General features: G+C 39.4%; 34 protein-coding genes and 1 pseudogene. 20 read left to right on the top strand and 15 right to left on the bottom strand.

Translation table 11 applies throughout. The features are described from left to right. Nucleotides 1-309: 309 nt before the first annotated feature. Nucleotides 310-744 (bottom strand): hypothetical protein, encoded by a 435-nt coding sequence (locus BSAG_RS0222565; RefSeq protein WP_004316740.1) that lies wholly within the window; start codon nt 742-744, stop codon nt 310-312. A gap of 1,018 nt (nt 745-1,762) precedes the next feature. On the opposite strand from BSAG_RS0222565, the gene BSAG_RS19785 reads away from it, so the two are divergent. Beyond that, nucleotides 1,763-3,847 (top strand): BT4734/BF3469 family protein, encoded by a 2,085-nt coding sequence (locus BSAG_RS19785; protein ID WP_008016805.1) that lies wholly within the window; start codon nt 1,763-1,765, stop codon nt 3,845-3,847. Nucleotides 3,848-4,132: 285 nt separating this feature from the next. Here the strand turns inward: BSAG_RS19785 and BSAG_RS19790 are convergent, their stop codons facing one another. The 14 genes from BSAG_RS19790 to BSAG_RS19855 form a co-directional block, all read right to left on the bottom strand. Beyond that, nucleotides 4,133-6,484 (bottom strand): glycoside hydrolase family 3 N-terminal domain-containing protein, encoded by a 2,352-nt coding sequence (locus tag BSAG_RS19790; RefSeq protein ID WP_004316746.1) that lies wholly within the window; start codon nt 6,482-6,484, stop codon nt 4,133-4,135. 126 nt (nt 6,485-6,610) lie between these two features. Then, a complete protein-coding gene (locus tag BSAG_RS19795; RefSeq protein ID WP_004316748.1) occupies nt 6,611-7,825 on the bottom strand; it encodes a DUF1735 and LamG domain-containing protein in 1,215 nt (404 codons plus the stop codon). An 11-nt stretch (nt 7,826-7,836) separates the two neighbouring features. After that, complete coding sequence (locus BSAG_RS19800; protein WP_004310484.1) at nt 7,837-8,850, bottom strand: BT_3987 domain-containing protein; 1,014 nt, start codon at nt 8,848-8,850, stop codon at nt 7,837-7,839. A 24-nt stretch (nt 8,851-8,874) separates the two neighbouring features. Continuing rightward, nucleotides 8,875-9,888: a glycoside hydrolase family 18 gene (locus BSAG_RS19805; RefSeq protein ID WP_004310485.1), complete on the bottom strand. Its 1,014-nt coding sequence runs from the start codon at nt 9,886-9,888 to the stop codon at nt 8,875-8,877. Nucleotides 9,889-9,930: 42 nt separating this feature from the next. Beyond that, nucleotides 9,931-11,532, bottom strand: a complete 1,602-nt coding sequence (locus BSAG_RS19810) for a SusD/RagB family nutrient-binding outer membrane lipoprotein (RefSeq protein ID WP_004310486.1) — start codon at nt 11,530-11,532, stop codon at nt 9,931-9,933. A gap of 12 nt (nt 11,533-11,544) precedes the next feature. Beyond that, nucleotides 11,545-14,907 (bottom strand): SusC/RagA family TonB-linked outer membrane protein, encoded by a 3,363-nt coding sequence (locus BSAG_RS19815; RefSeq protein WP_008770349.1) that lies wholly within the window; start codon nt 14,905-14,907, stop codon nt 11,545-11,547. Nucleotides 14,908-15,087: 180 nt separating this feature from the next. Continuing rightward, the gene (locus BSAG_RS19820; protein ID WP_004310488.1) at nt 15,088-16,059 is read right to left on the bottom strand and encodes a FecR family protein; all 972 of its coding nucleotides are present in this window, start codon (nt 16,057-16,059) and stop codon (nt 15,088-15,090) included. A gap of 149 nt (nt 16,060-16,208) precedes the next feature. After that, nucleotides 16,209-16,751, bottom strand: a complete 543-nt coding sequence (locus BSAG_RS19825) for an RNA polymerase sigma-70 factor (protein ID WP_008770350.1) — start codon at nt 16,749-16,751, stop codon at nt 16,209-16,211. A gap of 346 nt (nt 16,752-17,097) precedes the next feature. Then, entirely contained in the window at nt 17,098-18,240 is a 1,143-nt protein-coding gene (locus BSAG_RS19830; RefSeq protein WP_004310490.1) for a DUF1735 and LamG domain-containing protein, read from the bottom strand. 32 nt (nt 18,241-18,272) lie between these two features. After that, entirely contained in the window at nt 18,273-19,394 is a 1,122-nt protein-coding gene (locus BSAG_RS19835; protein ID WP_004310491.1) for a glycoside hydrolase family 18, read from the bottom strand. Nucleotides 19,395-19,427: 33 nt separating this feature from the next. Next, a complete protein-coding gene (locus BSAG_RS19840) occupies nt 19,428-21,068 on the bottom strand; it encodes a SusD/RagB family nutrient-binding outer membrane lipoprotein (RefSeq protein ID WP_004314635.1) in 1,641 nt (546 codons plus the stop codon). 15 nt (nt 21,069-21,083) lie between these two features. After that, the gene (locus BSAG_RS19845; RefSeq protein ID WP_008016795.1) at nt 21,084-24,407 is read right to left on the bottom strand and encodes a TonB-dependent receptor; all 3,324 of its coding nucleotides are present in this window, start codon (nt 24,405-24,407) and stop codon (nt 21,084-21,086) included. Between the two features lie 161 nt (nt 24,408-24,568). Then, on the bottom strand, nt 24,569-25,555 hold the full coding sequence (locus tag BSAG_RS19850) for a FecR family protein (RefSeq protein WP_004314637.1): 987 nt from the start codon (nt 25,553-25,555) through the stop codon (nt 24,569-24,571). 70 nt (nt 25,556-25,625) lie between these two features. Beyond that, on the bottom strand, nt 25,626-26,168 hold the full coding sequence (locus tag BSAG_RS19855) for an RNA polymerase sigma-70 factor (RefSeq protein ID WP_004314638.1): 543 nt from the start codon (nt 26,166-26,168) through the stop codon (nt 25,626-25,628). Between the two features lie 457 nt (nt 26,169-26,625). Between BSAG_RS19855 and BSAG_RS0222560 the strand changes: the two genes are divergently transcribed. The 19 genes and pseudogenes from BSAG_RS0222560 to BSAG_RS25430 form a co-directional block, all read left to right on the top strand. Further along, nucleotides 26,626-27,660, top strand: a complete 1,035-nt coding sequence (locus BSAG_RS0222560; RefSeq protein ID WP_004314639.1) for a hypothetical protein — start codon at nt 26,626-26,628, stop codon at nt 27,658-27,660. 775 nt (nt 27,661-28,435) lie between these two features. Next, nucleotides 28,436-28,792: a helix-turn-helix domain-containing protein gene (locus BSAG_RS25440; RefSeq protein WP_008770352.1), complete on the top strand. Its 357-nt coding sequence runs from the start codon at nt 28,436-28,438 to the stop codon at nt 28,790-28,792. Continuing rightward, on the top strand, nt 28,785-30,170 hold the full coding sequence (locus tag BSAG_RS19860) for a DUF3987 domain-containing protein (protein ID WP_004314641.1): 1,386 nt from the start codon (nt 28,785-28,787) through the stop codon (nt 30,168-30,170). Before BSAG_RS25440 ends, BSAG_RS19860 begins: the two co-directional genes overlap by 8 nt. Nucleotides 30,171-30,229: 59 nt before the next feature. Further along, entirely contained in the window at nt 30,230-31,279 is a 1,050-nt protein-coding gene (locus tag BSAG_RS19865) for a DUF6371 domain-containing protein (protein ID WP_008016790.1), read from the top strand. A 153-nt stretch (nt 31,280-31,432) separates the two neighbouring features. After that, the gene (locus tag BSAG_RS19870; protein ID WP_004314643.1) at nt 31,433-31,780 is read left to right on the top strand and encodes a MobC family plasmid mobilization relaxosome protein; all 348 of its coding nucleotides are present in this window, start codon (nt 31,433-31,435) and stop codon (nt 31,778-31,780) included. Further along, nucleotides 31,777-32,784, top strand: a complete 1,008-nt coding sequence (locus tag BSAG_RS19875) for a relaxase/mobilization nuclease domain-containing protein (RefSeq protein ID WP_004314644.1) — start codon at nt 31,777-31,779, stop codon at nt 32,782-32,784. Before BSAG_RS19870 ends, BSAG_RS19875 begins: the two co-directional genes overlap by 4 nt. After that, a complete protein-coding gene (locus tag BSAG_RS19880; RefSeq protein WP_008770353.1) occupies nt 32,781-33,233 on the top strand; it encodes a hypothetical protein in 453 nt (150 codons plus the stop codon). The genes BSAG_RS19875 and BSAG_RS19880 overlap by 4 nt, the downstream gene beginning before the upstream one ends. Nucleotides 33,234-33,367: 134 nt before the next feature. Continuing rightward, the gene (locus BSAG_RS19885) at nt 33,368-33,616 is read left to right on the top strand and encodes a helix-turn-helix transcriptional regulator (protein ID WP_008016785.1); all 249 of its coding nucleotides are present in this window, start codon (nt 33,368-33,370) and stop codon (nt 33,614-33,616) included. Nucleotide 33,617: 1 nt separating this feature from the next. After that, on the top strand, nt 33,618-34,088 hold the full coding sequence (locus tag BSAG_RS19890) for a BrxE family protein (RefSeq protein WP_004314646.1): 471 nt from the start codon (nt 33,618-33,620) through the stop codon (nt 34,086-34,088). A 3-nt stretch (nt 34,089-34,091) separates the two neighbouring features. After that, nucleotides 34,092-34,856: a BrxA family protein gene (locus BSAG_RS19895; RefSeq protein ID WP_004314647.1), complete on the top strand. Its 765-nt coding sequence runs from the start codon at nt 34,092-34,094 to the stop codon at nt 34,854-34,856. Continuing rightward, nucleotides 34,843-35,400, top strand: coding sequence for a BREX protein BrxB domain-containing protein (locus BSAG_RS19900; RefSeq protein ID WP_004314648.1), 558 nt, complete (start codon nt 34,843-34,845; stop codon nt 35,398-35,400). Before BSAG_RS19895 ends, BSAG_RS19900 begins: the two co-directional genes overlap by 14 nt. A gap of 11 nt (nt 35,401-35,411) precedes the next feature. Next, entirely contained in the window at nt 35,412-39,071 is a 3,660-nt protein-coding gene (brxC, locus tag BSAG_RS19905) for a BREX system P-loop protein BrxC (protein WP_008770354.1), read from the top strand. A gap of 17 nt (nt 39,072-39,088) precedes the next feature. Then, nucleotides 39,089-42,979, top strand: a complete 3,891-nt coding sequence (gene pglX, locus BSAG_RS19910) for a BREX-1 system adenine-specific DNA-methyltransferase PglX (RefSeq protein ID WP_004314651.1) — start codon at nt 39,089-39,091, stop codon at nt 42,977-42,979. Nucleotides 42,980-42,990: 11 nt separating this feature from the next. After that, a complete protein-coding gene (locus tag BSAG_RS19915) occupies nt 42,991-44,340 on the top strand; it encodes an AAA family ATPase (protein ID WP_004314652.1) in 1,350 nt (449 codons plus the stop codon). Continuing rightward, nucleotides 44,337-45,086, top strand: a complete 750-nt coding sequence (locus tag BSAG_RS19920; protein WP_004314653.1) for a hypothetical protein — start codon at nt 44,337-44,339, stop codon at nt 45,084-45,086. The genes BSAG_RS19915 and BSAG_RS19920 overlap by 4 nt, the downstream gene beginning before the upstream one ends. Nucleotides 45,087-45,096: 10 nt before the next feature. Further along, a complete protein-coding gene (locus tag BSAG_RS19925; protein ID WP_008016775.1) occupies nt 45,097-47,553 on the top strand; it encodes a PglZ domain-containing protein in 2,457 nt (818 codons plus the stop codon). 3 nt (nt 47,554-47,556) lie between these two features. Then, the gene (brxL, locus tag BSAG_RS19930; RefSeq protein WP_004314655.1) at nt 47,557-49,695 is read left to right on the top strand and encodes a BREX system Lon protease-like protein BrxL; all 2,139 of its coding nucleotides are present in this window, start codon (nt 47,557-47,559) and stop codon (nt 49,693-49,695) included. A gap of 11 nt (nt 49,696-49,706) precedes the next feature. Next, entirely contained in the window at nt 49,707-50,819 is a 1,113-nt protein-coding gene (locus BSAG_RS25435) for a hypothetical protein (RefSeq protein ID WP_232287639.1), read from the top strand. Then, nucleotides 50,807-51,706: pseudogene (locus BSAG_RS25430) on the top strand (hypothetical protein); the annotation flags it as partial. The gene BSAG_RS25435 and the pseudogene BSAG_RS25430, both read left to right, overlap by 13 nt.

Below are 51,706 nucleotides of genomic sequence, written 5' to 3'. Positions count from 1 at the left end.
GGATGGGTTTGGCCGGACGACCGTTGACGGCACAGTATAGCGGGGAGAAAGCTTCTTCAAAACGGCGCCAGTCTATCTTATTGGCAAGCAGGTATAAGGGATGCCTGGGATTCAGCTGGTCTGTCAAAGAGCTGAACAAGGAGGGCTGAGGGGTGGTCTTGTTTATCATAATAATCTGCAAGTTTTCAACCATAAAGATACAAAAACTTGCAGATATATCAAAGCAATTTATATATTAATATGTTGATTATTAGGCGTAAAAGCACATTCTAAGGGGCGACTATTTAATAGATTAAATTCACGGCAGAATTATAGAATTCGTTTCAATCTCCTGCATATCTTTCTGATCCAGCAGTTGCTACAAATAGCGTTGTCCAGCATAGAATTCTTCTCGAAGGAGCGCAGTCTTTCGTATTGTTCCTCCACCATTTTCCATAAACCGTCCAGTCGCGAACTTTGTCCTCTAATTGCCATTAATTCCTGATCCCGCATATTCAAGAGTGAAGCATACAATCTGCTGGTTTTGTTTTTTTCCATGCAAAGTTGCTCTAACTCATCGATATATTCAGACGTAATTCCCAGCTTAGTCCGTTTTATGAATTGCTGAATACTATCATCATCTATGGAAACTGTATCGTTCTCATAAGACACTGTGATTTTTTTCATTTCCACCCAAAGCCAGATATACTCTTTTTCGAGTCGGTATTTCTCGGCTGCCGCTTCTATGCTAATCCATTGTGACATAGTGTTTGTTTTTAATTTGTTATACAACAAGGAATAAATAGTGCTCTGTTGATGTTGATTCAACAAACATTCGCGCTTTTTGTATTCCGGGCGGACAGGAGATTGGGGTTGGGGATTTATAAGGATCATGAAACCAACCGGGTACAATAAAAGCGTGAATGCTGTTGAATCATTATCCACCTCTGAGGCCTAGCAAAACCTTTCCAAAAGATAATGATAACAACAGACATCCACGCTAATCGTTTATATATAACACATCTTTCATCGATATGTTGACATACGACCATTCACGTGGAATATCTGTTGAATCACCCCTCTTTGGAAAAGAAACTTGCTAGATTTCAGAGGAGGGGGATAATGCAATAATATTCCTATTTCAAAATAAATAACGCTTCTTACCTGTTTCACCACACTGGTGAACAGAAAGCGTATGACAAAGATATGCTTTTTTTTCGAAACAAAGTGGAAATACGGAAATAAATACAGGAAGTTTTGTATTGAAAGAGAGGAAGTTCAATATTAGCAAAGAGCGTATAAAAAATATAAACTCGCTACGAAGCGAATGTCGCCCCCGTTAAATGAATGCTGCGCATCTGGTATCTTTCACTAAAGAAGCAGGTATTGTCCTGCTAAAGTAACAGTATTGTTCAGCTAAGGCAGCAGTATTGTTCAGCTAAAGTGCCGGTATCTTCACCTTCCCACGGCCGTGGTGACTTCTTTCCACAGCCGTGACGAATTCCTACCACGGCCGTGGGAAGATCTCGTCACGGCCGTGGCGAACTACCAATACCGGTAAGTTAACGTAAGAATAACGGTGTCTTTATGCAACAATACACAGTGGCGAGCATATCTTTACTTACTTGTTAATGTCTCAAGTCCGCCTTCTTGAATAGAGTATAACAAGAAAACACATTCTTTATCGCGATAAAGCGCAAATAGTTTGTTTTACAAGTACCTTATCCGTACCTTTGAAACCAATAACAAACACTTACTCTCATTAAATATCAAGAGAAGAAAAATGAAGATTACACAAATCAGGGAAAACGGAGATACGGAGGCACTAAGCGTGACAGACATCGACTTGCTGATAGAAAAAATGAAAAAAGAAACCAAGCTCCGCCCGGTAACCGGATTACGTCAGGCCCTGCATTTTGTTCTACCCGACGAGCCTTGTTCCCTCGCCAACAAACTACCACGAGTGATTCCCGCAGCAGCCTTCGGGCGAGTGAACGGAGTGAAACGAATGAAAACCTACAATGGCATTGTAGAACTGACCATCGGCCCGCTAGCCGGAAAGACAGAAGTGGAAATCGTGAAGCAAAAGGCAGCCGAACTTCCCCAAACAATGCTGGCTTTTATGGGTGCAAGTGGTAAAAGTGTCAAGATATGGACTTGCTTCACCCGTCCGGATGGTACTTTACCGCAAACAACGGAAGAAGCCGAAGTGTTTCAGGCACATGCTTACCGGCTTGCCATTAAATGTTATCAGCCTCAACTTCCCTTCAACATTCTATTAAAAGAGCCGAAACTGGAACAATTCTCACGTCTTAGTTATGATCCGGACTTGATTTACCGTCCGACCCCTGTCCCCTTCTATCTTTCACAACCCATCGGTATGCCCGGCGAGATGACTTATCATGAGAAATCGAGCACTGAAGCATCTCCACTGAATCGAGCACTGCCAGGGTATGACACGGAAGATACTGTAGCATTGCTTTATGAAGCAGCATTGCGGAAGACATTTGAAGAAATGGAAACAGACTGGCATCGGAACGATCATGATTTGCAAACGTTAGTAGTCCCGCTTGCCGAAAATTGTTACTACTCCGGCATCCCGGAAGAGGAGGTAACCCGACGGACCATCATGCGTTATTACAAAAGAAAAAATCCGATGCTGATACGCGAAATGATAAGAAACGTATATAAGGAATGTAAGGGAGTGCCCAAAGGCAGCTGCCTGACTAAAGAGCAACGCCTTAGCCTGCAGATGGACGAATTTATGAACCGTCGTTATGAGTTCCGTTATAATACGCAGATCGGGGAAGTGGAATACCGGGAGCGTTTCTCGTTTCAGTTTTATTTTCATCCTATTGACAAACGGGCACAAAACAGTATCATGCTTGATGCCCAATCCGAAGGTATTGGCGTATGGGACAGGGACATAGACCGATACTTACATTCCAACCGTGTGCCGATCTACAATCCGTTGGAAGAATTCCTGTTTCATCTGCCTCATTGGGACGGCAAAGACCGTATTCATGCTTTGGCAAATAGGGTTCCTTGCAAAAATCCGCATTGGGAATTGCTTTTCCACCGTTGGTTCCTGAATATGGTTTCACATTGGAGAGGAGTAGATAAAATGCACGCGAACAATACGTCGCCCATATTAGTGGGCCGACAGGGAACTCATAAATCAACTTTCTGTCGTGAAATGATTCCGCCTGCGCTTCGCGCTTACTATACAGACAGCATTGATTTCAGCCATAAACGGGATGCAGAACTGTATCTGAATCGGTTTGCGCTCATCAATATCGATGAGTTTGACCAGATAACTCTGCCACAACAGGGATTTCTGAAACATATTCTTCAAAAGCCTGTGGTCAATCTACGGAAACCGCACGGTCGCTCGGTACTTGAATTGCAACGGTATGCTTCATTTATCGGCACAAGCAATCAGAAGGATTTGTTGACTGATCCTTCGGGAAGCCGCCGTTTCATTTGTATTGAAGTGACGGGAAACATCGACACTACACAGCCGATAGATTATGAACAGCTTTATGCACAAGCCATGCACGAGATTCATCATGGCGAACGCTACTGGTTTGACAGTGAGGATGAGCAGATTATGACGGAAAACAACCGTGAGTTTGAGCAGACACCGGCTATGTTGCAATTGTTTTACCAGTATTTCAAGACTGCGCAAACGAAAGAGGAAGGGGAATTTCTTACTCCGGTCGAAATATTGAATTATCTGAAGAAGAAAAGCGGTATGTCATTGTCTGATAACAAAGTATACCACTTCGGGAGATTGCTGCAAAAATGCGGTATTCCTTCGAAGCATACTTATAAAGGTACTGTTTATCAGGTAATAAAGCTATCATAAGAGATAAAAGTAAGGCTGACAATAAAAGTCGGGATATTTTATTGTCAGCCTATTATCAATGGTTATTGTCAGGTGATAGAACGTTGATATTCATCTACTTGCACATAATCCTGACAGTATGACAATAAAACAGGTACCAATCATTATGAGATCTAAATTTGAGAGTTTTGTTTCATAGATGAATAGAGGTAATCTTATTTAATATCATCCGATTACCTTCTTTTTGAACTATCTGGTTTTTCCGGATAGTTGTATCCTTATCTACTCCTCCTTGCGAAGTATCTCCTATTTTATCTCCACTTTCGTCTGTAATCTTATGTCATTGGAAGCAGCACCAATCATTATCTGAAAAGTTCCCGGCTCCACAATCTTCTTTAAATTCCGATCGACAAGCGAGAAATCCTCTTCGGATAAAATAAACTTCACTTCCCGTTCTTCACCACGCTTCAAATAGAAACGTGCGAAATGTTTCAATTGCTTCAACGGTTGCACTACTGAAGCGTATTCATCTCTCAAATAAAGTTGAGCTACTTCTTCACCGTCGTACTTTCCTGTGTTCCGGACTTTGAATGAAATTTCGAAAGAACGTGGCATCAAGGCTGACAGGTGCAAATCCGAGTAATCAAAAGAGGTATAACTCAAACCATATCCGAAAGGATAAAGCGGAGAAGCAGACATTTCTACATAATCATGGCTTTGAGGAGCTTTCTTATTATAATAGAGTGGAATCTGTCCGACGGAACGGGGCACAGAAAATGGCAATCGTCCTGCCGGATTAAAATCACCAAATAAAACATCGGCAATAGCAATCCCTCCTTCTTGTCCCGGGTAGTAAGCGGTTAATACTGCATCTGCATTTTCTGATGCCCAGTTTTTATCCAAGGGACGGCCTTCAATATAAACGACTATCAATGGCTTTCCTGTAGCTTTCAAGGCTTTGAGCAGTTCCTGTTGCTTTCCTAATAAAGAGAGTGTTGCGCGGTCGAACCCTTCGCCACATTCCATATCGCTGATCGTCTTTTCGTCGGCAATGGCCGCACCCGTTTCTTTATAACTGGTCTTGAAATCACGGGCACTGGAACCTCCCACCACGGCAATAATGACTTCGGAACGCTGAGCGGCTGCAACGGCCTGTTCAATATCAGTTGTCACAGTATCACGAATGGAGCAGCCTTTCACGTATTCCACTTGCGACGAAGAAAGTTTGGCCCTGATTCCATCCAAGACAGTCTTTATATTTTCTTCTTCCTGCGGAGCGGTATAATCCCCCAACATATTATAGCGATTATCTGCATTAGGTCCGATTAATGCAACTTTCCTATTTTTGTTCAACGGAAGCAAAGAGTGCTCATTCTTCAACAACGTGATTGAAGCTTGTGCTACCCGGCGTGCCAAAGTTACAGATTCTTCACTGCGCACTTCTTTCTTTGCTTTTTCAGGATCTACATAAGGATTTTCAAACAGCCCCATCTCAAATTTTAATCGTAGAACACGGGCGACAGAAGCGTCAAGTGCTGTTTTACTGATACGACCTGTGTTTACAGCATTCATCAGATTCATATATGCATCGCCTCCCAAGTCTACATCTACTCCGGCTGACAATGCAAGAATAGCTGCTTCTTCCATAGTGGGCGCAACAAAATGGCTTTGATGAATACCTTCTATGCTGTATAAATCAGAAACGACGATTCCTCTGAATTTCCATTCATTCCGAAGAAGTTCGGTCAACAGAGAGTGATTGGCTGTGCAGGGAACACCGTCCATCGAATTATAAGAAGTCATTACTGATAATGCTCCGGCATCGATAGCTTGCCTAAACGGGGGCAGGAAGTTCTCGTGCAGCTCACGTATACCGGCAAAAGAGGGGTTTCCGTTCTGTCCGCTTTCCGAGATACCGTAAGCAAGAAAGTGTTTGAGAGTAGCTAATGTACTGTATGGATGTGACAAATCACCGCCTCCTAATCCTTCCACCATCGCTTTTCCTATTTCACCCGTCAATACCGGATCTTCACCAAAGGTTTCTTCTACACGAGACCAACGCGGGTCACGAGCCAAATCGAGCACAGGTCCATAGCTGATATGTCCACCCTGCAAACGTATCTCTTTGCCGATTGCTTTTCCTACTTCACGGATAAGTTGGGGCGACCAGGTAGCAGCCATTCCGATTCCGGTTGGAAAAACGGTTGCACCAATTGCCATGTGACCGTGCGGTGCTTCTTCGGCAAGGAATAAGGGAATTCCCAAACGGGTATTCTCTATTACATACCTTTGCAAGGCATTTCCGGCCTTTGTAGCCAAAGCGGGATTCAATCCGGTTGACAATGTTTTCTTTGTCCACGGGTCGGCACGATAGGTTGCCCAAAGCATACCGGCCTTTCTGTCTTTTATGAGTTGCTTGAATTTATCAGAAGGAAAAACATCGTTTCTTTTGATTTCATACATCTCCCACCCTAAAGGACAAAGGAGCTGGCCGACTTTTTCTTCTAACGTCATACGGGATAGTAAGTCGGCTACTCTTGTTTCTACCGGCAAAGTCGGATTTTTATAGGTTACTGCCGGAAGTTGCTGTGCAAAGGAATAAGCAACTCCTGTCATCATAGCCGTAAACAGTAGTGATTTACAGATTCTATTTAGCATAACTATTTTTTATAAACGAATAAGATATTAAAAAGAGAAGTCTGCCATCTCCCCGTAATGCTTTGCGCAAAACCGATTCGACAGCAGACCTCATCGTACTAAAGAACAACCTCTATTTTACCTCTTTTAGAACGGACATTTCTGATTGTCTACATAGGTAATGGTTCCACCGGGCACAGCATTGTGACCATGACCTGTCATATCAAGCACCGAACCATCATCCTGCGTTTCACCGTCGAAACGCCAGTAGGCTATGAGCCCTTCACTGGTTGGGTCTACATAACAAACACCATCTTCAATCTGTGCGGATGTACGCGCTACGTTCCACACACGACATTCGCTAATGTAACCATCAAAGAAACGAGCATTACCGGCTGAACGACCGATGGAGAAAGTGTCTTCCCATGTATGACCGTCATAAGCCATACTCAAGTTAATGGTTCCGCCATTCTTAGTTTCCACAAAGTGAATCTGCTCACCATCCAAATAAAGACGTAAATACTGACCGTCATATACGGCAGCAAAGTGCAACCAATGACCGGTAGGAAACTCTTTCTCTACCCACGATTCATAATGGTCTTTCTTATCGGGATGTGAAGCCGAACCGATAGAGCCTTTCACGAACTGCAATTTATTCACAGGATTACCGGCACCGTCACCAAAACGGAAGAGGAAGTTTTCTTCGCATCCGCACAATGAGCTGATACCATTAGCATTTCTTTCAGAACCGACAGGGAAGGATACTGGAAGTACCTTCATTTCTAATGTCATCTGTCCGAGTGCTTTCACCGGACTTTTTTCCTGATCACCGAACGAAGGAATATTAAAATATCCCCGACGTGCCAGATAAGCAGCCTTGATATTGATAACCTTAGTCAACATAACATAAGCGGTACGGGAAGTTTCCATCACTTTCAGATCGCTATTTGACACAGAGGTAATAGATACAGGAAGGCAGTAGGATACCCCCTCCTGTAATTTTTCGGAATCAGCAGTTACCTTGATTTGCGTAGACTGGTTCTGCCCTGCTGGAATCACCACTTCACCACCTTCAAAACTATAACTACCTTCGGGAGGCATTTGGCAGTTACGACCGGTAGAGGCATTAAAAGACTCAAGTAGCTGAGGAGCCACCTGCACACCAACTTTCACATCAGTGTCCGTCTTATCGGTTGAAGTCACGGTCAAACCTAATGTAGACTGCCCCTCAACGAGAAATTTCACATTTGAAGAAGTCAACGTGCCAGTCATATAGACAGCATCGCTGTAATCAGGTTCAGTCTTGCAACCTGACACACAAAGCAACAAAGCTAATAAAGATAAGAGCGTATATTTCTTCATAACTTCAATTATTATTTAGCATAAACATTAAATACACCACATTCCAAAGAAGCACCATACCAACCACCGGCATTCGGAACAGTTATCCGAATATATCGGGCAGTCAACGGAGCATAGAAAACACAATCTTCGGCATTACGTTCAATTTCTCCTTGTGTTTTCCAATCCGTACCATTATCACTTGTGCTGACAGTCATACCGGCACTGAACGCACCGACCTCTTTTTCAGTCCAAGTTTCATAATCATATCCGGAACTTGTCATTTTGATACTATCAAAAGAATATGCTTTCCCCATATCAATATCCAGCAAAAGCTCACCCGACCGATTAGAGATAGAACAATAAGTTTCATAATTTCCATCAAAAATGGCTTCAATCGGTTCATACCAAGACTGAACAGTTCCATTGGTGGTAGCGGTCCATCCTGTTTGGTCTGCCACTAATGTACCAGTACCTGTATATTGGGTAGCTTCATGATTCATATTATCCTCAGTCACAGTAATAGTCAAGAAAGAAGGCGCCAGCATATTAGTGCTCAACTGCGAATTACCACCTTCTGCCGAAACTAGACGCAAAGGAACAATATATCCTTTTTCACTCTTAAGAGTAGAGAGAACATTCACGTCATCAGTCAATTTTAGATGTACAGCATCTGCCACTACCATTTCTCCTGCAGGAATAGTCATTTCTTTATTCTCCAGTACAATAGCCTCAACAGGCAAGGCTTCAAACTCGGTGTCATGTTCTTCATTATAAGCATCAATCAAGGAGTTATCAACCGCTACCGTTACTCTAATGTCACCACTCGCTTTCTTTGAGCATTTTGCTTCCCATGTGAAATCTACATTACTGACTGTACTGATGGGAGTCTGTACTATCTTATACTCCTTGGAATTATCCAAAACGTACACTCTATTATACGGATCTCCATAAACATCGTAAGTCTCATCATCGCCACAGGCAGTAAAAACAAGCACACAGATGGCGAACATACTTATATAAAACAGATTCTTTCTATTTTTCATAGTCATCTTTCATTAAAAAGTTAATTAATGGACAGCCGGATTCTGTATTTGGATACATTGACGGAACCGATAGTAAGGCTCAGGATTGTATTCGTGTACATTATAGTCACGATGGATAAAGAATGCTCCAAAACCTCCTTTGCGTTTGCCATTCGCCGGTTTATAACGTGCCTGATTGTACATGGACTGCATATCACCCTGCCAGCCGTCACCCATATTACAGCAGTATACCACCTTTTCATCAGGCCATCCACCAGCGCCAGTTCCACCACTATACGCCTGAAGGAAACAATAATTACTATATGGAACAAGACTTGTCATACTAGTAGATGTCTGGTCAATATTCAACATTTTGTCACAAATGCCTTCTTGCGAAGCTATTTCTTTACCATAACGCTCTTCAATGAGTTGTAGACGCTCTTCTTTAGTGATATCCGGATTCGGTCCCATATATTTAGCCATATGCTTGTAGAAGTACTCAAAATTTGAACCACTCAAAAAGTCACCTTCCGGTTCATAGTCGGCATCGAAGCCGTCAAGATCATTCAGGAACACCTGGTCAAGGAAATATTCAGCATACATTTCAAAGGAACGATTAAGTGCAACGGTTCGTTCATCACCCTCCGGCATTGCCTTTGCTTCATTGTAAGCCTTCTTAAAATCGTGTTCGTCAGTTTCCGCATCAATACGTGTAATTGCCACACAGAGCATTTTGGTACCTTTCACTTTCTGCACAAAACGAATTTCGTCCCATATCTCAGTATTTTCCTTTGCAGGAATACCACCCCACATAGAACAAATATCGAGACTGTCGGGCAATCCCATAAATCGAACAGCCGCTGAGTTTTGAGCTCCATACTGCGCAAACCATCCAAAAGCAATTTCATGGTCGCTTGCTTTGTAATCGCGCAGGTTTTGGTAGTACTGGTCGTCGTAAGTCAACGGTCGCTGAATGGTCAACGATTCAATGTCCGTGTTACACGCAGCCATCAAGCTGCCTGTGGCTAGCGCGACCAATAAGTATTTCATTGTTTTCATATTCTAATTACTTAGTTAGATTGTTCTACATTATATATCTGATTACCTTTTTACATCCCACCAAAGACGTGTACCGGCAATGTCCGTACCCTTCAATAGGGAGACAGCAGCTTGCGTATTCTCGCCATTGTCTGAATACTCTGTTGTCGGAAACTTCAGACGACTAATAAGTTCTCCTTCAGGCACTTCACCACCGGAACGATTCGAACTGATAGTAACAATTCCCGGATAACCTGTACGACGCATCTCACTCCATGCCTCCTGCCCGTCAGGAAAAAGAGCAATCCATTTCTGAACCATAATACGCTCCAGTTTCTTGCTTTCAGTAGCATTATCGTTCCACTTCACAGTCAAGTTTGAAACCATACTACTTACATCAGTACTACGTTCGGTTGTCGGATCTACAAAAGACGTAGCCGGTACATTAGTATCATCCGCGAGGTAAGTATCTGCCCCCGTAGCACCTTTGGAAGAGAAAGAAATTCTCACACCTTCTTCATAATACTCCTGCACGGTCTTATCCCCCAAGTTCAAACGCAATTTAGCTTCTGCCAGTAAAAAATAAGTTTCAGCGGCGCCCATCCACTCTATATTATCGTTTTGTTCCACATTCATACTGGAAGCAGCCTCCGACAATGTTCCTTGATTACGGCTAGTTTGTCCATTCCGGACTCCATGATATGCTCCATCTTTCACCGCAGCCTTAAAGTAACATGCCAAACGCGGATCTTGCAAACCTTTCAAATAACAATCCATAGTAGCACTCATGCGAAAATCATTAAAACTTTCAAATGCTTCCCACCACTCATTGATGAAAGTGAACGATGCAGACTGTTTTAAAACCGCATTATCATCAACAGACGTCATCAGTCCTATACTGTGACCAATCGCAGCCTCTATTTCTGTCCGAGCTTTTGTCTCATCCACATAAGAAATACGCATTGCCAAACGGAGACGGAGTGTATTGGCAAACTTTATCCACTTCTCTACTCTACCATTATAAATATAGTCATAACGTTCCATATACGGTTCGGACGTTCGGCTGTTATAACCAGTAAGCACATCAATGGCATCTGCCAATTCTTCAAAGAAGCGATAATACACATCCTTCTGGCTGTCATAAGCCACATGAATACCTGTACCAAACTTAGAATAAGGAATGGGACCATACTTATCCGTAATACGACTCATACCAAACACCTTGACAATAGTAGCCAAAGCACGTGCAGGTGAAACCTCATCGGTATTCTCTACGATACTTTGCCACGGCTGCATCACTTCGGTATAAGCGTTATTGAACGGTGAATTATACCATTGGCGATAAAGTTTATAACAGTCGTTATCTTCTGTTCCGGCATAATCCCACGTCTTGACAGGAGCAAAGTAGCTGGCAAATATGTCACCGGTCAGCATCTGAGTTTCCTCAAACAAACCGCCTTTATCCTTACCTACCACAAAAATGCCCCTCTCCATCTGTGTAAAGTAAGCTCCCGTTTTAAGGTTATCGCGTTCCATCTGCTCCGGAGTTACCTCATTCGGATTAATATTCCAACTTTCAAAATGGCTGGTGCAGGCTGTAAGCAGCAAGCCTCCGGCAAGCAACGTACCATTAACAACTTTTATATATTTTGATATCTGTTTCATCTTGTCGATTCTTTAGAAGTTAAGTTTAACAGAGAAGCCTAAATTACGCAGGCTCGGCAACATAAAATAGTCCATACCGCTGAAGTGTGTACCTGTACTTGCCGTCAGTTCAGGATCATAAGGGGCCTTACAATAGAACATGAACAAGTTGCGTCCGGTGAAGGCGACGTTCATGCTCTGAATCCAAGGAATTATCTTTTGAACGGGAACATCATAACCGAGAGACAATTCTGCAAGACGGACATTTGTAGCACTGTAGACATACATCGAGCCTACACCACTTCCCACAGTACTGTAATATTTCTGCACGGCTGGCACTTCGTGACCGTCAATCAATACATATCCTAAATCGCGCGCTGTAGCCGTAGCTTTGGAAACACCGTAAGCATCCATCAATGCTTGGGTCTGCGAAACAACCACACCACCGATACGAGCATTAATCAAACAGCTCAATGTCAGCCCTTTCCAAGAGAAGGAGTTACGCCATCCCATCATGTATTTAGCTTGAGAATTACCAGCATAAATCCAACCATCCTTACGTTCACCGGCTTTGTCGTCGATAGCCACTGTATTATTGACATAATCCACGTCAATATACCCGTGATGGTCTGTGCGAAGAGCAGTCACATACAAGTCACCGATAGAACCACCCTCAAAAAGACGTGACTTCACGATTTCAAGCCCCCCAAGATCCATCATGTCCTGGCTAACAACTTCTCCGCCTGACAGAGTGGTGGGCTTCAACAACTTTTTAATTTTGTTGCGATTGAGAGTGTAAGTGAACGTAGAGTTCCATTTCACCGGTCCGAGAGGCTGATTCAATGTCAGACTGGCTTCAATACCTTTGTTATCCACTTGTCCACCATTGATATAAATGGAAGAATAACCGGAAGATGAAGGGAGTGAAGGATTGAACAATTGGTTGTAGGTGGATGTCTTATATAAAGATACGTTCAACTCTAATTTATCGTTCCAAAAATGAGACTGCAAACCGACCTCCCACGCCTTGGTACGTTCCGGCTTAATATCTGTGTTAGGATACGTAGTAGCTGTCGTGGGAGAAGCCGACTCATACGGATAGGTCTGATAAGCAATATAACGTGTAGGAGCATTTCCTACCTCACTATACGAGCCACGCACTTTCAAGAAAGTAAATACATCGTTCTTGATAGGCAACAGTTCAGTCAGAATTGCGGAAAGACCTACCGATGGATAAGCGACTGACTTCGCATCGGTCCATGCCAAAGCAGAAGACCAGTCGACACGCCCAGTTACATCCAAATAAAGTTTGCTTTTCCATCCTAACTGTGCGGTAGCAAAAATAGACTGCGTCTGGTCATGATAACCATCTTGCTGAAACTTCACGGTAGACTGCATCAAATTAAGCGTTGTAAAGCTATTGGCTACCGAGTTCAAACTACCACCGACATCGAAATACTGGTAGTTGACATCTTGAATGCTGGTTCCCAGCGTAGCTGTTAATGAGAAATCACCAAAATATTTATCTATATTCAACATCACATCACCATAAAGCTGACGGGTAGAGGCATCGCCTTTGTAATAACCACCAAAGTCCTGGCAAAAGATATTATCGGTAGATGCCGAATATTTCTTTTCAAACAGAGCCGAGGTATAATCCATTTTAGCACGTGCACCTAATGTTATACCTTTAGTGATTTCAAAGTTCAAGCCCCCGCTTATAAGAAAACGATTCTTATGATTGACAAAATTGTCGCGGTTGACAATCCAATAGGGATTCTGCAAAGCAATCCCTTGATTACCCCACGGCCAATATTGTGTCTTGAAGTTACGAGTCTCATTATACATTTCGAACTGTTGAAGCATATCCAGGCTGTAGCTCGGTGACATCAGATAGACCGGAACTATCGGATTAAAGTACTGACCCTGTGATACCATATTCTGTTCGCGTACGTTCATATAGCTAGCACTCAAGTCAAGGCGTAAACGATCATTGAGCATACTAGTTGTATTCCGGATCGTGAAATTGTAACGATCCAACGTGTTATTCGGAACAATGCCCGCTGCATTGGTAGCAGCCATAGAAAGGAATGTCTGGTTCTTCTCATTACCATTACTGATAGTCAACGAGTTAGTTTCATTCCATCCTGTCTGATAGAAATCTAACGGATCGTAATTACTGGGTTGTCCCATTTTCTGCCCCCAACTTTTCAGTTCACCTGTCGTTGCACCATAAGTATTTTGAAACTCCGGAGTTACAAACGGATTGAAGAACGAGGTGTTATTAGCATAACTGACACGGAGTTTATCTTTCGTACCTTTTTTCGTGGTAATCATAATAACCCCATTAGCTGCATCGCTTCCATAAAGTGCAGAAGCGGCAGCACCACTTAATACAGACATCGTTTCAATATCTTCGGGATTAATCATGGAAGCACCGTCACCGGACTGCCCCATACCAGTCATAAAGTCATCCGGCTGTGTCGTTTCCAATGAAGGCATCGGAATGCCGTCAATTACATATAATGCATTATTATTTCCGGAAAGAGATTTTGCACCACGCATCACCACCTTTGCTCCGCCACCTATACCAGATGAACTGGAATTGATAACCACACCGGCTATTTTACCGGACAAGCTGTTTACAAAGTTGGCATCTTTAACACCAACAATTTCACTGGCAGATACTTCCTGCACATTATAAGAAAGTGCTTTCGCTTCTTTTCTAATACCAAGGGCGGTGACCACTACTTCGTTCAACACTTGCGAATCATCTTCCAAAGTAACATTCAAGACCGAACCGACAACAGGCAGTTCTTTTTTCTGATAACCCACATATGAAAATAACAACACCGGATTGGCAGTCTGAACAGTCAACGTATAATTTCCATCAAGATCCGTCACTGTTCCGTTAGTAGTTCCTTTCTCCACAATGGAAACGCCAATTAGCGGTTCTCCATTTTTATCAACTACCGTACCTTTAACGTTTTGTACCTTTTGCTGGGCAACTTCCGTTTCCTTAGCTGTCAGTACAATTTGATTATCCAGTATTTTATATTCAATATTGGTACCTTCAAAGACTTGCTTCAGTACTTGAAAAATATTTTTATCCGATACGGAAACCGTTATCCGGCGATTGAGATTCAGATTCTTGCTGTTAATAAAAAAGCCGAATCCGGATTCACGTTCAATCGTGTGCAGCACTTCTTCGATAGTACTGTTCTTCACGTTCAACGAAATAGAGTTTCTTTGTGCATATCCGTCAGACGCATAAGTCAGCCCAACAGAACAAACGAGCAGCATTAATAGTAATTTCATAGCCAATGATATTTCTTTTAAGGTTCGTCTAAGCGACTTTAATCCTCCAAGAAATTGGACGATACAATAATTTTGCATAGATTTGTAACGAGTTTAATTAGAAAATTGGTAGTTATACTTGTCTGCAAACAAGTAGTTCACAATTACTGAGGCTCATACGGGAAGATACGGCCAATATCGTCCCGTATTTTTGTCTTTAAGGATCTTTGTTTTTCATGGCAATAAGTTTTGTTTTTTAAGGTTTTATATTTTCCAATACTAAATAAATATCTCTATTTTTATCTTTTCTTTACCGGCAGTTCCATTATTGTTCAGATAACGCCAACGTACTTTTGAAGAGACACTGATAAAATTGAGTATCTGTTCTAGATTCCGGTTGGTAAATGTACCGGAGAATGAGTCGTCATGAGGAACATTCTCCCGAACGACAAATTCAGCATTGTATCTATCCGCTAAGATATCCAGTGCATCCCGTAGGGAGGTCTGCCGGAAAATGATTTTGCCATCTTTCCATGAAAGCTCCCTTTCACCGGAAGTTGTATAGAGTTCAGTCTTTCCATCCTGGAAATAATAGACCAGCTTCTGTCCCGGAGCCATCACAATATACTGCGGTTGCTGACTAGCGTTGTTAAATTCAAAATTAACTTTTCCTTCAACTAATGTAGTAATTACCTCATCGGCTTCTTTGTATGCCTTTACATTGAACTTTGTGCCCAGAACTTTTATGGCAGACTGGTGAGCCGTAGAGACTATAAACTGTTTTTCCGGATCTTTCCGAACATCAAAATAGGCTTCTCCGTCAAGTTCCACCTTACGTGTACGGGAAGAAAAACAATTCGGAAAAGTTAATGTACTTTTCCCATTCACCCATACTGTAGTTCCGTCAGCAAGTGTCACCAATGTGCGTTGTCCGGCAGGAACGTAAACAGTCTGCATTTCTATATCCTCTTTTTGGAGAACCTGTATCATTGCATAACTTAATCCGAAAGCTACAACAAATACTGCCGCAATCCGCAAGATTCGTTGTGTAACAGGATGCAATGAAATTGTCTTTTTTGTCTTCTTTGAGAATGCGTCTGTGTCTTGCCATATGAATGCATCATAACTCTTACGAAGAGAAATGAATTCTTTAAGATTGGCTGCATCTGCATCAATCCATGTAGCAACGTCTTCCTTTTCCTTTTGGGATGCCTTGCCTGCAATATATTTTAATAGTAATTCCTTATCCATACAATAAATAATTTATAAGTTATGAGAATAGGGGTATTATTCCCCCTTTCATTAAGAATACCACTCACTAAAGAGATTCCCTAGTAAGAAATGTGATTTTTTTGTTAGTGCTTAAAAAAATAGCAAACAAGGAGGCCTTTTCCTTCTTTTCAGATGAAAAAGAAAAGGAATGGAGCATAATCTTTTAGATTATCACGCAGCATTTTAACTGCTCTGCTGATATGATATTCTACTCCTTTTACACTAATGCCCAGTTCTTCGGCTATTTCTTTATGGGATTTTCCATCTAGGCGATCGTGGATGAAAGCAATACGAGTTTTTTCCGGCATACTCTCTAGTAATGCATGCACTTTTGCCCGTAATTCTTCTGATAATATTTCCTTCGGGTCACATGCTTCCAATGTTGATATACGAATTTCCAATTCACGCTGTCCCTTATCAAGCAAAGTTTGAAAAACATTCTCTTGTGCTTGTATATGTTTCAGGTAATTGAGTGATTTGCTGCGAATATAAGTAATCAAAATCGCTTCAACACTTGGGATTTCCCGTTCTTTACTTAGTTCCCATAAATGGATAATGGCTTCTGATACAATATCTTCTGCTACTAAATCATTATGGACATAGGACAAGGTAAATAGGAAGGCTTTCCTATAATAAGCAGTATATATCGAGTTGAAATTGATTTGAGCCATTCCAGTATATCCATAAGTATTAAACGCTGCAAAGAAATACATTTTACTCATAAAAAGGAAACTTTTTAGAGAAAATTTAAATTTAGCTAAAATACCTTTTCCTTATAAAGAAGAAAAGAAATGCCTTGATTATAATTTGCACGTCAGCATTAATCTTCCTTCTGAGGTACTGGCAAAAACATTTAGATGGAAAAGATATAAACAGGGTAAATAGTAACTTCTTCATAAAACAAACATAAATAAAAGAAACCTGCTTACCCAAAGAATATTATCTTTTCAGTAAGCAGGCTTTCACTCATATTCAAAAATGCAAAGAGCAAAATCTCTCACAAATTTGTGTGTTCCATTAATTGATAGCTATCGGAGCATCCAACGTCTTAATAGTAATTCCATTTGTAGTACCGTTTATACGCCCTGTGGCATCTTTGATAACTCCACCTTCCTGAGTCTCCGATCCGTCTAGTTTATAATAAAGTGCCAAGCCTTCTGAAGCAGGGTCAACACCCAGCATATTCTGCTTAAGTTGATTTTCCGTACGGGCTACACTCCAAACACGGACTTCACTCATTTTACCATGGAATGGACGTTCACCCCATTTGAAACCATAGATTCTACCAATATAAAAACCCATATCCGAATTCGGATCAAAACCGTCAATCCCCCAATCTGAACCAGCCCATTTCTCACCATTTACATAAATGCCTGTTTTTCCTGTCGGTTGATCATAAGTCAACGCTACATGATACCAACGATTTGTTAACAACGGTTTCGTTACACGGTAGTTCTGTCTTCCGGCCACTTCCAAATAATCTTTAGGAGTAATTCCTCCTCCCGCATCACCGATACGGAGGATCATCACACCTTCGGTTCCCATAATCGTATTATTATCGAGGAAATAATCCACATTAATCAATGCTTCGTAAGTGAATGACGAGAAGAAAGTACCGACAGGGAACTTCACAGAAATATAGTGATTACTGAAGTTACCAGCTTTGGTAATTTTCAACGGTTTGGAGAAAAAGAAATATGCAATGTTTGTTCCGGAAAGAGTCGACACCGAAGACGAATGCACCCGCATAGGCAAAACATACGAGTTCCCGGCTTTCAAAGCTTCTAAACCGGAAAGTTCGACTTCTACATTATCCGCATACAATTTTCCACTCGAAATAGAAGATGTCGTACTGCTTAGCTTTACCTGCGAAACATCAAGCATCTCATAATTTGTGCCATACTTTGCATTGTATTCGTCTACTACACTTGGTTCGGCTACACTATATGATACGTCTACCTGAGAGGAAGTTGCTGACGAGAGTCTTGAAACCAGATCAAATGTCATTACATCCATTTCATCTTCCACCGAGAAATTATATTCCTTGCTTTCGAAATAAACCTTAGGCTCCAGCAGGTCATTCATGCTGTCGTTGCAAGCGCCCAACAATAACGCCATACTACCTACCATCAAATAATAGAATATATGTTTATTCATCATCTTTTTACTGTTTTAGAATTTTATAAGTCCACTTATTCCTGCGGTTTATTTTCCGCTTCGTTTTGTTTCGCTTTCCATTCATTGAAAACCCGCTGATTGATTTGAATAGCCTGACGCATCCATTTATAATTTGGCGTATTGTCATAATCATTATCGAAGCGATAAGCTCCTACTCCACCTTTATAACCTTCTCGCGGCATAGCAGCAGCCTGCTTCAGCAATTGACCTCCATTAGTGGCATACTTTTCAAAGTTCTCTGTGCAGATTATTTTCTTAGGATCAACGCCATAACCATCAAAACCGGGATTGGAACTACCATAACTTTGTATAATCCAATAATCGACATACTCATCCAATTCATGGGTAAGCCCATAAATATTTCCATCAATACAGATCATTTTATGTCCTTTACCTTCCGGATCGCTTTTCGGGCCAATGTAATTATTCATTTCTTTAACCAAATGAATCAAATGCTTATTCTGACTCAATGTGCCATCCATATCAAACACACCACTACCGATTTCCCAGTCTACATCATAACCGTCCCATTCGTTTGCATACAAAGAATCGCACAGAGCTTTGGCAAACTTCGCCAGACATGCATAATGGTTTTCACTTTCAAACTGACCTTCAAATCCCCAATATTTCCAACGGGCTTGTTTCTTCGCCGTTTCCAATTGAGCCGCCGACCAGCCTTCTTCCTCCGCTTGTTTTTCCACTTCGAGGTATACCGAATTTGGTGTCGCACCCTTACCAAGATAAGAAAGCAGACTTACCTGCAACAGTTTCGTTCCTTTCACCTTTTGCACAAACTCTTTATCTGCCTTCTGCTCCGGAGTGATTTCATAACGTCCTGGAGCGCCACTCCACATTGAAACAAAATCCATACTATCGGGCATAGCAGAGAGATATCCTCTTCGATAAGCTCCAGCAGGCGCCCAATTGGAATACCATCCGAAAGCTACGGGACGATTGTAATTCCAAGCAGTCGCCTTATAGGCGCGCAGATTGGCATAATATGCCTCACTCTCCGCATTGTTCATTGTGGCATACCCGCCTATATGGTCTATCTCAATATTCTCCACATCCATGCAAGAAGTTACCATCATGCCTGTCAATGGAATAATATATAACAATTTTCTTAATGATTTCATATTCTTCATCTGTATTAAAATGATACATGTAGGTTATCTCTTACAATCCCACCACAAACGGGTAGAAGACTTATCTTCGCCACCTGCACCGTTATTGAACAACTTCAAGGCTGCTTCATAAATAGCCTTTCCCTCGTTAGTCTGAGAAAAACTGGTAGGATAAATCATACGGCGAATACCGCCCTCAAGAGTTGCGCCTTGCACTGCTCCTTTCAAAGTCTTAATGACATTCAACTTCGGATAACCGGTTCTTCTCCATTCCGTCCACGCTTCCTGTCCGTTAGGAAACAAAGCAATCCACTTCTGAATCATAATTTTTTCCAACTTCTGCTCTGTTGTTCCTTCAAACTTGGCAGTAGTCTCACACGGAGCAGAAAGTGTTTGCCCATACTGATAATGGGAAAAAACATATGCCCGAGGTGACAAATTGGAATTCATATAATCGTCTACAGGATCGGTCACACCATTCTCCTGAAAAGACATATCAATGCCCTGTTTATACCATGAATTCGCACTGCCGAAACCTTCCCACACTAAAGCTGCTTCCGCACGCAAAAAATAAACTTCCGATGCACGCAGCCAATATGTAGGAGTTCCACTTTGAATATTGGGCTTTGAGCAAGATTTGTAGATGTCATTCTGCGCATTGGCATGCCCTGCCGGCACCGCTTGATACGTTTTTCCGTCGAAAGCCTCAACACCATAAGAGGCATTACCATCCATCGGCAAAAAATAAACGCTCAAACGCGGGTCTTCATATCCCATCAGATAAGAAAAGATGGAAGAACCCATACGAGCTTCATTATAGTTGCCTGCCAACCATTCAATGTTGTTGCGGAAAGTCATACCCGCTCCTTGACTCATTTGAGCCGCATCATCCTTAGCCGTCATCACGCCAATAGAATGATTCACTGCTTGAGTAGCATACTTTTTCGCCAGTTCCGCATCAGCGAAGCGGACACGCATAGCCAAACGAAGCATCAGCGAATTGCCGTATTTCACCCATTTGGTAGCATCTCCGGCATATACCGCATCATAAGCGCCCATTACATTCACCCCATTTTCCGCCTTTTCCGTTAATTCTTCAATGGCTGCGGTCAATTCTTCAAACATCGCCGTATACACCTCTTTCTCCGAATCGAACGGAATGTTCATTGTAGCGTCCGCCGCATGAGAATAAGGCATCGGACCGAAACTTTCAAGTGTCTTGTGCCAAGCGGAAATCTTCAGAATTTGAGCCAAAGCAAAGACTTCGGGCGTACCATTTTTCTCGGACGCTATTTTCAATTTCTTCCAAGGATCAAGAGCATTGGTATAAGACTGTGTATAGGTCGCTTTTATCCAATTGTCCAACAAATAATAAGTAGTATTGTTACTACCTGCGTTCCAACCGTTACTGTTGTTCTCGCCAAAAAATCCACTCCAATTATCGGCCGACAGATGATAAGCTATTTGATATTCATTGATAACATCTGTATCATCAGCCTGTGTGCCTACGGGAATCACTGTCCGTTGCATAGCTGTAATCAGCCCTCCGACTTCAAAACCATCCATCGCACCTTCTCCGTCGCTCATCTCAAATTGGTTGGTATTGATTTCTTCAAAATTGCATGAGGCAAATAGCGTCATTGCGCATATCACCGCTAATAGTTTAAAATGATTCATTTTTCTCATAATAAAGAAGGTGTATTATAATTTAAATTTAATACCGAAGCCAAAGCTACGAACACTCGGTTGCATAAAATAATCATTACCTTGTCCGTAAGTACTAGTGGAAGGAGTCAGTTCCGGATCGAACGGAGCTTCGCAATACAACATCCAAGGATTGTTGGCTATAAACGAAACTGTAACATCTTTCAACACGTTACCAAACCACTTATTAGGCATAGTATAGCTAAAGGTAAGTTCTTGCAAACGAATATTGGTGGCACTGTATACATAGTAACCGGAAGTTTCATAATTTCCCGTACCTGTCATCTGATAATAAGACTTCGCATCTACCAGACCTTGTCCCTTCAACAATACGCCTCCCGCTTCACGAGCCTCAGCCGAACGTTTGGATACACCGAAACGATCAAGCAATGCCTCTGTAGAAGAGGTCACCACGCCTCCAAAACGTCCGTTGATCTGGAATCCGAGCCCAAAGCCTTTGTATGTCAACATATTACTCCATCCCATATTGAAATCAGGAGAAGTTTTTCCCAAATAAACGGGTTCCCCCTTTTCCATTCCAAAGGTTCCGTCGCTCTTTACCTCAACATATCCCAAGTGGTCTTTCTTCAAGAAGGTGTTGGCATAAATATCGTGGATACTTCCGCCTTCTTTCAAGATGACACGACCACCATCCTTCAAAACCTCCGGAATATTAATCGGTTCATCCATCAAATCCGTATGATAGTTTTCAACCATCTCCTTAATCTCGTTTATATTACGAGAGAATGTCAATGTTGAAGAGATTCCTAATCCGAACTTAAACTGATCGGAATAGCTTAATGAAGCCTCCCAACCACGATTTTCCACATTACCGGCCTGCAAATAAATCTGCTTGTATCCGGTAAATTCCGGAAGATCACCCAAGAAAGTCTGATTGTATGTATTAGAATGATAGTAGGTTACCTCCGCACTTAATTTATTCCACAACTTCAGACTTAATCCAAATTCGTATGACTTTGTACGTTCTGCCTTGAAATCAGTAAACGGATAGATACCGGTAGGATCTAATGCACCACCCACAATAGGGGTAGTTACCGTACCCGGAGTCAGTCCCGAACGGGATACAGGCGCACCGACTTCCGTATACGAACCGCGAACTTTCAGGTAAGAGATAAATTCGGGCAATTTGACCATCTCGGAAATAATCCCGGACAGACCGATTGAGGGATAGAAGAAAGATTCTTCATCGGTATTCACCAAACGTGAATTCCAGTCATTACGTCCGGTCAGCGTCAAATAAAGCATACTCTTCCAACCAAGTTCCAAATTGGCAAAAACAGCATGATTACGTACACGACTATCACCACCCTTTTCTGAGATACGACCATTAGCCGGATCGATATTAGAAGCCGCAAATTTATTGGGCACTCCCAATAATGTCCCTTTGTATCCTCTCTCCAATGCCCAATAGTTAGAATAGTTCCAACCCGCATTGGCAGAAATACTGAAATCAGCTATATGTTTATTTACGTTCAACATAAAGTCGGCATATTCCTGACGGTCTTCATAGTTATTGTATCCATACAGTCCTTTCTTTCCTTCCGCAAATTTATCGTCGGATGAAGCGTAAATCTTGCGTTCAAACAATACATGTGTGTCATCCATTCTGAAACGGGCTGTCGCATTCAACCAATCGGTAATATTATAAGTCAACCCTACGTTGAACATATAACGACTCTTTTCATTCGTAGCTACATTGCGATAAGCAGTCCAGTAAGGGTTCTGTGAAGCATATACCGGATCTGCCACCGGCCAATACTGAACCGGAAGTTGGCGACTTTCATCGAAATGTTCGAATGACTTAATTCCATTAAAGTCTTCACCACGAGGGAACAAATAGGCGGCCATCACCGGATTCCAATATTGTCCTTGCGATACCATATTCTTGTCTTTCTGTTTCACATACGACGCACCTAAATCGAGTTGTAATTTATCATTAAGGAAAGTTGCCGTATTACGGATTGTGAAATTCAAACGATCATATTCATTATTAGGTACAATACCTTTGGAATTGGTAGAAGAAACAGAAGCAAAAGTCTGATTCGATTTCGTACCGGTGGTCAACGTAACCGAATTAATAAAGTTTGTTCCGGTATTAAAGAAATCCTTCTTAGGATCATAACTTGTAGGAGTCAACAGTTTCTCACCCCAGCTTTCATACATATCTTTTTTGTTACCATACGTATTTTGAAACTCAGGAGTCATATAAGCTTTGCTGAACTCTGAAGAAGAAGAGAACTGCACTGAAAGTTTTCCTTCTTTTCCTTTTTTAGTGGTAATCAAAATTACACCGTTAGCGGCACTACTACCATACAACGCAGCAGCCGAAGGACCACTCAAAACAGAAAGACTTTCAATATCTTCGGGATTGAAGTCGGCGATTCCTTCTGTTCCGGCCTTACCTTCACCCATAATACCACTGTCGGTATTTCCCATATTGGTATTGAACAAAGGAATACCGTCCACCACATACAAAGCATTGTTATCACCTTCAATAGATTTTGCACCACGCATTACAACACGTGTCGCACCACCAACTCCACTAGCACTTTTGTTAATACTCACTCCGGCTATCTTACCGTTCAGCGAGTTTACGAAGTTAGCATCTTTTACTGTAGTCAGAGCATCTCCCTTGACTTGTTGTACATTGTAAGACAACGCCTTTTCTGCACGTTTGATACCCAATGCCGTCACAACAACTTCATCGAGCACTTCTGTATCCTGCTTCATTACAACCGGATAGAAATCTTTCTTGGAAACAGGAATTATCTGTGCAGCATATCCGATATAAGATACTTTGAGAATAGATTTCTCTGCCGCCTTGATCGTAAAGTTACCATCGAAATCGGTAATCGTACCTGTAGAACTACCATCCACAGATATATTTACTCCAATCAACGGTTCACCGCTTTCATCAGTAACCTTTCCTTTGATATTTTTAAGGGTTTGTGCAACTACAGGCTTCTTTTCAGCTATTATGATGTAGTTACCTTGAATCTGGAATGAAAAGCCCGTCCCTTTTAAGATGGTATCAAGTGCGGTCTCGAGGGATGCATTCTGCAAGTTTAACTGGGCTATTACTTTTCCTTTTAATTCGGAATCACTATAATTTATAGACTTTTTGGACTGTTTTTCCACAGTTTTTAAGGCATCAATGACAGTGATGTTCTTCTGCTGGATAGTTATTTTACTATCATTTTGAGCCAAAGCGAAAGTCTGTATAAGAATAAGACTTAAAAAAGTGAGAAAGACCCGCTTATGAGCTATTTTTTCTGCTATTTTTTCGTAGATTTGTAGCATCTTTAGTATTAGTTAATTGGTTATTATTCTAGGATCATTCAGAATAGCGTCAATATTACGCTAATATTAAAAGAGATTGATTTCATATCCGGGAGGAACGGCCATTCCTTCCGGGTATTTTTTTGCATTACGTATTAAATTTAAAAGGTTCTACAATATATTTATTCTTTACTAGTTACATAGCACTTATTTCCCTTGATAACATAGTTTACATTTCCTACAACTTGCGATATAATCTTCATAACTTCCTCCAGATTCGCCTGTTTGGAGAAGCGGAAACTATATGTATTCTTTTTCAAGCTATGAAGGCTATATACAAAAGCATAAGGAAATTTGCGTTCAAGACTTGTAAAAATATCCTCCAGATACATATTACTAAAAACCAATTCCCCACGTTGCCATGCCGTCACATCATCTATCTCAGGCATCCGCAGATTGTGCGCTTTCGTATGTTTGTCATATACCAACTGTTCATTAGGCTTTAAAATAATATTGGACAGCAAGTTATTGAATTCAACTTTCACACTACCTTCCAGCAAAGTAGCCATCAGTTCGCTATTTTCCGGATAAGCATTTACATTAAATTCAGTACCTAAAGCAGTAACTTGATAATCATTGGCCTTTACAATGAAAGGATGCTTCTTATCCGGTTTCACTTTAAAGTTGGCCTCACCAATCAAATATACGCTTCTAGTCTCTCCTGTAAATTTTTCCGGATATAGTAGTATACTCTTCGAATTCAGCATGACATATGTACCATCCGGTAATGTAAGTTCACGAATTTCCGCTGTCGGTATATAGCATTCAACTAAATCTTTTTCCGGCCGTTCCTTTTCCAACATCAAATAAATAGAAACGGATGAGACTGCTAACAAGAAAATAGCTGCAGCTCTCCATATAAGCAACTGGTAATTTCTACGTGAAGTGATAGACTGCATTCCCAGATTCTGCCGCATTCGTTGTATTGATTGTTGCATGCCATCAGGCACTTTCTGCTCTCCGGCTTGTTTCCATAGCTCACGAAGAGCCTCACTCTTTTCATCAACATGCTCCTCATCAGCCAACCACTGTTGCACTTTCTTCTGTGTTCCGGCTGAATAGCTATTATGGCCGAATAATTCTACGAGTTGTTGAATATAATTTTTCATGAATCTTTTTCTTTCTTTTTTGGGCTTTATACAATAAATACAACTACTACATACATACTACTTAAAAATATTAGAGAAAAAAAATAAAAAAGAGGAGTACCTTCTTTAATTCGATCAATGCCAAATAAACCTGATGCTCTATTGTTCGGATAGAAACATCGAGTTTATCAGCTATTTCTTTATGACTTAATCCCCTGAAACGACTAAGTTCGAATATCAACCTCCGACGCTTCGGCATTTTCTCCAGGGTGAGTTGAATAATCATCAACATCTCCTTATAATATACGTTATTCAAGATCTCTTCCTTTTCTGTTAATTCATAAAGAAGAGTCTTCTCTATAACTTCCGACTGATATTCCTGTTCTACCTGTTGATGTTTAAAGATATTCAGAACTATATTTCTAGTCATTATAAAAATATAATTGTCTAGTTCTTTATCATTATCCAGCCACAACTCAGGCTGCAACCAGAGCTTACAGAAAACATCTTGAGCCACATCTTCTGCATCCGCTTCCGATTTTAGCAGCATTTGAGCAAAGTTCTTTACCTTTGGAAAATTTACAGTGAAAAACCTCTGAAACTTTAATTCAATCTGCCTGTCATTATTCTCCATCTCTCTAATATTTTTCAGTGTTAGCGGTTAAATCAAATATTACATATATTTAGGTCTAAGGAATGATTCAATATAATATTATACATTAAATCATAATCTAAAAGCAAAATAAAAGATTAATAACACAATAAAAAAATATTATAACTCTTTTTTGGTTTATTTCTTCCAAGCAGCTATCATATAGAGCTTTCCAGAAAATAAATAAAATGTATATTATACACCCATAAAAATAAAAAGGCTTCATGAATCAATGATTCATGAAGCCTTATAAAGAATACTCGTACTCGAAGCGGGAATCAGGAATTAAACCCACATACAACGCAAATAAAATCTAATACACTGATACACATATTTATAAATATTAATCTTTTGAACCAAATTGCATTTTTGTGGTGCAATATTGCAGTTCAGTGGTGCAATTTTTATATATTTGCACCACATTAAATAATGGTATGTTATGAAAGGATTAACATTATTCAGAAGAACCACAAAATCAGAGGGAACCATCAAACTCAGATTCCGATTAAGAGACGGGCGTGGAGTTGACCTTTACCATAAGAGTGAGATAAAGGCCGACCTTAAAGATTTATCAAAGTTCGAAGATGACGGCACACTTCGTCCTAAGGTCTCTATCTACAACCATGAACTCAAAGAGAAAATAGATAAAGAAATAAAAGCGATTGAGGCCGCATATATAGAGTTATGTGGAAAGATGGATAAAAGTCTTATAACAGCAGATCTATTTGAAGAAACAATTAGCCGGTGCCTGCATCCAGAAGATTATATCGCAATAACAAAAGAGGAAACTTTGTTGGAAAGATACAACCGATTTATCAAAGAGGGATTCCGTGACGGCACTTTTGCAGAAAAAAGAGTCCTTCAATACAATGGTCTCTACAAGGAACTGAAGCGATACTTGACTATACACAATCAGACCAACATATTACCGAAGCATTTTACAGCTGACGATTTAATGGATTTACGTATTTTCCTTTTTGAAGAGCATAAATATGTAGATAAATACCCATCGCTCTATGCCGATGTTAAACAACAGTGCTTGCCCACCAAAGAACGTGCGCAAAATACAGTGGCCATAAAATTAAGGATGTTACAGGCTTTCTATACAGAATTGGAAGAACGAGACGAAATAGAAGTGTCCCCATTCAGAAAACTTGGTAGAAATAGAAGAAAAGCCGTAATGAAAGAAAGCTATGATGCGCCTATTTATCTGCTACAGGAAGAACTTTTAAAGGTTATGAACACTGAAGTACCGGAAGTTTTACAGGAAGCGAAAGAATGTTTTCTACTTCAATGCGCTTTTGGAAGTCGTATTGAAGATTACAAAGCTCTCAGCATGGATAAAGTTACAGTAAGTACTGATGGTATTCCATATTTACGTTATCTACCACAAAAGACCCTAAAAAGCAACGAGCATAAGGATGAAGTGGAAATCCCTATCGTAAGATATGCGTTAGACTTAATAAAGAAATAGCAATTCAACTTTCCTATTCTTAAATATGTTACGGGCAAGAGCGGTTATAACGTGAAAATCAGAAGATTGCTCGAATATTGCCAGATAGGCAGAGAGGTAAGAATCTTCGATGAAAAGTCTTCTGAAAATATCTATAAGCCTCTTTACTCTATGGGTAGTAGCAAAATTTGTCGTAAAACACATATAGATATGTTGACAAAGGTACAAGTCAACATGTATGTTTCAGGACATCACAAAGAAGGGAGCAACGCAGTTAAACACTATTCTTCCTTATCCCTAAAAGACCGTTTTATCCTAATGAGTGCTGCATACAAACAACCACTTTATAAGGTTGACAAGGAACTTAACATAATAGAAGAAGTATAGTCAACACTCAACATTTTGCATTAAAAATAGAATCGGGCACACAATCAAATGTTAAAGATTGTTGTCCGATTTTTTGTGTTTAGTGGACAATACCCCCTTTCTTCTATTGGCAAAAATGTGGCAAATAATGTGGCACAAAGTGTAAACAGCTATTGGATACTCATATTTTATTCAATTATGCTAACTTGTCATGATATCGTCTAAATTCACTCAAACATCTGGACACTACTCTGATTATTATGTAGCAAACGATGTGGAACGGTTCTGGCATTTTCCCTTTTTAGTATTTGGCAAAAGTTTATCTATTCAGCTTATTATCAATTTATTAAGTAATATTTCAAGCCTTTGCATATCAATTTTAGCATATTACATTTGCAGCGTCAAAGCCGTTATTTCATCATTGTAACGAGTGGAGACCCAAGTGGGTGCAGCGGTGAATGTATCACCAATGATGGCTGCCAACAAACCCACTCTCACAAATATGATGAACGAATTCAACAAAAGCACACAGACACTAATGATTGTCTCTAAGGATGATTTAGAAAATGTTGTTCAAAACGCAGTTAACCGTCTATTGGAGAAGCGAGAAAACAAGCCAGAAGTGTATTTAAGCGTGGAAGAGACAGCTAGAAGACTAAAAGTTGACCGTTCTACTCTTTGGCGCTGGAACAAGGATGGATACCTGACCACTACAAAAGTAGGCAATAAGGTACGCTACAAATTATCCGATGTGGAACGTATTCAGAAAGGGGAAGTTTATGAATGAGACAAGAATTACCGCAAAAGGAATCATGGAAGATGCGGACAAGCTGATAAATCAAGTCTGCAAGTCTCAGTTTCCGGTTGAGATATTCCCCACAATGATTCGTAAAATCATCTGGAAAATGAAAGAAGCATTGACTTATCCGGTGGACTATACAGCCTCAAGTATGTTAGTTGCCATAGCAGTAGGCATAGGTAACACTCATGCATTGAAATTCAAAAGTGAATGGACAGTTAAAGATATCCTCTATATGGCGCTTGTTGGAAGACCTGGTGCAAACAAAAGCCATCCCCTTCGTACGGTTCTACGTCCATATTTTGAATTTGATATGGAGCAATACCGAAAATTTAGCGAGGAACTGAATCGCTACAACAAGATTATGGAAATGAACAAGAAGGAACGGCTAGAACAGGGATATGAGACAGCCCCCACATCGCCCGTTCGCAAACGCTTCTTGGTATCTGATATCACACAGGAAGCAATGGTCAAGGCTCTTGCCGAGAATCGTAGGGGGATATGTTTATACATGGATGAACTTCAAGCTTGGGTAAAAAATTTTACCCGTTACAGTAATGGTTCCGAAGAACAGTTTTACATTTCTCTTTTTAACGGAAGCTTCTATATATCTGACCGAAAAGGAGATACAAACAACAATTGCATCGACGACCCTTTTGCTTGTATCATTGGGACAATACAACCGACCATTCTTACTGAAATGCTCAAAGGGAGTAAAAGCAACAATGGCTTTGCCGAAAGAATTCTGTTTGCAATTCCAGAAGAACAAGAAAAATCCTATTGGAATGATACAGACATGGACGCTTCCTATTACGATGATTGGCATAATATCATTCAAAAACTCATTCACTTGAAAATTTCAACAGATGAAACGGGCCGCGTAATACCAACAACAATAGAATATGAGCCAGAAGCAAAGAAACTTCTACTGGAATGGCAGCGAAACTGGACTGATATGATTAACGAGGAAGAGTCAGACAAAAAGAAAGGTATCTATAGCAAATTTGAGATATTCATTCACCGCTTTTGTATCATTATCCAAGTCTGCAAATGGCTTTGTAATGAAGGAAGCGCAGATAAAGTGGATTTTGACACGGTTACTAAAGCTATCAAACTGGTAGATTACTACAAAGGAACTGCTTTATTGGTTAACGACATGATGAATGGAATATTTCTAACTGCCAAGCAGAAAGAACTATTGGACAAACTCCCAGAAGAATTCAGCCGTGCAGAAGGATTGGAGATAGCAATACAACAGGAATGGAATCCAAGCACATTCGACAGGTTCTTAAAAAAGGCAAGCACTAAATACCTTATTCATCGGCATGGGCACTATCAAAAGGCACTTGACAAAATGCCAAATTGACAAATTCATGGTCGATTTTAGCATTTTAGCAATTTGGCAATCACAAAAACTTAATGCATATGACGAATTATAGATTCATATTAGAACCATATAACAGGAGTAAAAGAAACCGCTACACTTGTCCAAGTTGCGGAAAAAAGTTTCAATTCTCACGCTATATTGACATTGAAAGCAGTATTGAATTTCCTGACTATGTGGGTAAATGCAATCGCGAGAACAAATGCGGTTATCACTATTCCCCATCTATGTATTTCGACAAGAATCCAAACGAAAGGGAAAAGACAAGAGAACAATCTTTCTCTCCCCCTACCACAAAGGATGTAAAACCTTTTACACCAGAAGCAATGGACGCATCATTTATTGACAGACGGATTATGGAACAGTCGCTACGTCATTACGAACGCAACAACCTATATGTATATCTGTGTGGACAACTCGGAACAAAAACCGCCATCCAACAAATGCAAATGTATCATGTTGGTACAGCCAAAAAATGGGGTAATTCTACTGTATTTTGGCAAGTGGACACAGAAGGCAGAGTACATACAGGTAAAGTCATGCTCTATAATCCAAATACCGGCAAACGTGTAAAAGAACCATATGCTAAAATCTCATGGGTTCATACGATACTTAACCTTCCCGCTTTTACACTCAACCAATGTTTCTTTGGTGAACACCTGCTGGCCGGCAATAATAAACCAATAGCCATTGTTGAGAGTGAAAAAACCGCCATCATAGCTTCCGTTTATATACCTAATTATATATGGTTAGCCACAGGAGGGAAGAATGGCTGTTTTAATGAACACCACATTGACATTCTTTGTGGCAGGAATGTGGTCCTCTTTCCGGACATCGGCATGGAAGATGAATGGCAAAAGAAAGCATGCTTGATGAGACGAAAAGGCATCAACGTTATACTGTCTGACTATTTGGGTCAGCATGCAAGTGCAGAGGAAAAAGAAAACGGATATGACATTGCAGATTATCTGATAAAAGAAAAGTCTGGTGAAGCCATATTACAAAGTATGTGCCAGAAAAATCCCTCTCTTAAGAAGTTGATAGAACTCCTCAATTTGGAATTGGTAGACTTCCATTTCGAGAGCAAATAAAGAAGATTCAATCCTTATAAATCTGAATAAAAATGGAGTGACAGAGGAATGTAGTTTTTTCGGCTGGCAAGTTTATGTTTTGGTAATCCCAAAACCTTGAATCAACCGCTCCTCACACTCCACAACCAACAAACTTTCAACCGAAAAAAAGAAATGAACGATAAGAACAAAGGCGGAAGACCGCAATTAACGAGAGTAGAAAAACGTAGTGAAATCTTCACTATCAAATGTACACCCATAGAGAAACATACGATTAAAGGAAAGGCTAAAATGTCTGGGGTCAAACCAGCAGAGTACATCAGAGAATGTGCAGTAAATGGAAGCATAAAATCCAGATTGACTTCGGAAGAAATAAAATACATAAGGGCATTAGCCGGTATGGCAAACAATCTGAACCAACTGGCCAAGAACGCAAATACCTACGGCTATCATCATGTGGCAACAGAGGCCGATCATTTGATGAGCGAAGTGGATAACATTATTAAAAAGATTAGAGGATGATTGCAAAGATTATGAAACGAAGCAGTTTTGGCGGTGTCGTAAATTACGTCTTTAAAGATGGTAAAGACGCTAAACTGTTGGCATCTGATGGTGTCCGCTCAAATACTCTACAGAACATCATTGCATGCTTCAACGACCAGGCTTCGCAAAACAGCAAAGTGAGAAACATAGTTGGACACACCGCGCTGAGTTTTAGCGAGAAGGATAAGCACCAATTGAATGACGAACGAATGGTTCAAATTGCACATGACTATATGGAAAAGATGGGAATCAAAAACACGCAATACATCATTGTCCGTCATTTTGATAGAGACCATCCACATATACATATTGTGTACAATCGTGTGGACAACGATGGCCATACGATTAGTGATAGTAATGACCAAATCCGGAGTGCCGCTATTTGCAAACAGATTACCTTACAGTATGGATTATACATGCCAAAAGGTAAAGAAAAAGTTAAGGTACATAGGTTACGTGGTGTGAACAAAGAGAAATTTCATCTGTACGCAACCATCTTAGATGTTTTACATGATTGTAATAATTGGGATAACTTCCAACGCAGACTTGAAAGAAGAGGAATTGCTATTTCATTCCGGAGAAATGAGAATGGCAATATACATGGTATATGCTTTACCAAGAATGGCCATACTTATAGTGGTTCAAAAATCGACCGTAGTTTGGGGTATAACAAATTGGTCGGTCTATTGGGCCAAATTAATCAGTCCCAAGTGAATCAAAAAGAATATTACCATTACGAAAATACTCATGTATACCAAGAGACATTGGACGATGGGAGAATCATCAGAATCTATGAACCAGAAATTTCAAGTTCCGATAGTGGTCCTTCATTTGGACATAATATTGCCAATGCAGCTATAGAATTTGTATTGCAACCTCACGATGTACCCACATCCGGTGGAGGTGGCGGAAGTACCTCAGAGGACGAGGACAATGAGAAAGAAAACAAGAATAACAAACCACGTAAATTTAGAAGAAGATGAAAAAAGATAATGAAAATGCGGCTCTCCTGTCCATGTTTGATGAGCTGGTAGACGAGGTTAAAAAGAACCGACAAGCAATAGCACAATTACAAAACACTATTCAACGTCATGACATTGGGAAAATCGTAGATGAATCCATTTATGTTGCACTCAATGAAAAGTTTCCTAATAAATCTCAATTGGAAAAGGACGAAGAAACCAAACGGTACCATCAAGCTATGGCAACGTGGACAACCCAAAGAGAAAAGAATCTTTTTAACCAATACATAAAGCCAACACTAACACCTCTCAATGGAATTGAAAAGAAAATTGAAACCGCAACAAGGAGTATCGTCAATGAATACCGCAAGGAACGGGAATCTCAAAAGATGGCATACTACAAAACAATAACGATAATCTTTCTCTGTTCACTACTTTTGATTTCGATACTCATAATTTGTCTATTATAAATGAGATTCGATAGCATAAAACATACTTTGCTATCGGACTTTTATTCAAAAATAACCCTATTTGATGAAAAATTTATCACTAACATTCTTTAATATAGCAGATAATTACTATTTTTGCGTTTGACGCAATAAAAATGGCAGAAATCATGAAAGATTTGAATCGTATAAAAGTAGTTCTCGTGGAAAAAAAGAGAACCAATAAGTGGTTGGCAGAGCAATTAGGGAAAGACCCTGCAACCATATCCAAATGGTGTACCAACTCTTCTCAACCCGACTTGGCAACTTTGGCTAGAGTAGCTGCATTACTTGAAGTTGACGTAAAAGATCTTTTGAATTCCACACAACCAAAAGATAATTTCATAATCATACAACAAAAGTCGTGATATGACAAAGTTATATATTGAGCAAATACTGAAAATGAGAATGGCTGTTTATCAAGCAGGCATTAAAGTTGGTATTTGGAAAGACATTAACCTATTAGGAGCTTCTGACATGATGAATTATATATTCACCAAGTCAGGACAAATAGCATATTACAACTTAATTGTAGAATATATGCGTAAAGAACACGATGTTATTACAGGTGGTTCTTATTTCCTATACAAAATGCCAGTTCAAATAGAGAAGGAAATCATGGATTTTTTAAAGAACGGTTCTATTGATTTCACATCTTTAATTCAGGATCCAGAAGAATACCTCCAATCTATGGACACAATTGTTACAGACCATTGTTTCACCACGATAAACATAGGTTCTTTTACTTTAAATGAAATTGACTCCATATTGCGTTTGTGTGCGTCGCATTATCGCTATTCATTTCAGTACGGAGTAAAATCATATCCTTATTTTGATTGACCAATGAGAGAGACAACATATAATAGTAATCTGGCTAAAGGTTGTGGTATGATAGAGGAAACCTTGACTTTGTTATCCCTTTATGATGAAGGGATGACAAAAGCGACTTTGGTTGATTACGTTCATCAAAACAACTCGTTGAGCAAATGTACAGAAAAACGAAGTAAGGATATTGTCAACTTGGTATTCTATCCTCGTTTTATGAAATGCGATTCCCGTATTCCGTCTTGGCTGAAAGCAATCCGTAATCGTGGTGTCATGCTTCCTCAGTTCAAACAATTATTGATGTTGTACTGTGCAAGAGACAATGCAATCATGTACGATTATATTGTCTCACAGTTAAATGTACTAAGAGCATCTGGAAACAATCATATAAAAAGGGAAGATATACGGCAATATATAGATAGTGTTGTTGCAGAAGGAAAAGCATCATGGGGTGAATCCATCTGCCATAAACAAACCAGCTATATCAAGGCTGTATTAATGGATTTTGATTTAGTTGACAAAAGAAATAATATTTTACCATACGAAATCGCAAATACTACAGTCCTCTACCTAATGCATGAATTGCATTTTAGAGGATTCTCTGACATGGCAATCTGGCACCATGAAGATTGGGTTCTATTTGGATTGGACAAATATCAAGTACAAGAGAAAATAATGAATTTGAATCTTAAAGGAGGCTATATTGCACAATGTTCTGGAGAGTTGTTGACAATATCGTGGAATTATCAAACTATGGAGGAGTTTATCAATGGGGCAATATGATGATAAAATAGAAAAGGCTCTTCAATATCTGAAGAATCCAAGTCGTATCACACCTACCGGCTATAGTCCAATCGTATATGTGGTATATCAACCGGAAGATATGTTAATGGTGCGAAGCATCATTGATACATTCTTATGTGCTAAAGCTGATTTCTACGGATTCAAAGCCCATATTATATCTATGGGAGAATTATTAGACAAGTACATCAACAACCATGACTATCGTGAAATCTGGACAGACCCAAGTGTCAACGAAGATGAAATGTATAATAGCATCAAACAAGAAATCGTATCCGATGGATATTTGGAAAAATCCATTCTTCAAATCCACGATGAATTGTTGGCTGATGGCAATGCTTTGTTAGTCATTAAAGATGTAGAGATGTTACATCCCTTTTATATGATGGGAGTTATTGAAAACAAAATCTACAATAAGATAAAAGTACCTATACTTGTATTTTATCCCGGTGAAACACAAGGTACTGCACGTTCTTTTCTTGGTTTATATAATCAAGATGGTAATTACCGTTCCATTAACTTTTAAAAGTCCGACCTATGCATAAGATACAAGATCTTTTCGACCCGACCAAACAACTTAATAGAACCATTGAAAGCGTGGTTACGTTTGGAGCCAATACAGAACAAGATTTAAGTTCAGAAATTCGTGAATATGTGGTAACAGACAAACTTCATAAAAACTATGAAGATGTAATAACGGATTTGCAGACTGCATTTGATGATTCCAGCAAAGAAGTCGGAATATGGGTATCTGGATTTTATGGATCCGGAAAGAGTTCATTTGCGAAATATCTTGGTCTGTCATTCGACAAGAGTGTAATGATTGACGGTGTATCATTTGGTGACAAATTGATGAGTCGTATCCAGGATACTGCCATCACGGCTATGCATCGAACCATCATATCACGCCATAACCCACAAGTGGTAATGATTGACCTCAGCACGCAATCTGTTGCTGGTAAAATCGCAAACGTTAGCGACATCGTTTACTATGAAACATTGAAATTACTGGGTGTAACCAAGTGTACAGACCAAAAGGTTATGTGTTTCATTGACTTATTGCATAGCGAAGGTAAATATGAAGAATTTTGCCGATTGGTAGAAACAGAAAAGAATAAATCCTGGGAATCGGTAGAATCCAACGACCTTGCTGCCAATCTTATTGCAGCTAATCTTGCTCCTCGCGTACTTCCTGCTTATTTTCCAGATAGTGCAAGTTTCAAGAATATTAATTTGAGTAGTGCATTGAATGAAAAAGAACGTTTTGTTCGACTACATAAATTGGTTAAGGAGAAAACAGGAAAAGACAAAATCATTTATGTATTGGATGAAGTTGGTCAATATGTCGCATCCAACGTTGATTTGATTTTGAACGTTCAAGGCATGATGCAAATTTTCAAGGATGAATTCCGTGGTGATGTTTGGGTTATTGCAACAGCACAGCAAACTTTGACAGAAGACAATCGTCAGGCCCAACTCAACTCCAACGAACTTTTCCGTCTGAACGACCGATTCCCCGTTAAAGTGGATATTGAAGCAAATGACATCAAGGAGATTATCACAAAACGTTTATTGGGTAAATCCAAAGACGGAAGTGATTATCTCAAACGTTTGTTCTCGCAGAATGAAGGTTTACTCAAAAATAGTATCCATCTAACTTTGCAAGAACGAAGCATCTATAATCAATTGCTGACTGACGAGACATTTACCAATCTCTATCCGTTCTTGCCTGTTCACATTGATATCTTATTGTCTTTACTGCAGAAGTTAGCTAGTAGAACGGGGGGGGTCGGCTTACGTTCAGTCATTCGTTTGATTCGCGATATCTTGGTAGATAACCATCTTGCAGATGCCACAATAGGCCAGCTTGCCGGTCCAGAACATTTCTATGATGTGCTCCATTCCGACATGGAGCGTAATTCAGCGAAAGAGATTGTGATTTCAGCTGATAAAGCCATATCCATATTCAACGGAGATAAATTGGCTGTCCGTATCTGCAAGACAATTGCGGTCATGCAGTTACTCGATGATTTTAATTTGTCTTTCGACAACCTATGTGCCTTGTTATACAACAACGTGGGTAGCACTTTTGACAAATCAAAGGTTCGTGAAGCGATTGAAAGAATCATGGATTCTACCAGTGTAACTCTTCAAGAGATTGATGGTAAATATCAATTTATGACCAATGCCATTTTGAGCATACGTGAAGAACGAAATAAGATTATCCCTCGAGATGCAGAGAAGGCTGATGTTCTTCAAGAACAATTAAAGGATATGCTTTCTCCAGCTCCTTCTGTCAATGTATATTCCAGCAAAACCATCACTGCCGGAGTCGAACTGACTGAGAGAAACCGTCCTTATAATATTCATCCAACAACAAGCGGTTTGAAACTGAACATCCGTTTTGTTGATGGTAGTGCTTTTGATGAAACTCATCAGCAATTATTGACAGAAAGTACTCGCCAAGAAAATAACCGCACACTTTATTGGTTATGCACTTTGGCTAAAGATAAGGAAACGATATTACAGGAAATCGTACGAAGTCAAAATATCAAGAATCGACATCAAAACGAAACAAATAAAGAGATACAGGCTTACTTGCGTGCTCAAACAGACTTTGCCGATGAAAAAAAGAGAGAGTTGAACAAAATCCTGCGTGAGGCACAAGCCAATAGTGAAGTTATCTTCCGTGGTTCGCCACAACAGGTTAATGGCGAGACATACAAGACGGTTGCGCTGAAAACCATTGCCGAAAAGGTATTTGAGAAATACCCTTTGGCTTCAAGCAATATGAAGGGAGACTGCGTCAACAAATTGGCTTCATACGGAGATTTGACAACTATACCAGACGCTCTGAATCCATTTAAGATCATCAAGAAAACAGATGGTACCATTGACGTCTCTCATCCGGCAATCTCTGAAATAAAGGATTATATTGCTACGCTCAATGAAGTGACCGGCTCTGAAATTATGAACCGATTTGAGCGCGATCCTTATGGATGGTCAAAAGACACTATCCGCTATATTGTTGCACTCATGCTGAAAGCAAACATTATCCAGATTCGTGTTGCAGGAAAGAATGTTACAGTCTTTGGTGATACAGCTGTTGAAGCGATGGCGACTAATAATAGTTTCAACAAGATTAGTGTTCTACTTAACACGGAAGGAGCTCTTACCACAACAGAATTGTTGAAGGCAGCACAGAGTATGACTGGTTTATTCAATAGTTCACGAGTCGCACCTGTCAAAGACCAAATTGCGAAAGAAGCATACAAAAAGATTAAATTGTATTTACAAAAATTCAATCGACTATTGCCCGATTTCGAGGTCTTGAAATTAGATGGTGAATCCATTGTTCGCCAAGCAATCAACTATGCACAACGTATCATTGACAGCGAAGGTGGTGAGGCGGCATTCTTGTTGGGTAAGGATGTCGACTGCCAAAAGGCTTTTAAATACGTGATGGATATCATAAAATGCAACGAACAAGCTTCTCTCATTAACCATCTGAAGCATATCAACCATTTGGCAAATGAATCTCATACTCTTCCTGAAGTTGAGCAACTGGCAGACTACATCAAGCATGTCAATGATGTGCGCCAATTGTATCATGAATACATTGCCAATCCGGATTTGCATCTGATAGTCTCTAATATTACAGATCTACGCAATCAGTTTGATGCATACCTCAATCAAGCTTGTATCGAATTCCAGACACAGACAGAAAAATTGTTGGATGAAAGTCGCACGACAATGAAGAGTATGCCAGAGTATGCAAAGTTGGATGACAAGCAACGTACTCAGATCGATACTCAGCTTGATGGTTTAAGCATTGAGTGCACTCATCCTTCTATTAGTAATCTGCGCGAAATGATCAATAAGTTTGTGACTTATTATCTACCATCTGGAAGTATTAAGACAATAGAGAATAGAATCAGGCAATATGCTGCAGACAATGCACCTGCAGTAAAGGTTATACCGACACCTCCCACTTCTCCTCAAAAAGGTGCTACCCAAGAGGATGATGCGACCAAACCAAACAAAGTGGAAGAGCCAACCTATCAGCCTAAACGCTTGCAAGTGAAACGAAAGATTACAACTCGAACAGAATTGCAACAGGTAATTGATCAACTGACTTCGTTATTGGGCGAAATCAGTGACAACAGTCCTGTTGAATTTAATTTTAATGAAGATTAACCCCTTAAGTTACGACTATGATTTCACAAGGTGGTAAGAAAATATTGGAACGATTTGTCAGCACAGCCAAGAATTTGCTAATGCAAAATATCACAGAATTATTGCAACAGCATTATGGTATTTGGGCTGACGGACATACCATTGCCGTAGAGAAACTGGCCAATCAAGATACAGACATCGTACATACAGCACGTATGCTTCGTGAACGTCTGAAGCACTTGCAAGCTGCGCTTCCGGAAACAGAAGAAGACAAAGATAGATTGGCTGTTGGTCAATTGATAGCCGAGCAGGCATTTACCCAGCTCAACCGATTCTGTGCACTTCGCATGTGCGAGGAACGTGACCTAATATTGGAAAGCATACGTGGTGGTTATGATGCGGTAGGATTCCAAAGCTATGATGCCATTGCTCAGACGATAGGTGTATCTAAATACAACAGATACAGATGGTACCTTCATAGTATCTTCGATGAACTGAGCATTGAATTGCCAGCCGTGTTCGACCGTTATTCGCCCTACGGATTAGTGTTTCCCGATGAAAGCACTTTGTTGAAATTGATAGAGTTGATTAACGACAGCCAACTATCCGATTGGTATGACGAACAGAACGGAACCACTGTCAACTTCTGGAAGGAAGACGAAACATTGGGGTGGATGTTCCAATACTACAATTCATTGGAAGAACGTCGCAAGATGCGTGATGAGAGCAACAAACCTCGCAATAGTCGTGAAATGGCGGTACGCAACCAATTCTTTACACCGGAATATGTGGTGCGTTTCCTAACCGACAACTCTTTAGGACGCATTTGGTATGAAATGACAGGCGGACAAAGCCGTATTGGCGAAGAACAATGCCAATATATGGTGCGCCGTCCCAATGAAGAAATGAAGGAACGTGCCATCAAGGAACCGACAGAAATACTTTCACTTGACCCTACGTGTGGTAGTATGCATTTCGGACTTTATCTTTATGAGGTTTATGAATATATCTATACCGACGCATGGGATAATTACCCTGAGCTATTGCATAAATATAGAGAGTTACATACCCGTGAGAGTTTCTTGCGAGAAGTGCCTCGTCTGATTCTGACCCACAACATTTATGGTTGTGAGATTGATCCACGTGCCCTTCAGATAGCTGCACTTAGTCTTTGGCTCCGCGCCCAGCGCAGTTATGGTGAAATGGGAATTGATGCCACCGAACGACCACTCATTACCAAAAGTAATCTCGTGTTGGCTGAAGCAATGCCTGGCAACAAACGTTTGCTAAAGGGGTTGATGGAAGAGTTGGATGCACCTATGCAGCGTCTTATCACCAAGATATGGGATAAGATGAAGTTCGTGGGTGAAGCTGGTTTGCTTTTCAAAATGGAGAAGGAAATAGAAGAGGACATCGAGTATTTGCGTAAGAACTGGAGCAAAGTAAACCAAAGTCGCAATGCCGACCTCTTTGCCACCGAAGAAGAACGAGCACGTATCGATGCGGAGAATGAAGCTCGCAAATTGCTTCGTCAGAACAAATCGGCATTCTTCGAAGAGATAACCGACCGTCTTAAAGAGGCATTGGAACAATTGTCAGCTAAATTGAGTGAAGAAGAAGGTTACGAAAATGCGCTCTTTAGCGAAGACGCCACCCGTGGTTTCGCATTTATTGAGCTTTGCCAAAAGCGGTTCGATTGTATTGTGATGAATCCACCGTTTGGTGAAGGTAGTGAGAACACCAGTAGTTATCTGGATAATAACTATCCGGCTTGGTGTCGCAATTTGGTTTGTGCATTCTTTGACCGTATGCAGGAAATGCTTGATGCAGATGGGCGATTGGGAGCAATCTTTGACCGCACCGTAATGATAAAGTCAAGCTATGAGGATTTCCGTAAACGTAATCTTTGTGGATACATCACCAACTGTGCAGATATCGGCTGGGGAGTGCTTGATGCGAGTGTAGAAACATCTACTTTAGTTCTCAATAAACACTCTTCAGATGTTGAAGGAGTATTTATGGATATTCTTGATGTTAATGCAGAAGAAAAGAATGCCCAACTTATTGCTTTGATTCATGCAATGTGTGATGGAGATGAAGTTAAGTGGAGCTATATAGCATCATCTAAAGATTTTGCGAACTTGCCGAACGCTATAATAGGTTATTATTTCGATGTAAACATATTAAGTGTTTTCAAAATGCAAAATATGGAAGAACGGAATCTGGTTTCTAAAAAAGGTCATGATTTGGCTGCAAATATTTACCCTAGATTATACTACGAAATAACAAATACCCTTGGATTCTCTTTAATGTATAATGGAGGTGCTTTTTCTATGTTTTATTTTCCTTATAACGATGTTGTATTTTGGAATGAAGAGATTATAAGAAATAATTCTCTTTGTAATCTTAGAAGTCTTCATCTCCAAAAACTTGGAACTGTCGGATATGGAAAGAGAGGTGACATATTAGATGCACATGTTTTAAAAAAAGGATTCATTTTTACACGTGAAGGTATTGGCGTTCCCAATTTATCAATATCTGATGGTTATAGTGCTCTTGCTTATTTAAATTCGATAGTAGCACAATATACAATTAATTTATATTGTGCACAACATAAGGGTAATGGATATGTGAATATACTTCCTATGCCCGATTACGACAAAAGTCTGTCTGATATTGAAAGTATAGTTAATTCCATCATTGATATTAAACGCCATTGGTTTAGCCTTGATGAAACCAATTTGGAATATCATGGACTTATTGCACAGATGAGTATCAGCGATAGTATTGAAGATAGCATCAATCGAATGCAAGAAGGCATCACTGCTGATTATCAACACTATCAAGAGCTTGTGAAAGAGAATGATAACCTCTGGATGGATTTAGCAAACATAGACCGCGAAAGTGAATTCCGCCAGACATTAAATGAATATAAGAACCGTCGTCCATACGAGGAATTGCTCTCTATTGATAATGCCAGCAACCAGAACATCATCGACAAAAAGGTGATAGCACAAGAGATTGTACAAGAATTGGTGGGTATGGCATTTGGCAGATGGGACACAGCATACGCCCAAAAAGTAAAGCAGATACCTGAGTTCGGTGATGTGTTTGACGCATTGCCTTTTATGCCAACCGTAAGCCTAAGCGAAATACCTTCGGATTATGCGTTGCAAATCCCTGAAGACGGCATTTTGAATAACCAAGCAGATAGTCCTGATAGTCTTGTCAATCGTGTTCGCGATGTGATGCAACATATTTGGGGAAAGCATGCCGACGAACTGGAATACGAATTGTGCCAATTGATAGGATGCAAGAACCTGCAAGTCTATTTTGAAGCACCAACCGGTTTCTTCGACTACCATTTCAAACGATACACCAAAAGTCGTCGCAAGGCTCCTATCTATTGGCCGTTATCAAGTGAAGATGGTTCATATACTTATTGGGTATATTATCCAAAGTTGTCAAGAAATACACTACCTTCGCTCTTGATTAAGCTCCGCAGTGAGGATGAACAATTGCGTAGTGGCATCAATGCAGCAATGGCAGGTCATGACAAGGCGCAAGAATCCTCCCTTCGGGCCAAACAAGCGCAGGTGGAAGGCATGATGGAAGAAATCAACCAGATTCTTGCATCCGGTTACGAGCCAAATCATGATGATGGAGTGCCCGTAACATCAGCACCAATGCTTAAGCTGGTAGCACACCGAGGATGGAACAACGAATGTAAGGACAATTTGGAAAAACTCACAAAAGGAGAATACGACTGGAGCCACCTTGCCATGAGTATGTTTCCAGCCCGTGTCACCCAAAAAGCCAAGAAAGACTGGTGTCTTGCCCTTACTCACGGTTTGGAACATCTTTGTGAAAACAAGCCTAAGGAAAAGAAAGCGAGAAAGAAAAAAGATAATAATCAAACTTTATTTTAAAATATAGATATATGAGAATTAATACTATTAAAATAAAGAATTTCAGAGGATTTGAAGATAAATCTTTTGAATTTGACAGTAGAATGAATGTTGTATTAGGTAATAATACAACCGGTAAAACAACTTTGCTTCATGCTGTCCAGATTGCCTTAGGGGCATATTTACAAGCTCTAACTTTGATTCCTGGAGGTAAATATTTCAGCAGAAATTTTCTCAAAGGAGATCAAGTTCGCAAATATAGTGAATCAACGAAAAGTTTTTTGCTTGATGAACAGAAACCGAGCATTGAGGTTAATGCAGACTATTATGTAGGAAGAATTGCTTTGGGAACAAAAGATTATTCAGAGCAAATAAAAAATATAACTTGGCTTAGAGAAGGTTCTAAAAACTCAAGAAAGAATAATGGAGAACTGATGGATGAAGTTTACTACATGGAACAGCAAAGACGCAATGCTGATGCTACAAAAGTGAACTCCATATTTCCTTTGATGTTGTCATTTGGTGCAACACGTCTTCAGAACAATTATAACGGTGCCGAGAAGACCAAGGCCAGAGCATCACGCGAAGAAAAAGCATATAAATGTGCTCTTGATGAACAGGTTGATTTCAAATCTGCCTTTGATTGGATATATTCTTATGAAAAGAATATTTTGAAAGAATTGGAATTTGAAGGCACTGATGAAGCCTTTATTCAAGCTATAAAAGAGGCAATACCTGCCATCAAGCAGATTTTCATTGATAAAAAGAATGATGAGTTCACCGCCCAGATCCAAATGACAGGAGATTTAACACCTAGATGGCTTACATACGATATGATGAGTGACGGTTTCAAGTCAATGATAAATATTGTTGCTGAAATTGCTTATCGTTGTATTGAATTAAACGGTTTTTTGGGGAAAGATGCTGTAAAAAAGACTCCAGGCATTGTTATGATAGATGAAGTAGACCTATATCTACATCCTCATTGGCAACAACACATTCTTGAAGACTTACAGAAAGCATTCCCTATGTTTCAATTTATTGTCACCACTCACTCTCCATTTATTGTACAGAGTGTTGACACTAATAATATTATTACTCTTGATGCTAAAGTATCACCTATTTCTCCAAGCAATAGAGGGATTGAAGAAATCATGGTTGCAGAAATGGGACTTGATATTGATATAAGTAACCGCAGTGAAAAATATCGCAAAAAATATGATTTAGCACATAGGTATTATCAATTGGTGAAAAATGGACGAGAAGGAACCGAAGAGGCCAACTATGTAAAAAGTGAATTAAATAAACTTGAAGCGGAGTCAAAAATGTTCCATGATCCTGCTTTTGAAGCTGCATTAAGACTTAAAAGAGGAGATTTATGAGACCGGTAACGAAAAAAACTATTGGGGAAAGTATTATGCTGGGAAATGGAACCACGCATGTAATACAAGAAGAATATAAGCCTTATGGTAATGCTAGACCTATTCTCCTGACCAATCTTGGTCGTTACTGCTCATATTGTGAGCAGGCGTTTCTGTGTGGTTCAAATCTACAAACTGAACACATTCAACCAAAAGGTTTAGATGTTAATGGTATAAAACCATATGCAGAATTATCAACCAAATGGGAGAATTTTTTATTAGGATGCGCAACTTGCAATGGTAAAGGTAATAAAGGTGATAAAAATGTGGTATTTGAAGATATTCATCTTCCACATAGAAATAATACATATTTAAGTCTCGTATACAAGGAGGCAGGTGTAGTTATTCCTAATCCGAAATTAGAAGGAAAATCTTTGGCAAATGCTGAAGCATTAATTAGTCTCGTAGGATTGGATAAAGAAGATTTAGATACAGATGGGCGATGTGGAATGAGACGTGAGGTTTGGGAGAAAGCAATCATGTATCTAAATGATTATGAAAACGGAGAAATAAAACTCCGGCATTTAATAGATTACATAAAGGTGTCAGGTTGCTGGTCTATATGGTTTACTGTTTTCAGTGGTCATGATGAAGTTAGAAAAGCACTCATAGAGGAATTTCCAGGAACAGCTAAAGAATGTTTTGATGCAAACAATCATTATGAACCAGTAAATCGTAATCCCAAAAATGCAATAGATCCTGTTTAATTTTTAAGATATGGATATACAAGGATATATACTTGATCATTGGCAAGCAAAGATGAAGCCAGAAACACCTGTCATTATCATATATGATAAAGAAGGGGTTTACTATGACTTATTGCCGATAGCCATAGAAAAAGGATTTAAGGTGATTGATACAACCAAAGGAGCACTCCATGCCCGATTGTCTGCATCACGATTCTGGTGCAATGACTTATCCATAGACAAAAACGTTCAGATGATCATATATCGTCAGCGTCCAATGCCAACCAATAACAGAAGTTGGGTAGAAGAGCCTTTTTCTTGTTTTATGAAAAGTGCCTGTATATTTCCATATGGTCCACAAGACACTTATGAAAATATTTGCAGAACATTTCTACCCTCTAAGCAACAAGACTTGGACAAACTTTTTGCAAATGGCTCTACTTCATTTAATATGATTAATGCGTTGCTTGATGGTGCCGCATATCCTGAGCTAGAACAATTGACAGGAGGAAAGAGCATTTCTGAAATAACCGTAGGATTATTGGCGCTTGATGAGTGCACAAATATGAACTGGCAGAAAGAGTGGAGAATTCTTGCAGAAGTACAATTCCCACGACTTGACTGTACTGGTGTCTCACTTAATGAAGTGCAAAATAAACTGTGGACATATCTTTTGTTTAGCGAATTTGTATTCGACCTTCCTGGAGCATTACCTGAAAACCTAAAAAGTGTACCAATGGCTCCTGTTGAGATGAAGGAAAAAGTTTATATGATTTGTGATAAACTCAGAAATCAAATCAATCTCCGGGAGACATACGTTAGAATTGCTAATAAAGTGTCTGAACAGTTGAAGCTGTCAGAAGTTTTTGTGAAAGCAAAACATTTAGGTGAAAGAGTTACCTTTAACTTTGAAAACAGCGTTGAATACAACCGCTTTATTGACTATATAAAAGCAGGAGATATACAAGAAGCCACACGTTTGATTAGCAAGAACGAAAGCGGTGTATGGTATCAAGAAGAGCAAGAGGTTTCTAATTATTGGAAATTGGCACAGCATATAGTTGACCTCATGCAATGTATCAATAATGGAATTGAGACAGATGGAACATTAGCTGATCTTATCGAATGGTACACAAATGTAGGTTGTGTTGCCGATAATGCATTTCGTAAATTCCATACAGACAAACTCGGAATGTTGCATCTCCCTAAACAAGCTGATGAACTTACCAATCTTATCAATAAACATTATCGTGAATTTACAGAAAGAGGAGTTAAAGCATATCAGCAGCTCATTATAGACATAAAGGATTATCCAAAATTAAGAAACCAGGGCTACATTCAATTCGTCAAGCCTGCAATAAAAAATGGCAAACGAGTGGTTTTTGTGATGGTCGATGCATTCCGATATGAAATGGGTAAAACATTTGCAAAGAGTATTGAACGTAACTTCATGGAACGCGTAGAATGTTTGTCCCGCATATCCTATCTACCATCAATTACTCGATTCGGAATGGCCAGTCATATGGGAGATATATCAGTAAGAAACATCCAAGGGAAATTACAACCATTTATTGGAGAGCAAATGGTGTCAACTCCTGAGGACCGTATTACATGGTTAAAAGCAGATACAAACATTGAAGTTCAAGATTTCCGATTAGAAGAATTTAATTCAGCTAAGGTAAATGATAGAACACGACTGCTTGTTGTTAGGAGTGTTAGCATTGATTCAGCAGGCGAAAATGACAAATTGAATGGACTTGCTACCATGGAGCGCGAACAAATACGTTTGGCAAAACTATTAGACGATTGCAAACGATTGAAGTTTGATGAAGCCATAATTGTTGCCGACCATGGGTTTATGATTCAACCATCATTCAATGTGGGTGATTTGATAAATAAACCGAAGGGAAGCGATATTTCCATTGAAGAATCGCGTGTTATTGCTGGTAATTTGAATGATTCAAACGATACTTTATCTCTTACAACCACTCAATTAGGTAATGATATGGAGGTAATGAAGTTGAGTTATGCTAAAGATTATACAGTATTTACACGTGGTGAAATCTATTATCATGAAGGGCTATCACTTCAGGAGAATGTGGTACCTATTATAAGAGTAAAACTTCAGGAAGAAAAGAAACGACAATCCTTCCAAGTATCACTATCATATAAGGGTAAAAATGGTGGAACAATTTTCAGCAGAAGGCCACTGATTGATATTAATACAACATTTGCAAATTTGTTTGCAGATGATGTAATAATGAAGTTGAAAGTCACAGGAGATAATGATTGTGAAATTGGAGAGGCTGAAGATCGTTTCTATGATAGTGTCACAGGACTTATCCGTATTCCTTCTGGTGCTACAAGCGTTCGTCAGTTAATTAATATACGAGATGAATATCATGGAAATACTGTGACAATAACAGCTCTTGACACAGAGACGAATGCCACCCTTTCTACATTAAGGTTAAACTTTGAAAATGATTAAGACATGGATGCTTTAGATATAAAATTGAATGAGGCTTTTCCTGGAAAAGTTGTCAGAAAAGATTTGTTGCATGAAATCAAACGTGCAGTGAATGTTCCTTCGTTTGTTTTGGAATTTCTGCTTTCACGTTATTGTGCGAGTGAAGATCCTGAAGAGATAGAAGAGGGTAAAAAAGCTGTGCTTCAAACAATAGAGAAATGCTATGTAAGACCAGATGAATCCAACAAAGCACAAGCTATTGTTGAGCAGAAGAAGCGTCATAAGTTCATTGATAAAATACATGTCAAGTATGTAGAACGAGAAAAGCGCTATTGGGCAGAGATGGAAAACTTTGCTTCCAAACGTATTGCCATCAATCCCAATTTCTATCAAGAGAACGAAAAGTTATTGGAGAGCGGCATTTGGGCAGAAGTGACATTAGCTTATAATGAAATCCAAGAGGATGATTATGCTTTCTTTATTGAGGACTTACGTCCGATACAGATTGCCCATTTTGATGAGCAGAAGTTCTTTAAAGGTAGAGAACACTTTACTACTGATGAATGGATAGATGTGCTTATACGTAGCATTGGTATCAATCCTGATTGGTTAGCAGAACGTTCCCGTAAATTATTGGGTGACAAAAATGGACGAAGATTAAAATTTCATATTCTATCACGATTCCTTCCATTGGTTCAAAGTAATTACAATAGCATAGAACTGGGAGGAAGAAGTACCGGTAAATCTTACTTCTATTCTGAATTTTCACCCTACTCAACTTTGCTTTCAGGTGGTCAAGCTTCTACAGCCACATTGCTATACAACAATCAACGTAAACAAGTTGGTGCTGTCGGCTTTTGGGACAATGTCGCATTTGATGAAGTAGCCAAGATGAAAATTAAAGATGCAGATACAGTCCAAATCATGAAAGACTATATGGCTAATGGACGTTTTTCGCGTGGTCGTGAAGTAACAGGCTATGCCAGTTTCTCTTTTGTGGGTAACTTTGACCTAAACATCCCACGAATCGTGAATAGTTATGATCATGATTTACTTGTAACACTTCCTGAAGCTTTTGACTTAGCTGTTATTGACCGCATCTACAATTATATTCCAGGCTGGGAAATTCCAAAGATTGATGATAGTGCATACAACAACAACTTTGGTTTGATTACCGACTACATGTCTGAAGCCCTTCATTATCTATTTGTACATGATAGTGACTATGTTGGTGTTGTAAATTCAAGATTAAAGAAGGGTGACAACATTGAAGGACGAGATAATAAAGCTCTACAAAAAACTGTTTCAGGTTTTATCAAGCTACTCTTCCCTACAGGCCAACCCACAGACGAGGAGTTTGATGAAATCGTAGAATATGCCATTGAAGGTCGCCGCCGTGTAAAAGAACAATTGAATAAGCGTAAACCAGATGAAGAGTATGCTCGAATCAATATGTCTTACATAAATAAAGACGGGAACAAAGTTGTAGTATACTGTCCTGAAAGCAAATATTCGGAAGCAACTCAAAATCCACGTAAGGATTTGAATGTGGAAGTCCTTACAAAACCTATAGTGGAAGAAGTCAAACCGGTTGTGGATCAAAGCATAGTTTTGCCTATTCATTCTGCTATAGCACCAATTGTTGATAGTAGTCCAAAAGAAAAGACTATTGACATTCAATATGGAGACATTGGTTATGGATATGATGACCTCTTTGCAGAGTATTTAAAGGGGGCTTCAATCGTAATGCTTGAAGAACCTTATTTGGGCAACGGATTCCAGATTGTCAACCTTGTTCGTTTTATAGAGTTATTGGTCAAAATTGGCGATTGTAAAGCATTCCGTCTGATTACAAAGCCGGGGGAAACACCGGAAGAATCGGCATCTATCAGTGACAATCTGAAACGAATAAAAGAAACGTTAGGTGAAATGGATGGTAACATCATGTCTTTTGAATATGAGTTTGATGAAAACTCTCATGATCGTTACATCCGTACAAGTAATAATTGGGACATTACTTTAGGCCGTGGATTGCATTTCTATCAGAACATGAACCCGAATAAAGATAGTCGCAATTTCTTCCAAATGGGGACTTACGATTTGTCATTGCGACCTTGTTTAAAAGCTCGATTTACGTTTATGAAAAGGGATGCTCAAGAATAATATCAATTAGTATGACAATAGAAACATTACTCCCCAAGAAATTGGATAAAACAGATGATTCCTATAAATCTGTTTTAGACTTAAACGAAGCATTATCTTCTGCAGAACAGGAACATATAAGAAATATTGCTCTTACTGGGCCATTTGGCTCTGGTAAGAGTTCTGTTCTTATCACTCTCATGGAAGATTTTGCAGAGGGGCGTAATTATCTACCAATATCTCTTGCGACATTACAAGCAAATGAAGAAGAAATCGATTTACATGAATCAGAAGAAGAGTCTAATACTCAGACTCCTAAAAAGTCCGAAAAAGACGATGTAGATTCTGATAATAAAGATGTATCTAGAAAAGAAAAACAAATAGAGAATCTAAATCGTAAAATCGAATATAGTATTCTTCAGCAGCTTATATATAGAGAAGAGACTAAGACAGTTCCTAACTCTCGTTTTAGGAGAATTACACATTTATCAAAATGGGGGCTGTTTAAGTATCCTTTTTGTATTGTTCTTTCTATAGTTTGTTTTTTTATCGTTTTCGAACCATCTTTTGCAAAAGTAGATACTCTATACAATCTTTTCAATTGGGGTTATCCATGGAATTTGGCATTTGATTTAATTGCAACAGCTTGGCTATTGTTAATGCTATTTGTGGCCGTACGCTATGTGTTAAAGTCATACAGCAATTCAAAACTAAATAAATTAAATCTCAAAGATGGAGAAATTGAGGTCGTAGAGAATAATTCCATTTTTAACAGACATCTCGATGAAATTTTATACTTTTTTCAAGTAACCCAATATAATATTGTTATTATTGAAGATTTAGATCGGTTTGGTACACCAAATATTTTCTTGAAATTACGTGAACTAAATCAGCTTATAAATGAATCTAAAATTGTTAATAGACATATAACCTTTATTTATGCCGTAAAGGATGATATATTTAAAGATGAAGAAAGAACAAAATTTTTTGATTATATTACAACTGTAATACCTATTATAAATCCTTCAAATTCTAAAGACAAACTTAAACATGCTTTAGAAGAAAAAGGATGTGGTTCAGATGGAATCACGGATGATGATCTATCTGAAATGGCTATTTTTTTATTCAAGACATGCGAATCTTGACTAATATTGTCAACGAATACAAGCAGTATAGAGATAAACTATGCACATCTAAGGGGACAAAGCTAAATAAGACGAAGCTGTTGGCAATGATAGTATATAAGAATTACTATCCGCAAGATTTTGCTTTACTACATCGCAGACAAGGAAAAGTTTATGAATGTATTAGTAAGAAAAGATTATTTGTAGAAGAAGCGTTGAAAATAATAGATGGACGTAAAGAAAAACTTTCCGAGAATGAAAAAACCTATATAAACACGTTACACCTCAATCTTAAAGAATTAAGATTGCTATTCTTATACGAATTTCGTAATAATGCCAATAAAAGGTTAGTAACCATTAAAATTAATAATGCTTATCGGAGTTTAGAGGATATAGCAGATAATGATGGTTTCTTTGAAGAATTATTGTCATTAAAAACCATTAACTATGAATATTATTACAATTATTATAATGTAACCACTAGCTCGCAAAGTGTGGATTTGCCGACACTAATGAATGAACTTCATTATACTGAAAGAATAGAAATGTTGAAGTATGGTGCAGAAAACTTCAAAAAAGAATACGAGAATATAAAAAAAGAAATTATTTCAATCAAGTCCTTAAAATTGAAAGTTTTATTAAACAAATATAATTTAGGGATGAATCAAATATATCAACAAATTCATTTGTCAGATATGCAAGACGTATTTATCCGTAGAGGGTATATTGACGAAGAATACTATGATTACATTTCCTATTTTTATCCTGGAATGGTTTCTCTAGAAGATAGAGAGTTATTATTAAATATAAAGAGACAGATAAATCAACCTTATGATTACCACATAGACAAAATAGAAAATTTTGTCAAAGAACTTAAAGAATACATGTTTGAAAGTGATGCAATACTC

The sequence above is a fragment of the Bacteroides sp. D1 genome (assembly GCF_000157095.2).
GTDB lineage: Bacteria > Bacteroidota > Bacteroidia > Bacteroidales > Bacteroidaceae > Bacteroides > Bacteroides xylanisolvens.
This window is presented reverse-complemented; position numbering and strand designations above follow the sequence as displayed.

Coding starts and splice junctions, on each gene's coding strand:
- BSAG_RS0222565 (WP_004316740.1), bottom strand. CDS start 744: ATGTCACAATGGATTAGCATAGAAGCGGCAGCCGAGAAATACCGACTC.
- BSAG_RS19785 (WP_008016805.1), top strand. CDS start 1,763: ATGAAGATTACACAAATCAGGGAAAACGGAGATACGGAGGCACTAAGC.
- BSAG_RS19790 (WP_004316746.1), bottom strand. CDS start 6,484: ATGCTAAATAGAATCTGTAAATCACTACTGTTTACGGCTATGATGACA.
- BSAG_RS19795 (WP_004316748.1), bottom strand. CDS start 7,825: ATGAAGAAATATACGCTCTTATCTTTATTAGCTTTGTTGCTTTGTGTG.
- BSAG_RS19800 (WP_004310484.1), bottom strand. CDS start 8,850: ATGAAAAATAGAAAGAATCTGTTTTATATAAGTATGTTCGCCATCTGT.
- BSAG_RS19805 (WP_004310485.1), bottom strand. CDS start 9,888: ATGAAAACAATGAAATACTTATTGGTCGCGCTAGCCACAGGCAGCTTG.
- BSAG_RS19810 (WP_004310486.1), bottom strand. CDS start 11,532: ATGAAACAGATATCAAAATATATAAAAGTTGTTAATGGTACGTTGCTT.
- BSAG_RS19815 (WP_008770349.1), bottom strand. CDS start 14,907: ATGCAAAATTATTGTATCGTCCAATTTCTTGGAGGATTAAAGTCGCTT.
- BSAG_RS19820 (WP_004310488.1), bottom strand. CDS start 16,059: ATGGATAAGGAATTACTATTAAAATATATTGCAGGCAAGGCATCCCAA.
- BSAG_RS19825 (WP_008770350.1), bottom strand. CDS start 16,751: ATGGCTCAAATCAATTTCAACTCGATATATACTGCTTATTATAGGAAA.
- BSAG_RS19830 (WP_004310490.1), bottom strand. CDS start 18,240: ATGATGAATAAACATATATTCTATTATTTGATGGTAGGTAGTATGGCG.
- BSAG_RS19835 (WP_004310491.1), bottom strand. CDS start 19,394: ATGAAATCATTAAGAAAATTGTTATATATTATTCCATTGACAGGCATG.
- BSAG_RS19840 (WP_004314635.1), bottom strand. CDS start 21,068: ATGAGAAAAATGAATCATTTTAAACTATTAGCGGTGATATGCGCAATG.
- BSAG_RS19845 (WP_008016795.1), bottom strand. CDS start 24,407: ATGCTACAAATCTACGAAAAAATAGCAGAAAAAATAGCTCATAAGCGG.
- BSAG_RS19850 (WP_004314637.1), bottom strand. CDS start 25,555: ATGAAAAATTATATTCAACAACTCGTAGAATTATTCGGCCATAATAGC.
- BSAG_RS19855 (WP_004314638.1), bottom strand. CDS start 26,168: ATGGAGAATAATGACAGGCAGATTGAATTAAAGTTTCAGAGGTTTTTC.
- BSAG_RS0222560 (WP_004314639.1), top strand. CDS start 26,626: ATGAAAGGATTAACATTATTCAGAAGAACCACAAAATCAGAGGGAACC.
- BSAG_RS19860 (WP_004314641.1), top strand. CDS start 28,785: ATGAATGAGACAAGAATTACCGCAAAAGGAATCATGGAAGATGCGGAC.
- BSAG_RS19865 (WP_008016790.1), top strand. CDS start 30,230: ATGACGAATTATAGATTCATATTAGAACCATATAACAGGAGTAAAAGA.
- BSAG_RS19870 (WP_004314643.1), top strand. CDS start 31,433: ATGAACGATAAGAACAAAGGCGGAAGACCGCAATTAACGAGAGTAGAA.
- BSAG_RS19875 (WP_004314644.1), top strand. CDS start 31,777: ATGATTGCAAAGATTATGAAACGAAGCAGTTTTGGCGGTGTCGTAAAT.
- BSAG_RS19880 (WP_008770353.1), top strand. CDS start 32,781: ATGAAAAAAGATAATGAAAATGCGGCTCTCCTGTCCATGTTTGATGAG.
- BSAG_RS19885 (WP_008016785.1), top strand. CDS start 33,368: ATGGCAGAAATCATGAAAGATTTGAATCGTATAAAAGTAGTTCTCGTG.
- BSAG_RS19890 (WP_004314646.1), top strand. CDS start 33,618: ATGACAAAGTTATATATTGAGCAAATACTGAAAATGAGAATGGCTGTT.
- BSAG_RS19895 (WP_004314647.1), top strand. CDS start 34,092: ATGAGAGAGACAACATATAATAGTAATCTGGCTAAAGGTTGTGGTATG.
- BSAG_RS19900 (WP_004314648.1), top strand. CDS start 34,843: ATGGGGCAATATGATGATAAAATAGAAAAGGCTCTTCAATATCTGAAG.
- brxC (WP_008770354.1), top strand. CDS start 35,412: ATGCATAAGATACAAGATCTTTTCGACCCGACCAAACAACTTAATAGA.
- pglX (WP_004314651.1), top strand. CDS start 39,089: ATGATTTCACAAGGTGGTAAGAAAATATTGGAACGATTTGTCAGCACA.
- BSAG_RS19915 (WP_004314652.1), top strand. CDS start 42,991: ATGAGAATTAATACTATTAAAATAAAGAATTTCAGAGGATTTGAAGAT.
- BSAG_RS19920 (WP_004314653.1), top strand. CDS start 44,337: ATGAGACCGGTAACGAAAAAAACTATTGGGGAAAGTATTATGCTGGGA.
- BSAG_RS19925 (WP_008016775.1), top strand. CDS start 45,097: ATGGATATACAAGGATATATACTTGATCATTGGCAAGCAAAGATGAAG.
- brxL (WP_004314655.1), top strand. CDS start 47,557: ATGGATGCTTTAGATATAAAATTGAATGAGGCTTTTCCTGGAAAAGTT.
- BSAG_RS25435 (WP_232287639.1), top strand. CDS start 49,707: ATGACAATAGAAACATTACTCCCCAAGAAATTGGATAAAACAGATGAT.